This is a genomic window from Deinococcus fonticola, from assembly GCF_004634215.1.
Classification (GTDB): domain Bacteria; phylum Deinococcota; class Deinococci; order Deinococcales; family Deinococcaceae; genus Deinococcus; species Deinococcus fonticola.
In genome coordinates this window covers 1-54,696 of sequence record NZ_SMMH01000018.1, presented here as the reverse complement: position 1 = coordinate 54,696, position 54,696 = coordinate 1, and the positions used below count along the sequence as shown (strand labels likewise).

The following is a 54,696-nucleotide window of genomic DNA, read 5'->3' as shown; positions in this document are numbered from 1 at the left end:
CCGCCTGGCGGGCTTTCACCTGCTGCACGCCCACCCCAAAGGCGGGGCGCTCAGCAAGGGCGACCTGTCCACGCTGTTTTTAAAGCGGCTGGACGCGGTGGTGGCCATCGAGGTGCAGAACGACGGGCGGCCCGGCCTGGTTCACGCGGCGCACCTGACCCCGCCCGGCACGGTGGGCGAGGAAGAGGATTGGCGCATCCTGCCGCCCGCGCAACCGTTTGAAATTGACGAGTTTGACCTGGGGGCGCAGGTTTCGGCCCTGGAGGAAGAAATTGCCCGCGCCGCCCGCACCCGTGAGGCCAAGAAAGACCACGAACGCGCCATTCTGGTGCAGGTGGATCAAGGCGAGTTCGACGCCGAGGAACGCCTGGAGGAACTGGGCGAACTGGCCCGCACGGCCGGCGCGGAAGTCGTTTACAGGGAACTGATTTACCGCCGCAACCTGAAACCCGGCACGCTAATCGGCGCCGGGAAACTGGAGGAACTGACCAGCAAGGCCTACCACCTGGACGCCGACCTGCTGATCTTCGGTCAGGAACTGGGGGCGGTGCAGGCGCGTGAAATCGAGGCCGCAACGGGCCTGAAGGTGATCGACCGCACACAACTGATCCTGGATATTTTCGCCCTGCACGCGCAGGGGGTGGAATCGCGCCTGCAGGTCGAACTAGCGCAACTGCGCTACATGAAACCGCGTCTGCTGGGTGCCGGGGCGCAACTCTCGCGCATTGGGGGCGGCGGGGGCAGTGCCGGGGGCGGAGCCATCGGAACCCGTGGGCCGGGTGAAACGAAGCTGGAGCTGGACCGCCGGCGCATCAACGACCGCCTGGCGTTTCTGGAGAAGCAGCTGAGTGGCGTGTCGGCCCGGCGCGAGGAACTTCGCAAGGGCCGCAGCCGCAACGATATTCCGGTCATTTCCATCGTGGGGTACACCAACGCCGGAAAAAGCACCTTGCTCAACGCCTTCACGCACGCCGCCGAGGAACCGCGCCGCGTGCTGGCCGAGAACAAACTGTTCGCCACGCTGCGCCCCACCAGCCGCCAGGGGTTCATCGACGGGATCGGGCAGGTGATTTTTACCGATACGGTGGGTTTCATTCGTGACCTGCCCAAGGATCTGACGCGGGCTTTCCGCAGCACCCTGGAGGAAATCGGGGACGCGGACATCCTGCTGCACGTGGTGGACGCCGCCAGCCCCGGCGCGGACGCCCGATTAAACGCCGTGAACCGCATCCTGGAGGAACTGGGCTTCGTGGACATGCCCACCGTGGTCGCCCTGAACAAGGCCGATGCCGCCGACCCGGAAGTGCTGGCCCGCGAGGTCGAGCGCACCGGGGGGATTCCCGTCAGTGCCCTGAAAAACCGTGGTATTCCCGAATTGAAAGAAGCCCTGGCCGACGCTGTGGCGCAGGTGCAGCGCCAGGAGCTGGCCCGCCAGGAGGAAGCCCGCGCCGCCCGCGTCGAATGGCGGTAAGCAGCGTCAATTCCACCGATCTGGAGGTGTTGCAGCGCAGGTTGCGGCGCCTCCTGTGGCTGTGCCGCGCCCTGAGACGCTCGGAAAGCTTCGCGGTGCTGTGCCTTCATCTGCGTCAGGACGGCAAAACCGTGCTTGACCTGGAAGCGGAATTCACGCGCCGACTGGCCCTGGCGAATGCGGGTTCGATCCTCAGCACAGCAGAAATTGAGTCCTACGCGAGCTGGGCAGACTTCTACTTACCAGCGTTCGAGGACATCTGGGCCGCTGTGCGTTTCTTCGAGAACGGCCCGGCAGGACAGGCCAAGCATGTGGCTTAACTCTGTCCCCTCTTTTCCCACTGACCACTCATGCGGGTCTGAACTCTATTCCGCCCATCCGGGAACAGCACCCGAATGGGCTCTGCTGCGCAGCTTTACAAGTCCACGCCGTCCAGACCCGTATTTTCTCCTAAGTAGCTGGCGGGGGAAGAACAGGGTATGCCCTGTTCAAACCCCGACCGGAGGGAGAAGCCAAAAGTGGCTGGCGGGGGAAGTGGAGGGCATTCGGGCGCTTTCCCCGGAGGCCCGTAACTGTACCCGCTAGCCACTTACTCACTCCGTTCGGAAAAATAGATTGAATGCGCAATCTATTTTTCGGAGTGGTATCCCCACTTCCCACCCATTCTTGACCGCGTCCCGCTTCCCGCGCACCCCTTCACCGCACCCCTTCACCGCAGCGCTTTCAGCAACCCCGCTAACCCTTGCGTGTACCCGTCGTCCAGGCGCGGCCATTCGGGGGGGAAGGGTTGCGTGGCCGTGATCTCGTTGGGCACCACGACCACCTGCATTCCGGCGGCAACGGCGGCGGTAGCTCCATTCAGGCTGTCCTCGACGGCCAGGCACTGCTCCGGTTTCAGGTTCAGATTGCGGGCGGCCAGCAGGTACAGTTCCGGGTCGGGTTTTACGCGGGCCACGTCATCGCGGGTGGCGAGAGTCTCGAACACGTCCAGCAGGCCGTGCTGGGTGAGCCAGCGGGTGATCCAGGCGCGGTCGCTGCTGGACGCCAGGGCCAGGCGCAACCCGGCGGCCTTGATCTGCCCGAACACGTCCAGCACGCCGGGCCTCAAGTCCTGCTGCTCAATGGCCTCCAGAATGCTGGCGTGCAGGGTAGCGTGGACGTTCTGGCGGTCGGCCTGCACGTGCTCGGGAAGTCCCGCCCAGGGGTCGAAGGCCCCCCAGGTGCCGATGCCGCGCTGCCAGTCCTGCAGGGCCAGCTCGCGGTCGTGCTGGCGGTACAGGGCCTCCCAGCGGCGGAACTCGGTGGTTTCGGTGTCGAGGATCGTACCGTCGAAATCGAAGATGACGGCTTGCAGGCCGTCCGGGATGCTCAGGGGCGCGGTCATACCGTTCAGTGTAAGGGCGGGTGTCTTGAGTCAGTCTTTGTGAGGACGTCCCGCCGACCGCCCGCCCGTTAAGCTACTGGGGATGATTGAGTGGATGCAGAACCTGATGGACAGCATGGGATACCTGGGGATCGTGCTGCTCATGATCCTGGAGAACCTGTTTCCGCCCATTCCCAGCGAGCTGATTATGCCGGCGGCGGGGTTCGCGGCGGCGCGGGGCGACCTGACCTTTGCGGGCGTGGCCCTGGCCGGAACGCTGGGGAGCGTGCTGGGCACCCTGCCGCTGTACTTCATCGGCAAGGCCTTCGGCGAGGAACGCATCGTGAAATGGGCCGACAAGCACGGGGCGTGGTTGACGCTGGACGGCAACGAGATCAGGAAGGCTGACGACTGGTTCGACCGTCACGGCAGCAAGGCGGTGCTGTTCGGCCGCCTGATTCCCGGCATCCGCAGTTTGCTGAGCCTTCCGGCGGGTATGAGCGAGATGCCGCTGCCCAAGTTCCTGCTGTACAGCGCCATCGGTTCCGGCGTGTGGGCCTCGCTGCTGGCCTACGCCGGGTACGCCCTGGGCGAGAACTACGAGAAGGTCTCGCATATCGTCGACCCGGCCTCGAAGGTCATCCTGGCCCTGGTGGCCCTGTACCTGGTGTGGACGTTCATCAAGCGCAAGCGGGCGCACATCGGTGAGGGTCACTGAAGCACAATGAACGGGTGACTTTCTCCTTCCCGACCATCCCCACGGAACTGCGCACCGAGCGCCTGCTGCTGCGCCAGCCGCGCGTGCAGGACGCCGGGGCCATGCAGGCGGCCATCGAGGCGTCACTGCCGGAATTGAAGGTGTGGATGCCGTGGGCGCACGCCCCCGCCACGCTGGAGGATCGCCGGGAGTACGTCCAGGCCAGCATCGAGCGGTTCAGGGAAGGTACCGAACTGACCTACGTGATCTGGACGGCGGACGGGCGCACCCTGCTGGGCAACAGCGGCCTGCACCACCTGAACTGGCTGGTGCCCAGGGGCGAGATCGGGTACTGGGTCGCCACGCCCCACACCGGGCGGGGGTACGCGCAGGAGGCCGCGCGGGCGCTGACTGGCCTGGCCCTGGACACGCTGGGGTTTCGCCGCCTGGAAATTCGCTGTGACGCCCGCAACGAGCGCAGCGCCCGCATTCCCCGTGAGCTGGGCTTCACACTGGACGCTGTCTTCAGGAACGACGACGTGGCCGCGGACAACCCGCTGAAATTGCGGGACACGCTGGTGTTCAGTCGCGTGCAGTAGGGGCGGGGGCGACGCGGGCCTCCGGTCTCCCCCGTCCGCGCCGCCCCCCGCTTCTCCCTTACTTCAGGCCGTACAGGTCGCTGTACTTCGTCCTCAGGTAGTTCAGGTAGGGTTCCACGCTCAGGCCCTGCCCGGTGGCCCGCTCCAGCAATTCATTCGGGGTGTAGCGGCTGCCGTGGCAGTACACGTTTTCCGTGAGCCAGACGCGCAGGCGCGAGAAGTCCTTGCGGGCAATGTCCCCTTCCAGGCCGGGGTTGGCCCGTTCGGCGGCGGCGTAGAACTGGGCGTTCAGGACGTTGCCCAGCGTGTAGCCGTGGAAGGCCCCGCCGATCTGCCCGAAAAACCAGTGCACGTCCTGCAACACGCCGTCCACGTCGCTGGGGGCACGCAGGCCCAGGTTCTGCTCGTAGGCGGCGTGCCAGGCGTCGGCCAGGTCGCGCACGGCCAGTTTGCCGCTCAGCAGGTCGCGTTCCAGTTCGTAGCGGGTAATCACGTGCAGGTTGTAGGTCAGCTCGTCCGCGTCGGTGCGGATCAGGCTGCGGGCCACCACGTTGCTGGCGCGGTGCATCTCTTCTTCCGTCACGTCCTTCAGTTGCTCGGGGAACACGTCCCGCATGTCGCCGAAATACGCCGCCCAGAAGGCGCGGCTGCGGCCCACCAGGTTCTCCCAGAGGCGCGAGCTGCTCTCGTGCACGCCCGCACTGACGCCGTGGCCCAGCGGCGTGCCCAGGTACTCCTCGGCGACGCCCTGCTCGTACAGCGCGTGACCGGACTCGTGCAGGGTGCTGTACAGCGCGTCGATGGGGTCGTTTTCCTTCACGCGGGTGGTGATGCGCACGTCGTGCCCGCCCAGGCGCGTCATGAAGGGGTGGTGCGTCAAGTCCTGCCGCCCGCGCGTGAAATCGTACCCGTAATCGCGGATGATGCCCTCCCCGAACTTGAGTTGCAGCTCCTTGGGGTAATGGCGTTCCAGAAAGTCCACGCGGGGCCTCTCGGCCTGCGCCACCTGTTCGACCAGCGGCACCAGCGCCTCGCGGAGCTGGCGGAACACGTCATCGACCTGGGCCTGGGTCATGCCCTCGTCGGACTGGTCGATGAAGTAATCCATCGGCGTGGCGAACTCGGGGTAGTACCCCGCGCCCTGGAGGCTGTAATCCAGCGTCTTCTCCAGGATGGGCACCATGCGCCTGAAGTCGTTGGCGGGCCGGGCTTCCGTCCAGGCGGAGTAGCTGTTGCCGCCGTGCTCCGTCCACTCGGCGACAAAGGCGGTGGGCAGGCGGGTGGCCTGGTCGTAGTTTTTGCGGGCCAGCCCCAGCATCCTGGCCTGCTCGGGCGTCAGGTCGTCCCTCTTTCCGGCGGTGTCCAGCAGTTTGCCGTACTCCGGGTCGGTGGCCTTCTGGTGCGCGATGGTGGAGATCAGCGCGGTCTGCCGCGAGCGTCCCGCCGAGGCCGCCTGCGGCAGGTACGTGCTCTGATCCCAGCCCAATAGGGAATTGATGCCGCTCAGGTCGGCCAGTTCCTGCCAGCGTCGCGTCAACTCCGTCCACTGCGTATCGGTTTTGGTCATACCCAGAGCCTAGAGCAGATTGCAGAACTACGCCATCCGTGGGAAAGCGCCCCGGATGGCTCCATTCTTCCATCTGCTCAATGCAATTCACTCACTTGGCGACCCCGTGGCCGACGCCGAGCTGTGGCGCGAGCGCAGCGCCATTACCCACGCGGGCAAACTGAAAGCCCACATGTTCATGATGCATGGCACCAACGACACGCGCTACCCGATCAACCAGGCCCGCGACTTCCGCGACGCGCTGATCGCTGACGGCAAGAAGGAAGGTGAGCACTTCGAGTACGTCGAATTTAGCGACGAGGGCCACGGCAGCGCCGACATCGCCGGGAAGACCCGCAGCTACCGCCTGCTGGCCGATTACCTCGAAAGGCGGCTGTAGACATCAGCTCGGCGCCGTATCCCCAGTGGCTTTTGCCGCTGTATACCCGGCGTCGAGTTCAGGCCCCAGGTTCAGCAACCCCTGCACGCGCCGCACGATACTTTCCAGCCAATCGGCTTCGTCCAGCGTGAGCTTGCGGCCTTTGCGATACTCCACCCAGTTTTTCAGTACCGGATACCCGCCCAGCGTGAACCCCCAGACTGCCTCAGATACCCCCGCTAATTCCAGCGTGTCCGACAACACATACACTTCTCGCCCGGCGTCATAGCGCGGTTTGACGCCAATGTTCAACTCCGCTTCCGGCGCTTCCATGTCTGTGCCCGGCGTCACCAGGCGGCCCACCGAGCGCGGCACGTCCGGCTGCGCCTGCGGGTCAAGCAGCGCCGCCACCCTGCGGCCCAGTTCTGCTCCCTGGGCCAGCACGGCGCGAGTGCCAGGCAGCGGCACACGGGGCCAATCTTCCGCCAGATACTCGGCATGTTCGGCGCGGTAGGAGGGCGCACTGAGCACCGCCAACGCGTGGTAAAACACCTGTTCCGCCAGTTCCCACGCCAGCGCGTTGGGCCGCCCTTTCTCGTCCCTCACCACGCCGTACCGCGACAGCACAGGCGCAGGCTTAGGCCTAGGCAAGCAAGTTGACCCCGCTTTCGCAGTCGCGACCTTCAACACCCCCGCCCGTGCCAGATCATCGTAAAAGTCGGAGATGTTGGGCAGGTACTCGTACTGCTCATCCGAAGCGAAATGCTTGAAACGCAAGCGGAGAGGGATTGCTCTTGCATCTGGTCGCATGTGATGGAACTCGATACCAACGTTTGAAAATCCCACCCGGTCAAAGAGAGGAGCGCCTTCTTCACCTTCTACGAATTTCTCCATGACTTGACTGGCGATGAGGAAGGCGTTTTCACTAATCTGAGGAAGGTATTCTGGGCGATCACGAATGAGCAGGCGGTCATCCCAGAGAACCTCCCGAAGATCAAACGGACGGAATAAATATGGCTGAACGGCAATTCGCTGAATCTCATTCCCAATAACAGCATTTCGTCCCTTGAGACTGCCATCCCTCTCAAGAGAGGCTTCAGCGTACTTCTCGATGAAGCTCGCATCAGAGATCAATTCGTCGGCTAGGTCTTCAGCTTTCTGGCGGCCCTCTCCGAGGAAACTGACTGCAATACCATCTCTGGCAGCTTGAGCGCCGCTAAATCGCATTGGAAAAATCTCGTCTACGCTCGGCCAGTCCCAGTACGCATCTTCTCCGTTCAGGGGTTTCAAGATGTAGCGGTGTTTGCGGCTGGGGGTGAAAGCGGGTTCATACGGCGTGGCTTCTTCCAGGAGCGCCTGACGTTTGCTTTCGCCGCTGCCTTCGTAATCGCGGTAATGCACTTGCGCTAGCGTGTCGGGTGGGCTGTCTGCCAGTTTGACAAAGGTACCAACCGCCACGCCCACTTTGATGCCGCCGCTGGTGTCGGTGGTAAACACACTGCCGTCACCTGCTTTGTGGGCGCGTTGGTTGCCGTGCAAATCGTCGATGTACAGGTGGTCGAAGCGCTTCAATAGGTGTTCGCGCATGACCGGGTGACTGATGCCCGTCAGGTAACTGCGGTTGGTGATGAAGGAGACGATACCTGCCTGGGTGTTCTCGGCGATGCGCCACTCGGCCAGGCGAATGAAGCGTATATACAGGTCGTCCAGGAGTTGTTTTTTTACGCCCCAGCTTTCGCGCAAGCAAGTTTTGTATGGGGCGACCAGGGCCAATTCTTCAGGATTGTCGGGCATATCGGCGAAGCGGGCGTAAGGCGGATTGCCGATCATAACCATGATCTTGCGGTGGTGTTTAACCTCGTCGGTCAGCTCCTGCTCTTCAGCCAGCTCGCCATACAGGGGGTCGGGTTTGGTTTTGCGAGGTTCCCAGCCGTTGAGGCTATTGGTGAGGTACACGCCGACGCGCTCATCGCTGTTGAGGGGTGCGCCCGCTTCGCTGAGCAGCAGGGCCAGTTGCAGGTGGGCGATGGCGAAGGGCGCGGGCATCAGTTCGAAGCCGTAAATACGGGTCTGGAAAGCTTCTTTCAACCGTGCGCCGACGCGCCCTTTGCCTTCTTTCTGCATTTCGGCGGTCAGGAAGCGGCCCAATTCCAGCAGGTAGCCTCCGGTGCCCGTGGCGGGATCGAGAATGGTCACATTCGGGTCGAGCAGGCCTAGCGGTAAGTTCAGGTGGGTTTGGAGCAGCCCGTGAACGTGCCTGATCTGGTAGCGGATGATCTCATGCGGGGTGTACCAGATGCCGAGGTCTTTCTTGAGCTGGGCGTCGAAGGCTTCCAGAAACGGCTCGTAGAAGTACGTGACGGCGGCTCCTTCTTGAAAACTCTTCAAAAAGGGTTCGGCGTCCACGCGCCGCAGCATGTCGAGGGCGCGGTCAACCAGGGCGCGCAAGTCCAGCCGGGTGAGCTTACGGGAGGTGTTCACCTCGTCGAGCAGCAGGCTGATGACGGGAATATTCAGGTCGTCGGCGATGTTTCCACGGCTGATCTCAGCGCCCTTGCCTGTCCTGGCAGCAGCGACCCACCCAGCGAACAGTCCGTAAAAGAGGGCCTGCACCAGACTGGAACGGAAGAAGTGATCGAGTTCGGCCTGTTTCTCGGCCCATTTGGCCTCTTCTCTGCGCTGCTGTTCAGCGTTTTTCTTGTTCTTCTCGATCTTGGGCAGGGTGAAACTGGTGCCCAGGGCGTCTTCCATCGCTTTGCGCAGCGGGGCCAGGGCGTCGGCGTCCTGTCCTTCCAGGTTGTGCATGGCTTGCCGGGCATAGTAAGCCAGTAAGCCGGCGATCTTTTGAGGCCGGGTCAGGCTGCCGCGTGCGCTGGCCCACACGCTCAGCAGGGCGCTCAACTCGTCCAGGTGAGTTTTTGCCAGGTCGGCGGGCGTGGTCGCGCTGGTCAAGTCGGCGTGGGGGATGGTGTACCGGCCCAGCTCGGTCTCGCCCTCCAGCACGACGAATTCGTGAAAGTTGGTCAGTAGCGTGGGCTTCTGCCGGGCGTAGCGCCGCGCCTGCTCCAGCCCGTGTACATTTTTCGCCAGCGGAACATCCAGGGCCTCTGCTTCACCGAGAGCCACATTTTCGGCTCCATCCTTTTCCCTCAGGCCGAAGTCGGGCAGACCCTGCTCGTCTTTACTGGGGTGAGTGATGACCTCGTATTCGGGCAGCAAGGCGTCCAGCAACTCTTTGAGCAGTGGCAGATAGGTATTCTCGGGCGTCCCCTTGCCGTGAACCTTGCGGATGGCCTTCACATAATCGCCGAAGGCTGTTCTGGGAGTTTTTACCATGTCAAAGCCTATCTTTCCACAGAGACCCTCGCCTGATAGACGGTTTTCATACTTGACTTACAGGGAGTCGGCCAGTGCCTTACCCTGTAAGCATGAACCTGACCGAGGCGCGGGCGGCATTGAGGAACGCCAAAAAAGTGGCCGTCCTGACCGGGGCGGGCATCAGTGCCGAGAGCGGTATCCCGACTTTCCGGGACGCGCAGACAGGCCACTGGGCGCGCTTCAGGCCGGAAGACCTGGCGAGTCCGCCCGCTTACGCCCGTGACCCGGAGATGGTGTGGGAGTGGTACGCTGGACGTTACCGCGAGATCTTGAACGCCCAACCGAACGAGGGCCACCGCCTGCTGGCCGGGCTGGAGCGCGAGAAAGGGGAAGGTTTTTTTCTGGCGACGCAGAACGTGGACGGCCTGCACGCCCGCGCCGGAAGTAAACGCCTGGTGGAGTTGCACGGCAACCTGCTGAGTGCACGGGACGAGAAAACCGGCGAAACTTTCCCGCTGGCCGCGCCAGACGCGTTGCAGACGCCGCCCACTTCCCCGAACGGGAACCGTATGCGGCCCAACGTGGTGTGGTTTGGCGAGTTCCTGCCCGAGGACGCCCTGGAAGCCGCCCAGAACGCCTTTCACACCTGTGAGGTCGCCCTGATTGTCGGCACCAGCGGCGTGGTGTACCCGGCGGCCGGGCTGGCGCTGGAAGCCATGGCCGAAGGCGCCGTCGTCATCGAGATCAACCCGGACGCCACCGAACTGACGCCCCTGTTGACTTTCAGCCTGCGTGAGAAGGCCTCCGCAGGGCTGGCGCAGTTGCTGGCGTGATACGCACTGCGTCCAATTCCATAGGACTCTCGGAAAAGCACCGCAATCCTCTTTCATTTTCTGCAGCACGTATTTTTTGCTTCTCCTTCCAGTCGGGTGATATCGCCGGGAAGCAGCGATAGAACCGCAATTGGTATAAGTCAGGCCAACGTGTTCCGCCAGTGCCCGACGTGGGTGCGAATCAGGGCGCCGCTCAGGGCCTCGTCCGGTGGCAGGGCGTCGGCAGAAAACCAGGCGTGTTCCAGCACTTCTTCCACCTGAAGGCAGAGTTCGCCACTCCAGCCCTCAGCGCGGTACAGCGCCGAGACGTTGTCCACCACGTCCCCGTGCGGGTAAGTGAAGCGGTACTCTGCCCCAGCACACAGCAGCAGCGGCGTTAATTCATGTATGGTCAGGCCACTTTCCTCCAGGGTTTCGCGGCGTGCACAGGCCTCGAACGTCTCGCCGGGTTCCAGACTGCCGCCCGGCAGTGTCCAGCGCCCCGTTCCCGCGTGGCGGAGCAGCAGCAGCCGGTGTTCACCGTTCACCACCAGCACATTGGCGCCCGGCGCAAACAGCGGGCGTGAACCCACCAGTTTTCGCAAGTCCAGCAGGTGCGAACCGACAGGCGGGGCAGGCGGCACGGGGTTCAGGGGCAGCGGGCTCAGGCCAGCGCGTGAACGCAGGACATTCAGGCTGGCGCGGTTGGTGTTGCTGCTCAGTTCCGGCAAGTCGTCCAGCGAAAACCACCGCAACTCCAGGGTTTCGCCACTGTCGTCAGGATTCGCGTGCGCCAGTGCAGCGGCAGGTAAGGTGCCATGTGCCCGCCGCCCGAGCATGTAAACCTCGTGCCCATTGGGGTAACGGTGCCAGAAGTCTGAACCGCTGACCAGGCCCTCTGCAAGTGGCAGCAGTTTCAGGTTCGGACAGGTCAAGCCGGTTTCCTCCAGCAGCTCACGGTGTGCCGCCGTCAGGAAGTCCTCGCCGGGGTTCAGACCGCCGCCCGGCGTTCCCCACAGGCCATCGTCACCCCGGCGTTGCAGCAGGACGCGGCCCCCTTCATCCTGGAGAAGCACACTGACCCCGACGGACAGCAGCGGACGGTTCCCCCACACAGCGCGTAAGTTCAGGGCTTCAGACATGCTTTACCGTAAGGCACGCAGCAGTGAAAGGCATCCGCGAAAAGGAGGAGAGACGAAAGGTGAGCAGCCTTTCCTGTCCGGCGGCCCGCGACAGTAATGCCAGACCGTTTCATGTCCGACTGGCAATTGGCCCGGCGCGGCGTCAGGCAACGCTGGTGCGGCATCGACTTTACGTCACTTTCTGACGGGAATAGCCTTTACGCTGAAGGCATGAAAAAAGACCGCTCGAAGAAGGGCCTGCTGGTGGTAGACGTCCAGAACGACGTGGTGCAAAGCGCCTACCAGCGCGACACGGTGGTGGGCCATATCGCCCGGCTGGTGGCCGAAGCGCGGCAACAGGACGTGCCCGTGGTGTGGGTGCAGCACCACGACGACTGGATGAAAAAGGACACGGACGCCTGGCAGATTGTGCCAGAACTGCAACCCAGGGTGGGTGAACCGGTCATTCAAAAGGCGTTCGGGGATTCGTTCGCGGAAACGAATCTGGAAGCGGAACTGGAGAAACTGGACGTGGGCGAACTGATCCTGTGTGGGGCGCAGAGTGACGCCTGCATCACGGCCACGCTGTACGGCAGCCTGTACCGCGGCTACCCGGTGACGCTGGTGCAGGACGCCCACACCACCGAGAACGGCGAATTCAACGGGCAGGACTATCCAGCCGAGCGCATTGTGAACTGGGTGAACCGCAATGCCGCTTACACGCGCCTGCCGGGGATCGGCTCACGGCTCACCACCACCGCGGAAGCGTTCAACGAAAAGTAACACCCTTCTCTTGCCAGAGGAGGCATAAGCGCCTTCAGGCAAGGGCGTTCAGGAAGCGCCGGATGTCTTCCTGGCTGGTGTAGTGGGCAATACTGGCCCGCACAATGCCTTCGGGATACAGGTTCAGGTCGCTGAGGGGCTGCACGGCGTAGAAATGCCCCGCCGCCACGTCGACCCCCTGTGCGGTGAGGCGCTGCGCCGTCTGGGTGGGTGTTTCACCGTTCACGCGGAAGGCCACCGTTCCGACGCGGTCGTCCAGGTTGTGGGGGCCGTACACGGTCACGTTCGGCAGGGCCAGCAGGCCCTCCAGCAGCTTTTTCTCGATGGGTTGCTCCAGGGCCTCGATATGGCCGTAAGCGGCCACCAGCGCCGCACGGGTCAACTCGGGTTTCCCGCCCAGTTCGCGCAGGTAATCGAGCGTACCCAGCCACCCGGCCAGCAGCTCGTACGGCGGCGTGCCGTGCTCCAGCCCCGCCATGTCGCCGGGCGCGAAGAAACTGAGTTTCGGCCAAGGCAGGCGCTCCCGGTGCTCGCCCTTAATCCACAATCCCCCCAGGTGAGGGCCGAACACCTTGTAAGGGCTGAACATTACGAAGTCTGCGCCCCACGCCTGAACGTCGGGCAAATGGTGCGGACTGGAATGCACGGCGTCCACGGCGGTCCAGGCGCCCGCGCCCCGTACCATCTGCGTGATGGCAGGCAGGTCAGGCGTCACGCCCAGCGCATTGCTGGCCGCCGTGACCGAGACCAGACGCGTTCTTTCTGTGAGCAGGGCTTTCAGGTCGTCCAGGTGCAGGCGCATATCCGGCTGACGGGCGTGCCACACCTTCACCTTCACGCCCACGTGTTCCAGTTCCCGCCACGGGCTGGCGTTCGCCTCGTGCTCCAGGCCCGACACGATCACCTCGTCCCCTGCGCCCCACAGGCGCGAGAACGCTGCGCCCAGGCGAAACGCCAGCGCCGTGGCACTCGGCCCCAGGGCCACGTCCGCCGGGTCGGCGTTCAGGAACAGCGCCGTGGCCTCACGCGCCCGCTGCCGCAGGGCCAGCACCTCCGCGCCCGGCTGGTGGCCCGGCAGGGCGTTCGTGGCACCGTACCGCGTCAGGTGCGCCTGCACGGCGTCGATGCCGTGCTGCGGAATCAACCCGCCCGCCGCGTTATCCAGGTAGACCCGCCCCGAAGCCAGGCTGGGGAACTGAGCACGCAGGGCCACACGGAGATCAGACATGCCGCAGTGTAGGGCAAGTCAGCAGCAGGCCTCTGCCATGCTGGACAGCTCCAACCCGCCGTTCATGGGCGTGCGTTACCCTGCACCTGGCCCGGCCATGGGGCGGGCCACCTCTTTTGGGGCGGGGTGCGATTCCCCACCGGCGGTATTGACGGAGAAAAACCCCGTCTCAGCCCGCGAAGCCTGCCGACAACCATAGGGGGCAGGCCCGACCCGGTGAAACTCCGGGGCCGACAGTGAAAGCCGCAGAACAACACGGGAGTTCTGGCAGGAAAAGCGCAGGACTACCCCTGAGCTTCAGGCCACCACAAACCGCGTATGTTGTGTCGCCAAGTCTGGATGGAAGAAAGGGGAACGCTGAACTGACCACCCCGGTCAGTGGCGTTTTCGTATGAATGAAAAGAACAGAGAACATCCACCGAACGACGTGGAGTGGATGCGGCTGGCGCTGGCCGAGGCCGCCAGGGGACTGGGCCGAACCTCGCCCAACCCACCTGTGGGCTGCGTGATCGTGCAGCGGGGCGAGGTGGTGGGCCGCGGTTTTCACCCGCAGGCTGGGCAGCCGCACGCGGAGGTGTTCGCGCTGCGTCACGCGGGCGCACGGGCGCGGGGCGCCACCGCTTACGTGACGCTGGAACCGTGCAGTCACGCGGGCCGCACGCCCCCGTGCGCAGATGCCCTGATGGCGGCGGGAGTGGCGCGAGTGGTCGTGGCCGCCCCTGACCCGAACCCACTGGTCAACGGGCAGGGTATTTCCAGGCTCCGCGCGGCAGGCCTTGACGTGACGGTAGGCGTCATGGAAGCCGAGGCCGCGCGTCAGCAGGCGGGCTTCCGTTCCGTGGTGGGGCGCGGGCGCCCTCACGTGATCTACAAGTACGCCATGACGCTGGACGGCAAGGTCGCCGCACAGGGTGAAGCGAACGGCCCCGTCAGCAGCGCCGAGGCCCGCACCCGCGTCATGGCGTGGCGCAACCAGGTGGACGCCGTCGCCGTGGGGCGCGGCACCGTACTGCTGGACGACCCGCAGCTCACCACGCGCGGGCTTGAGGGAGGCCGCAACGCCCGCCCGGTTCTGTTTGATCCGGAGGGCCACATCGGCAGCCAGGCGCGCGCGGTGCGGGTGGGCACGCTTCTCGTCACCCGGCAGGGCGTTCGCTCGCCGCTGGAGGGAGACGACCGCGTGACCATCCTGCCTTCCACCTCGCTTCAGGAGGCGCTGCAAGGGCTCGCCCGGCACGGCATTTCCACGCTGCTGCTGGAAGGTGGCCCGACCCTCGCCAGCGCCTTTTTCGACGAGGGCCTCATCGACGAGTTGCGCGTCTTTGTGGCCCCGAAGCTCCTGGGCGCAGGCCTCGCGGCCCTGAGCCTGCCGGTGCGGTCCATGCACGCCGCCGCCGCGCTGGAGAACGTGCAGGTCGAGCAGGTGGGGCCGGACGTGCTGATCACTGGATGGGTCGCGCGGAAATAAAACACGGCGAAAACGCTTCAGCGGGCGCCGCTTGGCCCGGCTCCCTAGGGCCAAGCGGCGGGGCACAGGCGGCGTTCAGACGGACGGTTTTCTCTTTCGATGGGAGTTCATTATGTTTACTGGAATTGTTGAGCAGACAGGCCGCGTCGTGGCGGTCTGTGAGGTGGCGGGGAACGTGCGCGTGTCGATTGCGCCCGGGCACATGTGGACGGATTTGCAGCTGGGCGAGTCGGTGGCCTGCGCCGGCGCGTGCCTGACGGTCACCGCGTGGGATGACGTGTCGTTCAGCGTGGAGTTGAGCCGTGAGACGGTGGCGAAAACGGCTCCCCGCTGGGTCGAGGGGCAGGCGGTGAACCTCGAGCGGGCCATGACGGCGGGGGCGCGGTTCGGGGGTCACATCGTGAGTGGACACGTGGACGGCGTGGGCGAGGTACTGGAGGTGCGTGAGGAACCGGGCGCGTACACCATGCACGTGCGGGCCCCGAAAGGGTTGGCGCGTTACCTGACGCCGAAAGGCAGCATGACGGTGGACGGCGTGAGCCTCACGCTGGTGGATGTGGGCGGCCCGGCGGGAAGCCAGCCCGACTGGCCCGCCGAGGACTTCACGCTGTGGCTGGTGCCGCACACGCTGGAGGTCACGACCCTGCGCCACTGGCGGGCGGGAACACGGGTAAATCTGGAAGCCGATCAGGTGGCGAAGTACGTGGAACGCCTGCTGGCCGTGCGTGAACTGGAGGCGCAGGCATGACGGCCCTCTCCCCCATTTGCGAGCTGCTGGCGGAATTGCGGGCGGGCCGCCCGGTGATTCTGGTGGATGACGAGCACCGTGAGAACGAGGGCGACCTGCTGATGCCCGCCGCGACCGCCTCGCCACAGTGGGTGAATTTCATGGCGCGGGAGGGCCGGGGGCTCATCTGCGTCACGCTGACGCCTGACCGGGCCGAGAGGCTCAACCTGACGCCCATGGTGGGCAGCAGCACCGACCCGAATGGCACGGCGTTCACGGTGAGTGTGGATCACGTGAGCAACAGCACGGGCATCAGTGCCTTCGACCGGGCGGCGACCATTGCCGCGCTGCTGAACGATGACGCCGCGCAGGCCGATTTTCGCCGTCCGGGGCATATCTTCCCGCTGGTGGCGCGTCCGGGCGGAGTCCTGCGCCGGGCCGGACACACCGAGGCCGGGTGCGATCTGGCACGGCTGGCGGGCTTTGCGCCCGTGGGCGTCATCTGCGAGATCATGGGCGACGACGGCGAGATGGCGCGCCTGCCGGGCCTGCTGACCTTCGGGAAGAAGCACGGCCTGAAGGTCGGCAGTATCGAGGCGCTGATCGCGTACCGCCTGGAGAACGACCCGTTCATGCAGGTCGTGGCCGAAGCGCGCCTGCCCACGCACTTTGGCGAGTTCCGCATGGTGGGTTTTCAGGATTCCCTGAGTGGTGCCGAACACGTGGCCCTCGTCATGGGGGACATTACCCCTGAACCGCTGCTGGTGCGCGTTCACAGCGAGTGCCTGACCGGGGACGCCTTTCACAGCCTGAAGTGCGACTGTGGCCCGCAACTGGACGCAGCCATGGCCGCCATCGCCAGTGAGGGACGCGGCGCCGTCATTTACCTGCGGCAAGAAGGGCGCGGGATTGGCCTGCTCAATAAAATCCGCGCTTACGCCCTGCAAGATGGCGGCGCAGACACCGTGGAAGCCAATGAACGTCTGGGCCTGCCCGTGGACGCCCGCGAGTTCGGCCTCGGGGCGCAAATGCTGCACCTGCTCGGCGCCCAGCGACTCCGCATCATGACGAACAACCCCCGCAAGTTACGCAGCCTCAGCGGTTTCGGCTTGGCCGTCGTGGAGCGCGTGCCCCTGCACGTCGGCCAGACAGCCCAGAACACCGCTTACCTGAACACCAAGCGCGAGAAGCTGGGCCACCTGTAAGACCACTCCGACCACTCCGACAAAGAGAACGGCCAACCCGTCTCTGTTTCCGACCCTTCTCTTTTTCCGAACAGCGTGAGCAGGAGAAAATACCGTTCCGAACTCTATTCCGCACATCCGAGAACAGCCGCTCGACTGTGCTCCACGTCGGCCAGAACGGTATAAGACGCCGCTGGCCCACGATTTTCTGCCAGCCGCTTTCCAAAGGAATACCCCATGAAAAGAATTGAAGCCAACCTCATTGCCACTGACCTCAAGTTTGCCGTCGTCTCCACGCGCTGGAATCACCTGATCGTGGATCGCCTGGTGGAGGGCGCGGAACTGGCGTTCGTGCAGCACGGCGGGAAAACAGAAAACCTGGAGCACTTCATCGCGCCGGGTTCGTACGAGGTGCCGCTGGTCGCGCGTAAACTCGCCGGGAGCGGCCGGTATGACGCGGTGGTGTGTCTGGGCGCGGTCATCAAGGGCGACACGGATCACTACGATTTCGTCGCGGGTGGCGCAGCGAACGGCATTCTGAACACGAGCCTGCACACGGGCATTCCCGTGGCTTTCGGCGTGCTGACCACCGACACCGTGGAACAGGCGCTCAACCGCGCCGGCATCAAGGCCGGCAACAAGGGCGCGGAAGCCGTACTGGCCATGATCGAAACCGTGAACCTGCTGAAAACAATTGGCTGAGAACACCGTCCAGGACACGCGCCCGAGCAGACCCGCCGCAGGACAGACCCGCCGGGGGCTGGATGCTTCTTTTCCTCACCCTCTCCTCTTGCCCGATCTGTTACACTGGCCTGTTTCCTCGGGGCCGGACTTGCCTCGATTTGGGGGTGATGACGATGACGGCAGCCGAGAATTTGAATGAGCAGGTGTATCCTGCGCCGATTAAAAGCGTGGAGGACGGGAGTCCGGCGGCACGGGCGGGCGTGCGTCCGGGTGACGTGCTTTTGCGGGTAAATGGGCAGGCGGTGACGGATGTGCTGGCGTACCGCCGTGAATTGGAGCGGGGCATAGTGTCTCTGGAGGTGGCGCGTCCGCGTGAGGCGCTTCAGGTCATGACGGGTGTGCCGACCACCGCGCAGGATCACCACCGCCTGCTGATGCCCGCCGCGCCGGACTTGACTGACACCTTCACGTTCAGCGTGGAGTGGGAAGACCCGGGCCTGGACTTCGAGGAAGTCCTGTTCGACGGCATCAAGAAGTGCGCCAACAAGTGCGATTTCTGTTATGTGCACCAGATGCCGCGCGGCTTTCGCAAGAGCCTGTACATCATGGACGACGACTACCGCCTGTCGTTCCTGTACGGCTCCTTCGTGACGCTGACAAACCTAACTGAAGGCGACATCAACCGCATTCTGGACGAGAACCTGTCGCCGCTGTACGTGTCGGTACACACCGCCAATCAGGAGTTGCGGCAGGACATGATGAAGTGGTGGCGCCTCAAGGTGAAAGACCCTCAGGCGGTGCAGATTCGCAGCATGATCGAGCGGCTGGAAAGCATCGACCTCTACACGCAGATCGTGCTGGTGCCCGGCCGCAACGACCGCGAGAACCTGGACGAGACGGTGGAGTATCTGAGTAGCCGCCCCAACGTGATTTCAGCGGCGGTGGTGCCGATTGGCCTGACCGGGCACCGCACCAACCTGCCGGACGTGCGGACGTTCAACCGTGAGGAAGCACAGGACACCCTGAAGCGTCTGAACGTGTGGCGCAGGAAGTTCCTGACGGAGCGGGGCACGCGCTTTGTATTCCCATCGGACGAGTTGTACCTGCTGGCGGGTGAACCGCTGCCTGCCGAGGAAGAGTACGAGGGCTTCCCCATGCTGGAAAACGGCGTGGGCATGATCCGCGACTTCTTAACCGAAGCGCTGCCGGAATTGCCCGCCGCGCTGCCCCAGCCGATGCGCGTGGTGCTGGGCACCGGTCTGCTGTTCGCGGACTCGCTGGAACGCGCCATTGCGCCCCTGCGGGGCATTCAGGGCCTTGACATCGAGGTTCGCGCCGTGGAGAACAAGACCTTCGGCCGGGTGACCACCGTGGCGGGCCTGCTGACCGGGCGCTGTTTCCGGCACGCCGTGAAGTCGGGCGAGGCCGATCTGCTGATCGTGCCGCCCACCACCCTGCGCTACGGCACCGAACTGATGCTGGACGACGTGAGCCTGGGCGATCTGCGCAACGAATTCAAGATGGACGTCCGCGCGGGCGGCGCAACATTGGGTGAACTGGCCCGCGTGATCTTGCAGGGGGCCCACAGCAGTGGCCACCAGTTCGGCCTGAGTGCTCACGCCATTAAGGACACCGCCCAGGCCAGAGGCGGCGCGGCCCCTGGCGAACCTCTGGAAGTAGAAGTGGCTGAAGAAAACAGGCGCGGCAAGGCCTGAGCACCAGCAGGAGACATTAAGGTCAGCGCCAATTAGGCCGGAAAATCATAGCCGAGAAAAAGGAAAAATTCGCGCTGGACACCCGTTTTTGCCAAGCATCATCTGCGCTTGACTTTGGACAGCTGAGCAGAAGCGACTTACAACAGGACGTAAGAGAATTGTTAGACCCCCCACCTTACGCTATGACCAAGCAAGAACGGGAGACACCCGGAACTGCTAAACGCCATAAGTAGGCTACGCGGAACTTATACATAACCTTATCCGCCGCGCCGAACCAGGAGAACACCATGAAAAGCACCCAAGGCTTCACCCTGATCGAACTGCTGATCGTTATCGCCATCATCGGTATCCTCGCCGCCGTCCTGATCCCCAACCTGCTGAGTGCCCGCAGCAAGGCTAATGACAGTGCTACCCAGAGCTTCTTGCGCAACACTATTACTGCCGTTGAAGCCAAGCGCGATAGCGTGACTCAGGCTCTGCCTACCGAAACCAACTGCGCTACACTGCAGGACCTCAGCCTTCCCACCTCCACTACCAGCTGCACTATTACCTATAACACTGCTGCTGATAGCTACACCATCGCGGCAGTTTCCAAGACGGGTAAGACCTTTACCTACGATGGCAAGAAGATCGTTGGTAGCAGCTAATCTAACTTCGGAGCCAGATAAGACCCTCACCTTCGGGTGAGGGTCTTTTGATAAGAGGGGATTTTAATGATCAACCAAAAGGCTCAAGGCTTTACGCTCATTGAGCTTCTGATCGTGATTACCATTACTGGTATTCTGGTGGCTGTACTTATCCCCAATCTGATTTTATCACGCAATAAGGCTAATGATGTAAGCGCATATGCCTTTTTGAGGCATTGTGTCAACAGCATGGAGATGTTAAAAGATCTGCAGGGCTATGTCGTTAAAGCCACAAAATGTGATGATCCACTACTCGGCGATGCTGGCCAGCATTTACCAGCATCAGTTAAAACCACGGCAATTAACTCAAATGCCGACTCAACAGAATATAACATTGTCGTTACGAGTAGTACTGGGAAAATTTTTAAATATGAGAATGGTCAATTCACTCAAGGAAATTGAGCCTCCTTCGCAAGAATCTGGTGGTATAACAGGCCATTTTTCATTGGCAATCCCCCTCTTTCTGGGGTCACTTTTTGTACTACCATTAATCATTAACCCCAATATCTTTGAATCTTTCGACCAAACCTATCTATATCCGCGCTTATGGTGGATCTATGTAGTTATCCTGCCTAGCGTCCTGCTGATGCTTTTTAACTGGAGTAGTCCCTGGAAAGGTGTGCGCCCACCCCTAACCATTGTGCTGATTCTGATTGCTTGGCTCACCATAACGACCTTGCTTAATAGAGCAGGCTGGGCAGGTTGGTGGGGACAACTTGACCGAGCCGACGGAGTGCTGATGCATATGTTGTACGCCCTGGTTCTGTTGGCTGGCTGGCGCTGGGCTAAGCAAGATCATAAGTGGCAACAGAAATTGGGAATAGCGATTCTCATTGGAGGTAGTTTGCTTGCCTTAACCAACATCCTGCAGCAGCTTCATCTGATGGGCGTGCCTAATGGAAATGCTTTTACAGGAGTTACCGCAACTCTTTTCGGCGGTACTCTCGGCAACCGTGGTTATCTAGGTGGCGCTATGGCACTGCTGTTGCCTTTCACGATTTATCAGGCCGGGCAGGTCAGAATTCATAGTAATTTGTACGCCTTGGGTGTAGTGCTCATGTCCTGGGCGCTATGGGGTTCCTTCACTCGTACTGCTTGGCTGGCCGGACTATTGGGGCTGCTAGGATTGCTTGCATTTAGAGTACCCTGGCGGATTTGGGGAGCAGTGGCGGTTGGGTTCATTCTATGGGGTGGAACCACGTTTTTTCATAAGACCGACTTACTCAATGCCAAAGTGAGTCAAGGTATTGCAGATAATAGCGGGCGCACGATTCTCTGGAAATCTGCGCTGTATGGTATTAAAGAGAAACCTTTGTTTGGTTGGGGTACCCCAGCGCTCATCAAAACGTTCCATGTTCGCCCACTGCCAGATCTGATGCAGGAGCGGGGAATTCAGAATATTAAGTCCTTTGAGGAGTTGCCTTTAGATCCAAATAATTTTCCAAGTGTGCGGGTTATATACCAAGACGGCAAACGCGAAAACATCATGCTTGCTTCAGTTGACAAAGTACATAACGAATATATGGATTATGCCCTGACTTACGGTATTCCAGCGGCACTCTGCTTCGTTGCGCTGCTGACCTGGGCTATCTGGTCAAGTCGCCTGAGCGCTCCTGGCATAAGCACTAGCCTGCTAGCCTATGCTTTCTATATCTTTTTATGGCCTGAAATCATTCGCTTTGCTCCTATAGCCTGGCTCATGATGGGTATTGCGCTCTCCAGATCTATTAGAGAGGAAGCTCCGGGGAATGGTCTCACTTCCCCCGTTGCCCCAGCACCCGCCGCTCCACCGCCGTAATGACGGCATAGAGCAACACCCCGAACAGCACCAGAAAGGTAATCGCAGCAAACTGTAACGCCTTGTCGTAACTGACTCCGGCTTCCTGGACACGGAAGCCGAGTCCTTTTTGGTTGGGGTCGGTGAATTCCCACACGACGGCGCCGATCAGGGCCAGGCTGGCGCTGAGGCGCAGGCCGCCGAGCATGACGGGGAGCGCTCCGGGCAGTTCCAGGTGCATGAGGCGTTGCCAGAAGCCCACGTGCAGGGTGTCGAACAGTTCGTGGTAGGTGCGGTCTATTTCGCGCACGCCGATCATGGTGGACACGAGAAGGGGGTACAGGGCGCTGAGGGCCGAAACAATCACGGCGGGCAGCGTGCCGAAGCCCAGCCAGGAGACGAGCAGCGGCGCGATGATCACGATGGGCGTGCTCTGCGAGGTGACGATGTACGGGGACAGGAAGCGTTCCAGGGCGCGGAACTTGGCAATAGGGTAGCCGAGCAGCATGCCCAGTAGCCCGCCGAGGAAGGTGCCGAGCAGCGCCGTTTTTGCAGTGACCCACAGCGCCTGCCACAGCAGAGGGGCATTGGCCTGGAATTTCTGCCACACGGCGGCGGGGGTGGGCAACAGGAAGGGTTGGCCCAGCCGCGTGGCCAGCAGGTGCCAGGCCAGAAAGCCCAGGGCAATGGCGAGCAGCGGCAGCAGCGTGGTTTTGCTCCAGCGTTCGCGGTGGGGCAGGCGCACGCGGGTGCTGTCCCCGGTGCCCAGCAGGCCGCGCAGGTGCGCTTCGAGGCCCTCGGTGTAGGCACTGACGCGCCCTTCGCCGCGCGTGTCCACCAGTTCCAGAATCTGGCCCTCGCGCAGCACCGCCACGCGGTCGGCCAGCCACACCGCCTCACGGATGCTGTGCGTAACGAGAATCGTGGTGCGCCCGGTTTTGTCGTGCAGGTGGCGCAATTCGGCGTTGAAGCGCTCGCGTACCAGGGCATCGAGGGCGCCGAAGGGTTCGTCGAGCAGCAGCACGTCGCCGCTTTGCGCCAGGGCGCGGGCCAGCGCCACGCGGGCGCGCATGCCGCCCGAGAGTTGCGCCGGGAAGTACGGGGCGTAGGCGCTCATACCCACCAGGTGCAGGGCAGCGGGCGCATCCAGGCCGCCACCGGCGCCCAGGTCGGCGGGCAGTTGCACGTTGCGCAGGGCAGTGCGCCAGGGCAGCAGGCGGTAATCCTGAAACACCAGCGCCGGGTTGCTGGAAACCTTGACCGTTCCCGACTGCGGCGCAATCAACCCCGCGATGACGCGCAGCAGCGTGCTTTTTCCGCCGCCGGACGGCCCCACGATCGCCAGGAATTCGCCGTGCGGCACGTTCAGCGTCACGCCGTTCAGGATAATTTCACCGCCCAGGCGCATACAGACGTTCTGGAGTTCGATGGCGTTGCCGGGCGCGGGGGGGTTCACGCCTGGCCTTCTTTCGGGCGGCCCCGCAGGTTCAGCAGCACCACCCCGGCAATGGCGATCAGGCCCCCCAGCAGGCTCACGCGTGTGGGCACCTCGCGCAGCCACACCCAGCCGATCAGAATGGCGTTCACCGGGTTGACGTACAGGAAGGACGTGGTGACGCTGGCCGGCACGCGCGAGAGGGCGTAACTCCAGGCCAGGTACGCCAACGCGCTGGGGAACAGCCCCAGGTAAATCACCGCCAGGTGCGTGTGCAGCGGTGCGGCGGGCAGTTCGCGCAGCAGACCGGGCAAAAAGACCAGCATGGGCACGGTGCCCAGCATCAGACTCCAGACCGTGAAGTGCAGCGGATTCATGCGCCGCAGCAGGGGTCGCTGAAACACGAAGTACACGCTGGTCACCAGCGCCGCCAGCAAAATGAGAACGGCGCCCTGCGTGAACTGCACGCCCTGCCCGCTGCCCAGCACGATCAGGGCCACGCCCGCGAAGGCGATGGCGGTGCCCAGCCAGCCCCAGGCGTTCAGGCGCTCGCCGGCAAACTGCGTGGCCATCAGCGCAGTCATACTCGGCCCGGCAGCCACGATCAGGCTGGCGGTTCCGGCCGGCACGCTGACCTCGCCGTAATTCAGGAACACGTGGTAGAGGGTAATGCCCAGAACACTGAGGCCCAGGATGCGCAGCAGCTCCGGCAGGGGCGGCACGGGAGTACGGGTGATCAGCGCGTACACCCCCAGCGCCAGGCTGGCCACCAGAAACCGGTACAGCGCCAGTTGACCGGGGCCGAAGGCTTCCAGCCCGGCGCGAATGCCCGCAAAGGCCGACGCCCAGAAGACCAGGGTCAACACGATGGCCGCCATGGATCTGGCGTCGATGCGCGGCGCGGCTACAGCACTCACGCCCAGCAGAGTAGCGCGGTCACTGGGGGTGGGCTGCGGGTTGTCAGGGATGGCCAAAGAGAGTTCAGCGAATGAAGGGCAGCAAAGTGACCACGGCGGCGATGGTCAGGACGCTGGCGAGGGTACTCAGGGTCGCCACGGCGGCGACGGTCTGGGTGTCGGCGTGGTACTCGCGGGCGATCAGCAGGGCGTTCACGGCAGTGGGCATGCTGGCCGACAGCACCAGCACCTGAAGATTCAGGGCGCTGAGGTGCAGCAGTTTTCCGCAGGCCAGCGCGATCAGCGGCCCACCGATCAGGCGCGCGGCGGTGGCCAGCCAGATGCGCGTGCCCAGGCGTGGCCAGCCGCCCGAACCGAGTTGCAGGCCCAGCGCCAGCAGCACCATCGGCAGGGTCGCCTGCGCCATCAGGGTGCAACAAAGCCCCATGTATCAGCTTTACAGCGGTCTTGGCCCACGGGTGGAGGACTGGCCGCGCCTGGTGGGACGCCTGGGCGAGTTGATGGGCCGCGAGTTCGACTGGACGGACGAACTCGGCGGGATTCAGGCCCGGGTAATGCTGCTGGTCGGTGACGCCGACAGGCTGCCGCCCGCGCACGCGGCGCAGTTCTTTGCCCTGCTGGGCGGGGGGCACAAGGACGGCCACTGGAATCGTTCGGGCATGACAAAGCACCGACTGGCGATTCTGCCCGGCACGACGTACTACGACATCCTTCAGTCTCCCCTGCTGCTGCCCAGCATCGCACCTTTCCTGGCAGACGAGTGAGCCATTTCATGGATGCCGTGACGTTTGCGGCGTGACAGGCTGAGAGAAATGACATCCACTTTCTTTCCCGCTGTTCACTCGGTGCTGTCGGCAGCGGCGCTGGCCCGGCTGGTACAGCAGCAATACGCCGGTCAGGACGACGTTCAGCTTCGGTTTCTGCGGCGTGGCATCAATGACACTTACCTGCTGACTGGCTTGGCTGGGCACCCGCACGCCATCTTGCGGGTGTACCGCGCAGGCTGGCGCACGCCAGCCGACCTGGACTGGGAGCTCTCGCTGACGGCCAGTCTGAACACTGCGGCCCGGCCCCTGTCGGCGCTGAACGGCCAACTATACGGCGAACTGAGCGCCCTTGAAGGAACGCGTCCTTACGCGGTCTTCGAGTTTGTCGAGGGCCGAATGCCCGAGCGAACCGCCGGGGACGCCGCACTGTACGGCCGAACCCTGGCCAACCTTCACCAGGCCAGTGCGGCCTTCCCGGCTGGTGGGCGGTTTTCCCTCGATCTGGCTCACCTGCTGACCGAACCGCTGAACGCCATTCGTGCCCAGTTGCCGGACGATCCGCAGACCCTGAACTCGCTGGAGGAACTGGCTGCGCGCACCCACACCCGCCTGAGCGCCCTGACGCCCGAACTGCGGTGGGGCGCGTGTCACGGCGACCCCCATGACGCCAACGCGCGCATCGACCAGGGCACCTTGCGCCTGTTCGACTTCGATTGTGGTGGCCCTGGCTGGCCGGCCTACGACCTGGCGGTGTACTGGTGGGATCACGCCCTGAACGACACCCCCGAGGAATTGGCGACCGTGTGGCCCGCCTTTCTGAACGCTTATGAGGACGTTCGCCCGTTGACGGCTGCGGAGCGCAAGGCCCTGCCTTTCTTCGTCCTGGCCCGTTCCTTCTGGTTCATGGGCCTGTTCGCCGGGCGCGTCTGGGTCAATGGGAGCGAATCGCTGCACCCGGAGTTCTTCCGGCGCGGGCTGAACTTCGTGCAGGATTGGTGGGAGGAACACGCGTGAATTTCTTGCTGCTGAACGGCAGTCTGCGCGCGGGTTCCGTCAATGGCGCAGCCCTGCAAACCCTTCAATACGTTGCCCCTTCCGCTCTCCAAACGGCCCTGTACGGCGGGATGGCCGACCTGCCGCACTTCAACCCGGAAGACGACCACGACCCCCTTCCCCAGGCGGTGACTGGCCTTCGCGCTGCCATTGCGGCCGCCGACGCCCTCCTCATCTGCACGCCCGAGTACGCCGGGGCGCTGCCGGGCGCCTTCAAGAACCTGCTGGAGTGGATGGTCGGCAGCACCGTCCTGAACGGGAAGCCGGTCGCCTGGATCAACGTTTCCACCAGCCCCACACAGGCTAGAGACGCCCACGATTCCCTGCGAATTGTCCTGGGCTACGTGAACGCCCGGATAGTTGAGGAGGCCTGCCTGCATCTGCCCATTCCACGCGACCTGGTGGACGCAGATGGCCTGATTCACGACGCCGAGGTGCGGGATAGCCTGCGAGAAGTGCTGAAGAAACTATCTCGGATCCAGTAAGTCAGTGATAGAAAAGCCCCACCAGAAGGCCAGCAGCCCTTCTTTTCTCTGAACCCGGTGCAGACGTTCCACCCACGCCCCGGGCCGGTCGGGTAGACTGAGTTACGGTGCCACGCGCCGTGCTTTTTTTTGACCCCCAGTCTCGCAGACCGAGCAAGGAAACAAAAAGAGTAAGTCTGGGCGCGTGGCGAAGGGGCGTCTGATGCCTGGTATTGCAATTATTGGTGCTCAGTGGGGCGATGAGGGCAAGGGGAAGATCGTTGATTTCCTGGCCCCGGAAGCGAAGTTCGTGGCGCGTTATCAGGGCGGGGCCAACGCGGGCCACACGGTGAACGCGAAGGGCAAGACATTCAAGTTGAACCTGCTGCCCAGCGGCGTGCTGCACGAGGGCGCGGTGTCCATTCTGGGCGACGGCATGGTGATTGACCCGGACAAGTTTCTGGAGGAACGGCAGAACCTGCTGGAGGGTGGCCTGAACCCGGATTTGCGGATCAGTGACCGGGCCCACCTGGTGCTCCCCCACCACAAGTTCGTGGATGGGCGCAAGGATTTCGTGGGCACGACGGGGCGCGGCATCGGCCCGGCCTACGCGGATCGGGCGCGGCGCGTCGGCGTTCGCTTCGGTGACCTGCTGGACGAGGCGGTCTTGCGTGAGCGTCTGGAACGCCTGATGGAAGCCAAGCCCAACAGCACCCGTGATGCGGGCTGGACGAGCGTGGACGTGGGCATGGCGGCGCTGGCGCCCATTCGTGAGAAGCTCGCCCCGTTCGTGCAGGACACGGGCGCTTTGCTGCGTCAGGCCGTGAAGGACGGCCACAACGTGCTGTTCGAGGGTGCCCAGGCGACCCTGCTGGACTTGAACTACGGCACCTACCCCTTCGTGACCAGTTCCTACCCCACGGTGGGGGGCGTGCTGGTGGGCGCGGGCGTCAGCCACAAGGCCATCAACAAGGTGTTCGGCGTGGCGAAGGCCTTCAACACGCGCGTGGGCCACGGCCCCTTCCCCACCGAGGTCACGGACGAGGCGGGAATTCTGCGCCTGCGTGGCGACGGCTCCAACCCCTGGGACGAGTACGGCACCACCACCGGACGCCCGCGCCGGGTGGGCTGGCTGGATCTGGAACTGCTGAAGTACGCTGTGGACGTGAACGGCCTGGACGGCCTGGTCATCAACAAGATGGACATCCTGAGCGGCCTGGAGAGCATTCCCGTGTGCGTCGCCTACGACAGCGCCGGTCAACCCGTCTACAAGCACCTGAAAGGCTGGGACACCACCGACGGTGCGACCAGCCGTGAAACGCTGCCCAAAGAAGCGCAGGCGTACCTGGCGCTTATCGAGGAAACCGTGAACTGCCCGGTGGTGATCTTCTCGTGCGGCCCGGAACGCGAGAAGACCTACGGCGAGGTCAGCTGGACGTAACGCCGGCACAGGCCACAAACCGAAGGTCACTTCAACCCCTGACGTTCAGGTGGATTTCAAGCCGTCTAATGCGCAGCGACCCTGCGGTTAGGCGGTTTGGCGTTCGGCCCGCTAGAGCCGTTCCCAGAATGGAGCGCTCTGTACAACAGCACCCCAGAGCGCTCCATCCTTCGTCCTGCTCATTCAAATTCACTCGCGCTGCTCGGACAAAATCACGGCGTTCTTTTGTCGGATGCTCTAGACTCGCCCCACTGTGCCTCACGCTGAAGACCCGACCCTGCAAGACGCTTCCCAGGAGCTTCCCGGCCTGAATGCCCTGACCCGCGAGTGGCTGATCAGCGTGGGCGAAGACCCCAACCGGGAGGGGTTACTCCGCACGCCGCACCGCGTCGCCAAGGCATGGCAGCACCTCACGGCGGGCTACCGCGAAACCCTGGCGGACGTGGTGGGCGCGGGCGTGTTCGCCGCCGAGGGCAGTGAAATGGTGATCGTCAAGGACATCGAGTTCTACTCCATGTGTGAGCACCACATGCTGCCTTTCTACGGACGGGCGCACATCGCCTACATCCCCAGCAGGAAAATTCTGGGCCTCAGCAAGTTCGCGCGCATTGTGGACCTGTACTCGCGGCGTCTGCAGGTGCAGGAACGCATTACCACACAGGTGGCCGACGCCGTGCAGGAACTGCTGGAACCCAGGGGCGTGGCGGTATTCATGGAAGGCATTCACCTGTGCATGGCGATGCGCGGCGTGCAGAAGCAGAACAGCAGCACCACCACTTCCGCCATGCGCGGCCTGTTTCGCAGCGATGTCCGCACCCGCGCCGAATTCATGAGCGCCGTGCAGGGAACCCTGCGCGGGCGGTAAAGCAAGGTGGGGGAATCCTCGACAGCTTGAGCGGTCAGCCACCCGGCCTGTAATACCCCTGCCCCGCGCAGCTGGGGCACAGTACCTGCACTCCGTGCACCACTTCGCGCTCGTTGATGATTTCTTCGTGGCACCCCTCGCAAATAACCCGTTTGCCATGCACGCTGATCAGGCCCTTCAGATCAAGGGTGAGTTCAACCTCCTGCACCGTCAACAGGGCATCATCCGGCAGAGTTTGGTACGCCTCCAGGTAAGCGTCGTAGCGTTTCTGTCCCTCCGGGCGGGCATCTTTCACACGCTGGCGCAGGTCGGTCTGGGGGGCAATTCTGACAGCCTGGCCGGTTCTGGTGTCCACGAAGGTGGCAGCCACCTTGCCATAGTCCATCAGGCGCATGGTGCGGCGCCCCAGCCAGCAGCCGGACGCGACCGAGACGCCATCGGCAAAGCAGCCGTCGGTTTCCACGAACACCAGGACGCGCTTGTCGCTGCGGGGAAAGGGCAGATTCAGGTACTGGGCGGCCAGTAAGGCGCTGCGCACGCCCAGAATCTGCCGCGGGCACAGGTGGTCGTGCAGCGCGGCACTCTGCCGCAGCAGGGCTTGCAGATGTGGTGGGGGCGGGAGCAGGGGGGTCATGGCCGTCACGCCGATTTTAGGGCAGGCGGGTGGAGCAGCGCGGTGACACAGGTCAAGGCTGACGCAAGTCAGGGCATGAATTAGGGCGGCACTCACGGCGCGAGGGGGTGGGCCGGTTCAGAATGCAGCATGGCGAAGTTACCGCGTCAACTGGAAGGGGAAGAAGTCGCGCCGCTGGTCACCGACACTGCGCCGCAGGGGCACACACGCCGCGAGTTCCTCCGCTCAGCGACGCTGTTTACGGCCACAGTGGCAGGGCTGGGTGGCGGGCTGGAGTTACTCACCCGGCGGCCCTCGGGCACCGCGGAGGCGCAGGCCGCGGCCGTCACGCGGAAGCGCGCGCTGGGGCCGTATGACACCTCCGAACCCGTGACCTCGTACCAGGCCATGACGACCTACAACAACTTCTACGAGTTCGGGCTGGGCAAGGACGACCCTTCGCAGAACGCCGGGAGCCTGCGCACGCGCCCGTGGATCATCAAAATCGACGGTGAGGTGCGCCGGCCGCAGACAGTGGACATCGACACCCTGCAAAGCTGGTTCCCGCTGGAAGACCGGGTGTACCGCATGCGCTGCGTGGAAGCCTGGAGCATGGTCATGCCCTGGATGGGCTTCCCGCTGGCAGCCCTGATTCGCCGCCTGGAGCCGACAGGCAAGGCGAAGTACGTCAAATTCACGACACTACAAGACCCGAAGCAGATGCCGGGCCAGCGTTCCGGGGTGCTCGACTGGCCTTACGTGGAGGCCCTGCGGCTGGACGAGGCCCTGCATCCCCTCGCCTTTATGGCGGTGGGCCTGGACGGCAAAATCCTGCCCAACCAGAACGGGGCGCCCCTGCGACTGGTGATTCCCTGGAAGTACGGCTTCAAGAACATCAAGAGCATCGTGCGGATTTCGCTGGTCAGTGAAAGGCCGAAAACCACCTGGGCGTTGGCCGCCCCGGACGAGTACGGTTTTTACGCGAACGTCAACCCGGCAGTGGATCATCCGCGCTGGAGCCAGGCCACCGAAAGGCGCATCGGCGAGGTGGCGCGGCGCAAAACCCTGCCGTTCAACGGATACGCCGACGCCGTGGCGGGGCTGTACAAGGGCCTGGATTTGCGCCGGAATTTCTGATGGCCCCGGGGAAACGCAGCCTGAAGTGGCTCCCGCCTGCGGTGTACGTGGGCGGGTTTCTTCCGGCGCTGATCCTGCTGGGGGACGCGCTGAGCGGCCTGCTGGGCGCCGACCCGATCAAGCGGGCCACACACCAGACCGGGCAACTGGCGATTATTCTGCTGCTGCTGTCGCTGGCCTGCACGCCCCTTCGTCTGCTGACGGGCTGGACGTGGCCGGCACGCGTTCGCAAGGCGCTGGGACTGCTGGCCTTCGGGTACGCGGCGCTGCACTTCGGCATCTACCTGTTCGACCAGAACATCCTGCTGCTGGCGGTGGGCGAGGACATCGTCAAACGGCCTTTCATCACGGTGGGGTTTCTGGCGCTGCTGCTGCTGGCGCCGCTGGCCTGGACCAGCACCCCCGCCAGCATGAAGCGCCTTGGTTTTCAGCGGTGGACGCGCCTGCACCGCCTGGTGTATCTGGCGGCGGCCCTGGGCGCGCTCCACTACTGGTGGGGGGTCAAACAGGACCGCACCGTGCCGACGCTGCTGGCCGCCGGTCTGCTGGGGCTGCTGCTGCTGCGCCTGGTGAAACGGCCCGCAAAAAAGCCGGCGACCAGGCCGACTTCCAGTGGATAGACTTTCAGGTGTTCGGCCTGTGGCCGGGCTTCACTCGTCTTCGACACCGTCGCCGATGTCGGTGCCGCCGCCCGTTTCAGCGGGAACCTCGGGGCGCATGAAGCGCAGGTAATCCAGCCAGGGGGGCGTGTGGCCCAGTTGCCGGATCAGCAGGGCCACCTGGGCGGTATGCCGGACTTCGTGGGTCATGACGTGCCACAGCAGTTGCTCCAGGGTCACCGTCTCGCTGCCGGGGTCGTCCTGGATCAGCTTAAGCGGGCGGTTCAGGTCCGGGTTCCCCTTCAGGAAATCGCTGGTGCGCCGCGTCACTTCGCGCCCATACTCGATGATCCAGTTCAGATCGTACTGCTCGGCCTGCGGCTTGACCCAGTCGTGCGGGTACTTCCCTTCATTTTGCACCCTGTCCCCACGGGCCACACCGTGCACCCAGTGATCCTCGACATCGATGGTGTGCAGCAACAGGTCTTTGATGTTGCGGAAGCGCTCACCGGTGTCGATCGTGGTGCGCTTCAAGTCCTCGGCGGGCAACGCACGGACAAAGTTCCACAGTTGCTCGCGCGAGGCGCAGAGGTAGGCGTAGTACTCTCTGACGTTCATGATTGCTTTACAGCATAGCAAGCAGGCAGACCGGCCACAGGCGATTTTGCCGGAGGGCTAAGGTTCGGGGCTCAAGTGACCACCGGGACAGGGCAGCAGGAACCGCTTCACTTGCTGGACGCCCCACCACTCTTTGGCGCTTGAGGCGGGCGGCAGTTACACCCGTTCGCACTGCTCCTGAACGAGGGGGCGCAGGATCGCCTGGACGTCCTGAAGGGTCTCGACGCTGGTCAGGGCCGGGTGCAGTTCCGTGAGTTCCGGGAGGTATTTGGGCAGCACTTTGCGCAGCGGGCGCATGCTGGCGACCTTCATTTCGCCGGGGTGAAAACGGTGCGGCACGGTGTAGAAGCGGTGCTGCAACTCCGCGTGGCGCAGAGCCACCGCCGCACGGATGGGCAGCGCGGGCACCCGGTCACCCTCACCGTCCCCTGGCCGGTTGCGGGCCGCCTGCTCAGTGGCTCCCTCTTCAGTGGTGCCGGCGAGCGCCTGAAAAATCCAGGGATTGCCCACCGCGCCGCGCCCGATCATCACGGCGGCCACCCCCAGCGCGCGCCGCTCGCGGGCCTGCGCGGGCGTCAGCACGTCCCCGCTGCCGATCACCGGCGTGGGCACGCTGGCGGCCACCTGCGCGATGGCCTCCCAGTCGGCCTCCCCGGTGTAGCGCTGGGCAGCGGTGCGCCCATGAACCGTGATGACCGCTGCGCCCGCCTCGGCGAGGCCCTGCGCGATCTCGATGCTGCGGTTCTCGTCCCAGCCCAGGCGAATTTTGGCGCTGACGTCCAGCGGCGTGGCGGCCTTCATGGCTTTCACCAGGGCGTAAGCGGTTTCGGGGGTTTGCAGCAGGCAACTGCCGCCCTTGCCGCGCACCTTCGGCACCGGGCAGCCCATGTTCAGGTCAATGGCGGCCGGTGCGAACCACGCCTCGGTTTTGCGCGTGGCGTCGGCCAGGATGTCCGGGTCAGCGCCGAACAGCTGCACCACACGCAGGTATTCGCCAGGGTGCGGGCGACCCAGGTGCAGGCTCTCGTTCTCGCCGCCCAGCGCCAGTCCACGCGCACTGATCATCTCGGACACCGTCCACAGGGCCCCCTGCTCCGCCGCGAGTTGCCGCATGGGCGCGTCACTGTAGCCGGCCATGGGTGCCAGCACGGCCCCCGGCAGGGCCAGCCGGCGCCGGTAGAAGCCGGGGGCGGGCAGCGGGGTGGGGGGGGTGGGCAGCGCACTCATCTCGGGGAAGGGTAGCGCGTTCCCGGCCCAGGCGGGTGAAGGAAGCGTCAACCCTACATGTCCACAAAGAGAGAGGAAATTGTCACGGCCTGCCTTTATGCTGAAGATGTCCGGAAACCCAAGCACTTACGCCCTCCGGACGGGAGGAATTAGCACCTTGGAAGTCACTCGCCTGGTGCCTCACCTGGCACCTTTGCTGCACAGTCTCTACCAGGCCACCCCCGGTTACTTTGAACTGCTGGGCAGTCGCCTTCCCAACCTGTCCGAAGTGCAGGCCGACGTGAACACCGCCTTTGCCGACCCGCGCCGTCATCTGGAATTGCTGCACGACGAGCACGGCGAACTGGTGGGCAGCCTGGATTACAAGGTGGGCTACCCGCAGGAAGGCGACGTGACCATCAACCTGCTGCTGATCCGCGAGGACAGGCAGAACCAGCGCCTGGGCGAGCAGGCGGTGCGCCAACTGGAGGCCCGGCTGCCCAGCGGCACGCAACGTGTCCTGGCCAGCGTCCTGGGCGAGAACCCGCGTGGCTCACGCTTCTGGGAGCGCCAGGGGTACACCTTCGAGCTCGACGCCCGCCCGTCCATGATGTGGTACGCCAAACGCCTCAACCTGCCGCTGGCCCGGCCCACCCAGCTGGGCAACATAGCGACTGACTAGGGCGCCACCGAGTGAGTTATCCCGTCTGAAGCGCCAACGACGGGCTGGCCAGCATAAAAGCTGCGCCTCCCCAGCTTCTTGAGTAAAGCCCCCTGCGCAGGTGTTCAGCCTAGACTCTGGGCATGATCGTGAAGTACGGCGGGAATGCCATGAAGAACCTGGAGTTGCGGCGCGCGGTGGCCGCGGACATCGCGGCGCTGCGGGCGTCCATGCCCGTGGTGGTGGTGCATGGGGGCGGCCCGGTCATAGAGCGCGAGCTGGCGGCCCGCCACATCCCCAGCGAATTCAGAACCGGCCTGCGCGTTACCTCCCCGGAGGCCATGGACGTGGTGGAGATGGCGCTGGGTCAACTGAACAAGCAGCTCTCGCAGGACATCGGGCAGGCGCTAGGCCTGATGGGCCGCGACGCCCAGCTCCTGCAGGCGGAGGTGCTCGACCCGGAGCTGGGCCGGGTGGGCCGTGTGACCCAGGTGAACGCCGAATTGATTCGCACGCTGCTGGGCGCGGGGCTGACCCCGGTGATCGGCAGTGTGGCGGTCGGCCCGGACGGCGCGGCCCTGAACGTGAACGCCGATACCGCGGCCGGCGCGGTGGCGGGCGCGCTGGGGCAAGGCATCGTTTTCCTCACGGATGTGGACGGCGTGTACCGCCACTACCCGGATCCCGAGAGCCGCGCCGCCACGCTGTCCCGCGCCGAGGTGCAGGGCGGACTGGCGGAAGGCTGGATTGCGGGGGGCATGATTCCCAAGGTGCAGGCGGCGCTGGACGCCCTGGAGCGCGGCGCTCCGCACGCCACCATCGCCAGCGGGATGCACGCGGGGGTGCTGGCGCAGGCCGCGCGGGGCCAGGCCGGCACGCGAATCACGCCGTAAAGCGCAGAGGCTTGACCTTTAGAATAAGCGCCTGGCCTTTCCACCCTGGTGACCTCGTCAGCCGCTTCAGACCGCTGGTCAGGCCACGGGTCTCTCGCCGCCGCGCTGCCGAAGTGACGGCGGCGGCTTCGGGCTTTTCGGGTGGAGGGAACCCATGACGAACACCATAACTTTTAACGTACGGCACACGCACCAGTTGACGCAGCCGCAGATCGGGGCGCTGCGAACCCTGCTGGATGTGGTCTACGAGGGCGAATTCAGCCCCGAAGACTGGGATCATGCGCTGGGCGGCTTACACACGCTGGCCTGGCAGGGCGCTCAGGTCATCGGCCACGCGGCGGTGGTGCAGCGGGCCGTTCTGGTCGGCAACCAGCCTTACCGCGCAGGCTATCTGGAGGCCATGGGCGTGCACCCCGACTGGCAACGGCGCGGCGTGGGCCGGCAACTCATGCGCCGCGTGAACACGCAGGTAGAGCACGGGTACGATCTGGGGCTGCTGTCCCCCAGCGACGAGGGCCGCCCCCTGTATGCCGGGACGGGCTGGCTGGACTGGCTCGGGGAACGGCGGAGTTTCACACCCGGGGGCGTTACGCCCACGCCGGACGAGGAGGTCATGGTGTATGGCCGCGCTGACCTCGGCCTTGACCTGACCCAGCCGCTGACGTGCGACTACCGCTCGGGAGACGTGTGGTGAGCGGCCCGCCAACCTTAAGTGCGTCCTGACCCTCCTCTAAAACAAAGGGCCGCCAGGTGCACGAGACTGGGCGGGTCTTGAAGGAGGCCGTCAGTTATGGACGAAGGAAAACCAGTCAGCACGCCCGCCACGCGGGACACCACCACGGGCAGCGCCACCGAGACGCACGGCGCGAACACCAACCTGGACCCCAACATGCAGGGCGGGCCGGTCAGTGGCGCGGATCAGGCGGCCACGCGCGAGGTCGAAGAACAGAAGACCGAGCAGGGCGTCCCTGCCGGCACCCAGCCCACCCAGGAGCGTTAGGGGGCCCACTTGCGGGGCGCGGCAGGCTGTCCCGGCGTTAATCTGGTTTGGGGAAGGCTTCACCCGGCGCGGTGAACGGGCAGCCTAGACTGAATCGACGGAGGAAAAAACAAATGACGAACAACAACATGACCGGCAACATGGATCAAACCCGCCTGATGAACGGCGCGGCGGGCGGCGCACTGATCCTGATGGGCCTGAAGAAACGCGGCTTTCTGGGCCTGCTGATGACTGGCGCGGGCGGCTACCTGGCCTACAAGGCCGCCACCGGCAATGACCCCGTGATGGCCGCCGCCGGCCTGAGCGGCAATGCCAGCGCGGCCAAACCCATTTTCGTGGAGCACAGCGTCGTGATCGACCGGCCCGCGCAGCAGGTGTACGACTACTGGCGCAAACTGGAAAACCTGCCGCAGATCATGAGCCACCTGGAAAGCGTCACCGCGCTGGACGACAAGCGCAGCCGCTGGGTGGCCAAGGCCCCGCTGGGCACGCACGTCGAGTGGGAAGCCGAGATCGTGAACGACAAGCCCGGCGAGCGCATCGGCTGGCACAGCCTGCCCGGCGCGACCGTGGACAACGCTGGCAGCGTGCAGTTCGAAAGCCTTGAGGGCGGCAAGACCCGCATTCATGTGGCCCTGAGTTACCGTCCGCCGGCTGGCCCGCTGGGCGCGGCCGTGGCCAAACTGTTCGGCGAGGAACCCAGCCAGCAGATCGCCGAGGATCTCCAGAAATTCAAGACGGCCTTTGAAGGCGCCAACCCGCGCTGAACCGGCTTAACCATGAAGGGCGGCTCCAGGTGGGCCGCCTTTCTCGTTATTTCAGGAGGTCATGAACCAGCTAAGGTCTTAGTCGCTAATGGGGATGCTGATAGTGCAGCTTTTGGGCGCTTGACCGGGGCGGCAAAGGAAAACAGCGGCGGTGCCCATCAGTCAGCCGAGCGACCTGGCACGTTTTCGAGCTGCCGGAACGCAAAAAACCTGCTCCGTGAACCGCTGCTCAGCCCTGCTCCACCACGGTCAGGGAGCGCAGCGTTTTGCCCTGATGCCAGCCGAGCTGCGGGGTTTGCAGGCCCAGCACGTCGGCAATGGCCTGGCCTTCGGCGGGGGTGGGTTCACCTTCCAGTTTGAACAGCAGGAACTTGCGCCCGCCCGGCGCGATACGGATGAAGAGATCCTCGCCGATTTCCAGCTGTTGCGTGCGGCTCAGTTTAACGGCGCGGCCCTGCGCATGTTTCAGCGCGTCCCGGATGGCGACCGTGAAGGTGGGGGGAATCATCTGGCCCTCAGGCCGCTGAGCAGCATGTCCGCGAAGCCGTCGGCCACATCGCGCGGCGTCAGGGTGCCCTGCGGGTGAAACCAGGTGTAGGTCCAGTTGACGGTGGAAAGGATGAGCAGGGCAGCCATCTTCACGTCCAGATCGGGGCGGAACAGGCCCGTGCGCATGCCTTCGGTCACCAGGTCGCGGTAGAAGTGGTCGATGCTGTCGCGCCAGCCGGTCACGCGGGTGTACGCTTCGGGCGAAAGGTGCTTCCACTCGTGAAAAAAGACGGTGGCGCTGTCCATGTTGTCGGCCACCACCAGAATGTGGCGGTGCATGGCCTCGCGCAGCTTCTCGTCGGCGGGCAGGTTCACGTCCCGCAGGCTCAGCAGCGCCTCGTCGAACTGCTGGCTGGCGCGGTTGACGATCTGCACCAGCAGGTCTTCCTTGCCGCTGATGTGCGCGTACAGGCTGCCGCCCTGCATGCCCAGTTCGCCGGCCAGTTCACGCATGCTGGTGGCGTGATACCCGCGCTCGGAGAACAGGCGGCTGGCGACCTCATGAATCTGCTCGCGGCGGGGCTGTTCCCGTCTGGGCAGCTCGCGCTTGGGTTTGGGCGTGGTGTCAGGCATAAGAATGAGGGGCAGGCACGACCCTGCTTGGCGTTAAAAGCTAGCCTAGCACGCGGCTCAGCGTACACTCGGGTGAATGACACGAACGGACGCGCTGGTGATCGGGGCAGGCATCCTGGGGGCAGCGTGCGCTTACCGCCTGGCGCAGCGCGGCCTGCGCGTGCAGGTGCTGGAGGCGCAGGACAGTCCCGCGCTGGGGTCTTCGGGGCGCAGCGCGGCGGGGGTGCGCACGCAGTTCAACACGCCCACCAACATCTTGCTGTCGCTGCATAGCATCCAGGAGTACCGTCAGATGCCGGAAGCCGAGTTCAGGGCCATCGGCTACCTGCTGCTGGTGCCGCCGGAGCGGTGGCCCGCGCACCGGGCCGGCGTGGCGCGGCAACGCGAACTGGGCGCCCCCACGGCCATCCTGAGCCCCACGGAAGCGCAGCAGGTGCTGGAGTTCGATCCGGCGGGCATCGAGGCCTGCACCTTCGGGGCGCAGGACGGGGTGGTCGACCCGCACGGAGTGACCTTCGGGTTTCTGCGGCGGGCGCGCGAAGAGGGCGCAGCGCTGCACACCGGCACGCCCGTCACCGCCCTGAAGCGCATAAATGGCCTGTGGCAGGTGCAGACCCCCGCCGGGGTGTTCGAGGCCCCGCTGCTGATCAACACCTGCGGCGCCTGGGCGGGCGAACTGGCGCGGCTGGCCGGGTTCGAGCTGCCGGTGTGGCCGGGCAGGCGCATGGTGTACACGACGGGGCCGCTGAAGACCCCGCGCCGGGTGCCCATGACCTTCGACCTGAGCAGCGGCGTGTGGCTGCGCTCGGAGGGCGAGCGCCTGCTGATCGGCCGCGCCAACGAGGCCGACACCGGCTGGCGCGAGGGCCTGGACTGGGACTGGCTGGAACACACCCTGCTGCCCGCCCTGGAGCGTTTTCCCTGGTTGCAGGAAGCGGGCCTGGACCGGGGCGCAAGCTGGTGGGGCTACTACGAACTCACACCCGACGAGATGCCCATTCTGGGCCGCATGCCGCACCTCGACGGCTGGCTGAACGCCTGCGGATTCAGCGGCCACGGCGTCATGCAGGCCGCCGCTGTGGGGCGCGTCATCGCGCAGGAGGCGCTGGGAGAAACGCCTTTTATCGACATCGACCCACTGCGTTTCGAGCGCTTCACCCGCCCCGAACTGGCGCAGAAAGATATTCAGGTGTAGAGCAGGTCTCCGAATTCCGGGAGGTGTGGAAGAGTACCCCAGAGCGCTTCATTCTTCGTCCTGCCCATCTGAATTCACTTGCTCTACTCGGACAAAAAGCATTCCGCTCTTATGTCAAATGCTCTAGAGACGCACGGCCGCGCGCCCGGCTCAATCTCCCAGGGCCTTGCCGTTCAGGGTGGGGGTGCCGTCCTTGAAATCCAGCACGGTACGGAGCTGGTCGCCCTGCTTCACGACGTATCCCTGCTCGATCATGGGTTGCAGGGTGCCGCCCAGGTTCGCCAGGCGGCCGCCGAACAGCCCCAGCAGTTCAGTGAGGGCCTGCTCGCTGGCGCCGGCTTCCAGGTGAATGTCGGCCATGGTCGCCAGAACGGCGGGCTGGTCGGTCAGCAACTCAAGCTGCTGGGCGGTCATGGTCGCCATTCTGGGGGCGCTGGCCTGCCCGGTCAGCAGGATTTCACCGCCCGGCTGCGTGAGGCTCAGGCGATCCAGGGTCAAGCGTGGGCTGTCCTTCAGCAGGGCCAGCATGTCCTGGCCGAGTTGCTTCTCCTGCGCGGGCGTCAGGTCAGGGGTGCGGGCCGCCTGGGTGCTATTTCCCTGAGTGCTGGCCCGCTGCATTTCATTGACCAGCCCCAGCAGGCGGTTCAGGGGTTCGCGGGCCAGGTGGCGCACGCCCAGGTGCAGCTGCACGTTCTTCAGGTTCTTGTCCGCAAAGGCCAGTTCACCGATGGTGTATTTCACCACGCCGTCATAGTGCTCAGGATCGCTGAGGCGCGAGTCCCCGCTGACCTCCATATTATTCAGGCGCACGGTTTGCCCCGCCGAAGTGAACTTCATGCTGGCGATCTTAAAAGTGGACGTGCCGGTGCCCAGTTGATCCTGCTCGTTTTGCCTGTGGGTGCTGCCCCTCAGGGTAACGGCCCCCAGTTCGCCTTGACCGTCGGCGCCGGTGATCTTCAGGCCGGGCCAGGTCAGGTTCGTGGTGGTGGTCTGGCCGCTGACCGCCACGTCGCCTTGCAGGGCCTGCCAGGTCATGGTCGAGCCGTCCTCGGTGACGCGGCCGCCCGGCACTTCAATCCGGGTGCTGGTGTCGCCGCCCAGCCCGATCAGGGTACGAATGGTGGGTTTTTTGCCGGCAAAGGCCCGCTCGAACTGCGCCTGAGTCTGCGCGTCCGCGAAGCGAATGTCCGTGTCCACGATGGCCTGCCCGACGCCCCGCATCCCCGGAAACGGCCCGTGCTTGATGTGGTTCGTGACCAGCAGTTGCACGGGTTTCCCGGCGTCCTCCGGGGCGATGTTCACGGTCATGGTCTGGGTGCTGCTGGCAAACCCCTTCTGGTACCCCGTCTGCTGCGCGGTGACCACGCCGGAAGCGTTCAGCGAGGACGTCAGTTTCTGCGCGAATTCTTCGGTGGTCTGCTGCGTGCGGCCGGAAAACACGGCGGTGGCGCCCGCCACGGCTCCGGCAGTGACCACGGCGCTCAGCAGCACGGCGGGCAGTGGGGAGCGGCGTTTCTGGGCGGGGCGGACGGTGTTTGGTCGGCTCATGACTTTTTCCTCCTGGAGCGGCGAGACAGGGCCAGACGGGCCTAGATTCTCTGCCCTGACCATACGGGAGGCGCGGCGCGAACATGACCAAGTTTGTGGAACACCTGGAATTCCCACCGTGCTGGACAGCGCAGAACGCCCTATTGGGACGCCCTCCCTGTCCCCACACGAGAGGACTTTTCTTCCACAGCGTCCCACCCCACAAATCCCCCGTTCAATCAGACCGAAGGCCGTCGGGCGCGTAGCGCACGGGCCTTACGCCACGAACCCGGACGTTCAAAATATTCGGCCCTGCTGCCCTAAACAACGTTCCAGAGCCAACAGACGCCCACGTCCCACCCCTGCCCAGTGCAACGTAAGCTCCCCCCGTCCCTCTGGGATGGGGGGGCTGGGGGGGTGGGCAACTCCCGGCAGCAAAACAAAAACCCGACCTGAACCCAACGTCCAGGCCGGAACGAACCTTTTCCTCAGTGGTTCAGGACGGTACGATCCCCCGTGACCCAGTAGCGCACGCGTTCGGACACGTTCTCCATGTGGTCACCGATGCGCTCGAGGCTGCGGCCCACGCGCATAAGGGTCAGCGCCTTGCTGATGTTGCGGGGGTCTTCGAGCATGTAGGTGACGAGTTCACGCTGCACCTGCTCGTAGAGGGCGTCGACCTCGTCGTCCATTTCGACGGTAGCCTCGGCGCGGGTCACGTCGCGGTCGGCCAGGGCGGTGCGGAGGTTCTGGCTCATTTCGGTGAGGCGCTGAAGCATGCGGTCGAGGTTCACGTACTTTTTGAGGGCGGGGGCCTGGGCCAGTTCCACGCCGTCCTCGGCGACGTGCACGGCGTAGTCGCCCATGCGCTCGATGTCGGAGAGGCTCTTGAGGATCAGGGCCACCATGCGCAGGTCACGGGCGACGGGCTGGTACAGGGCGATGATGCGCAGGCATTCGGCTTCGATCTGGGCTTCCTGGGCGTCGACTTCACGGTCGATGGCCTGGATTTCGCCCAGGCGTTCCTGCTGGCCGTGCAGCAGGATGTCGGCGGCGACGGGCAGCATGCGTTCGACGGTGCCCAGCATGTTGAGTGCGCCGTTCAGAACGGCTCTGAGGTCTTGTTCCAGGGCTTCGCGCATGTCGTGTAGTCTCCTTGAGGTCAAATCTGGGTGGAAAGTGCCTTCCTGGGGGCAGGAAAAAGTCAGGGCCTGGCTGGGGGGAGGTTGAGGGTCAGGCTTCACGGCCCAGTCCGGCAACGCCCGGCAGGGTGAAACAGAAGGCGTTGCAGTCGCCCTGGCGTTCCACCCAGGTCTGTCCGCCCCAGCCCTGAACGATGCTGCGGACGATGTACAGGCCCATGCCGCTGCCCTGGCCGGTGGCGGTGCGCCCACGCGTGTGGGCCTGGAAGAGGGTTTCGGTGTCGCCGATGGGGGCGCCGTGGTCGAGGACGGCCACCTCGACCCAGGTGCCGCGCACGGCGGTGGTGACCTCGACGGGCTGGCCGGCCGGGCCATATTTGAGGGCGTTTTCGATCAGGTTGAGGAGAACCTGCAGGAGTTTGTCCGGGTCAGCGCGAACGAGATAGTCCTGCCCGAAGGTGAGGGTGGCCCCCTGCGCGGTGAGTTCGTGGCCCAGGAGCCGTTCGGCACGGGCGAAGGTTTCGGCCAGCGGCAGGGTGCGGGCACGGGTGGGGCGGAACCCCACCGCGAGATCCTCGACGAGGCGGGCGAGGCGTTCGACTTCCATGAGGCCCTGGCGCACGAAGTTCTGCGCGAGGTCGGCAGGCATGTCGTATTCGAGCGCTTCCAGAACGCCACGCAGGGCCGTCACGGGCGTGCGGAATTCGTGCGAGAGGACGGCGGCGGCTTCGCGCAGTTCGGCTTCGCGGCGGCGGTAATCGGTAACGTCCTCGACGATCAGGGCACTGACCACGTCGTCGTGCGTGGCGGTGCAGCGCAGGGTGCGCCCGGTGACTTCCAGTTCCATTTCCCCGCCGCGTTCCAGCAGGGTTTCCAGGGTATGGCGGCGCACGACTTCCAGCACCGGCCTGTTTTCGGCGCGTTCCTGCGGGACGCCCCAGAGGCGCACGGCGGCGGCATTCACGCGCGTGACCACGCCGTTACGGGTGAGCAGGATGGCCTGGGGCAGGGCGTCGATCCACGTGTCATCAAAGCGTTCAGGGAGTTTCGTGACGGGCATCACGTCATATCATCCTCCGTCCAGGCCCGCATGCGGTAACCCTTGCCGCGCACGGTTTCCAGGAAGGCGGGGCGGCTGGGTTCGTCTTCCAGATGAGCGCGCAGTTGCGTGACATGCTGATCCACGGTGCGTTCTCCACCCAGGAAATCCGCGCCCCACACCCGGTCGAGCAGTTCGGTGCGGGAGTACACGCGCCCGACGTTCTGGGTCATGAAGGCCAGCAGGTCGAATTCCCGGCGGGTGAGGTTGAGGCGGCGGCTCCCGACTTTCGCTTCGGCGGCGCTGATGTCGATGTTGAGGGGGCCATTGCTCATGGTTTGTGGCGCGTCCGGCTGGGTGCGGCGCAGCAGGGCGCGCACGCGGGCCACGAGTTCGGCGGCGCTGAAGGGTTTGGTGAGGTAATCGTCCGCGCCGGTTTCCAGGCCCTCGACCCGCTCGGCCTCGGCGGCGCGGGCGGTGAGCATCAGCACCGGCAGGCGGCGCAGTTCCGGCTCGGAGCGCACCCGGCGCAGGAAGCTCAGGCCGCTCTCGCCCGGCAGCATCCAGTCGAGCACCAGCACGTCGGCGCTGTGCAGGGCGTCTTCGGTGCCACGGGTCGATTCGAAGGCGGTGACGCGCAGCCCAGCACGCTCCAGGTGAAAGCGCAGCACCTCCCGCACTGTGCTTTCGTCTTCAATTACAACCACATGGCTCATCGCCTTCCATTCTGATGGGCCACGTCAGGCGAATGTCAGGCCATAGCAAGACAGGCGGTCAGTAGGAGGTGAGCCGGGGGACTCTTTGGGCTGCGCAAGGGTTGGCGGGACTCAGGCGAGGTCCGGGACGTACCCCTCTACTTCCCGCAGCAGGTCGCGGGCGGTCAGGTCGAGGCGCACCGGGGTGACGCTCACGTAGCCCGCCTGCACCGCGCCGTAATCGGTTTCAAGGTCGTGCGCGTCCTCGGCGCGGCTGGTACCGGCGACCCAGTGGTACTCGCGCCCCTCCGGGTCGATACGCGTGACGATGCTGTCCTCCCAGCGGTGCTCACCGACGCGCGTGACCCGCACACCTTTCGCGTCGCCGTGCGGAAAGTTCACGTTCAGCAGCGTGCGCCGGGGCAGGCCGCGCTCCAGTACCTTTAAGGCCAGGTTCGCCGCGAACGCCGCGCCAGCCGCAAAATTGTACTCGCCGTCCGCGCCGCTCTGCTGGCTGAAGGCGATGCTGGGCACCCCCAGTGCCATGCCCTCGATGGCCGCCGCAACCGTGCCGGAGTGCGTCAGGTCATCGCCCAGGTTCGGGCCGATGTTGATGCCGCTGACCACCAGATCGGGCTGCCCCAGCAGGTGATAGCCCAGCACCACGCAATCGGCAGGCGTGCCATCCACGCGGTATGCGGGAACATTCCCGAAGCCCGCCGAGGCCGTGTGCTTGAAACGCAGCGGGCGGCGAATGGTGATGCCGTGGCCCACCGCCGACTGCTCCACGTCCGGCGCGACCACCACCACGTCCGCCACCTCCGCCAGCGCCAGCCCCAGCGCCTTGATACCCGGTGAAAAAATGCCGTCGTCATTCGCCACCAGCACCCGTTTGCGTTTCGCTGTCATGGCCGTCAGGTTAACGCCCAGAGGAGTGCCGCAGGGGAGCGCGGAAACCGTAAGGCCCCACAAGCGGCAAAGGCAGGCGTCAGGGGGCGCCTTCACGGTGGGCTGCGTTTCGTCGCTTTTCTGTCCCGGCCGAGCGCGTAGACTTCCCCCGTGTCTTTTCCGGCTCTCGATCCTGTGGTGCGGCATCTGTACGTGCATGTGCCGTTCTGCCCGAGCATCTGCCCGTACTGTGATTTTCATGTGTTGACGCGCCGGGCCGGCCTGGTGGAAGCGTACCTGGCGAAGCTGGCCGGGGAAGCCGCGCGCCTGGCCGACACTTTCGACATCGACCTGGACACGGTTTACGTGGGTGGCGGCACCCCCAGTTTCCTGCGGGACACGGAGATCACGCAGCTGACAGACACGGTGCGCCGCTTCCTCGGCTGGGGCCGGGTGGAGAACACGCTGGAGATCAACCCCGGAACAGTCAATGCGTCACGGGCAGACCTGTGGCGGGGTGTGGGGTTCGACCGGGCGTCCGTGGGGGTACAGAGCCTGGACGACCCCACGCTGAAGTTTCTGGGCCGCACGCACAGCGCCGGGCAGGCGCGTGAAGCCATCGGCACACTGCTGGGGCGCGGGTTCCGGGTCAGTGGCGACCTGATCACGGCGGTGCCAGGGCAACCGCTGGACGCCGACATTCACGGCCTGGTGGGGCTGGGCGTGGGCCACGTGAGCGCCTACACGCTGACCATCGAACCCGGAACGGAATTTGCCCGGCGCGGCGTGACCGTGCACGAGGACGATGAACAGGCAGGCTTTGAACGCACCGAGGAACTGCTGACCGCCCACGGCTTCATGCGCTACGAAATCAGCAATTACGCGCGGCCCGGCCAGGAATCCCGGCACAACCTGGCCTACTGGCACGGGCGCACGTACCTGGCTCTGGGGCCAGGAGCCGCCGGGCACTACCCGGCAACGGCGGCCTGGCCCGGCCCCCACCCCCCCCTGACCCTGCGCCGCACCAATCCGCACCTGCACGAATGGCTGGCCGGCGAAGAGGGGGAAAATCTGCCGATAGATGCGGTGGAGTACGTTACGGACGCGCTGTTTATGGGCCTGCGCCTGCGCTCCGGGATTGATCTGAGTGACCTGTCGAGGCGCAGTGGCCTGGATGTGCTGGACAGGTACGGCCCGGTTATTCAGCGCAACGTGCAGCGCGGCCTGCTGGTGCAGGAAGGCACGAACTTGCGGGCCACGCCTGCCGGGTGGTGGGTGCTCAACCGCGTGGTCACGGAATTTCTGGAAGCTTGATAGAGGTGATCCGTTACGGCGCCTGCTGGTCGGGATCTACCGTAACGCCCTCACTGTTCAGCCGGAATTCTTATGACCGGAATTCTTATGAAGGGTCTCTCTGCCGCGGGCGAAGGTGCCCTTAACCCTCCTGCCATACCCGGCTGACAACTGGCTTCTAGGGTAGGGGCATGACCACTTTGAAAGAAATCATGACGAAAGACCTGACGACGGTTGACGGCAAGACGACTTTGCGCGAAGTGGCGCAGAAAATGAAAACCGAGGACATCGGCAACGTGCTGATCATGGACGGCGACACCCTGGTAGGCATCGTGACCGACCGGGACATCGTGGTGCGCGCGGTGGCAGACGGTAAAGACACGAATGCGCCCGTAAGCGAATTTGCCACGCGGGACGTGTTCACCATGCCCTGCAAGACCACCGTGGAGGAAGCCGCCAGAGCCATGGCCGAGAAGCAGTTGCGCCGCTTGCCCGTGACCGACACGGAGACCGGCAACATCGGGGGCATCGTCAGTCTGGCCGACCTGTCTACCCGTACAAGCGGAAACGCGGATCAGAAGGCACTGGAAGGCATCAGCCAGCCTGGTTGAACCCCGGCCCTTTCTTCATAGCCCCCAGGGTGGGGCTTTTTTCGTGCCGTAAAGTGACCGTAAGGTGAACAGGCCAGTGAATCCGAAGAGTGAAACCGATGAGTGAAGTGGCACAGAAGGTACAGCCGCTGGACTGGCAGCGCATGTTCATCGGGGACACGGACGCGCTGTTCCTGCTGGAAATCGCGCTGCGCACCAGCATTATTTTCCTGTGGCTGCTGTTTCTGCTGCGCGTCACCGGCAAGCGCGGGCTGGCGCAACTCAGTCCGCTGGAACTGGCTATCGTGATCGGGCTGGGGTCGGCGGCGGGCGACCCGATGTTCTACCCGGAAGTGCCGCTGCTGCACGCCATGCTGGTGCTGGCACTGGTGGTGGGGTTGCAGCGTCTGCTGGCACACTTCGTGATTCACAATGAAACGATTGAAACCTTTGTGGAAGGCACGCCGGTCGAGCTGGTGCGTGACGGCGTGATGCTGCACCGGGGGCTGGAACGCGCCAAACTCAGCCGGGAAGACCTGTTCGAGTCGCTGCGGGCCGAGCACGTGCGGCAACTGGGACAGGTGCAGCGCGCTTACTTCGAGCAGGACGGGCACCTCTCGGTCTTTCTTTACCCAGACGGGAAAGCCCCACCGGGCCTGCCGGTGGTGCCACCGTGGGATCTGGAACTGCCGGCCCCGGCCTCGCCCGGCCACCCCGGCCCGCTGGCCTGCCTGAACTGCGGGCGCGTGCAGGAGGCGGCCGGAACCTGTGCCTGCGGCGAGCACCACTGGGTAGCCGCCACCACCGACCCGCTGGCCTGAAGCCCCGTCAGGGTCAAAGGCGGCGACGCAGCAGCATCATACCGCCCACCATCAGGAAGCTCAGGGCCGGAAACCACTGGCCCGCCTGCTCGGGACTCAAGCCCACCACGCGGCCCAGGGCGAAGAAAAAGGCGAAGCACGTCCCGAACACCCACCAGATCACCGAGTTCGGAAGGTACCCGCGCCTGCGGGAGCCGCGCCAGCCCACCACGCCTGCCAGTACCAGGGAGACGCTCACCCCGGCCAGCGCGGGAGCCTGCGCGAACAGATTCCCCAGGAGGCTCAAGACCCCCAGGGTCACGAACAGGCCACCTTGGGGAAAAGAACGGAGAGTCGTCGGCTGAGCGTGCATGTCTTTCATGGCTTCAGTCTGCCGAAGGGCCGCTTTTCTTCGTAGTGCCGGGTGTCAGGCGAATCAGGTGACAGGTGTCATACCACGCGAAGAAACGGGAACACTGAAGCCCTCACCGAGGTCAGTGTTCCCGTTTAGCTGGGCAAGTTTCAGGACTGCAAATCGCGCAACTGCTGGTAAAGCTCCTTCTCCCGGTCACTCAGGGTTTTCGGAACCGTCAGGTTCAGGCGAACGTACAGGTCGCCGTGGCCGCCCCCTTTTTTCGGCCAGCCCTGCCCGCGCAGGCGCATCTTACGCCCGCCGCTGCTGCCCGCCGGGATGCTCAGGTTCCCGGTCGTTCCGCCCAGCGTGCGAACCTTCACGTCCCCGCCCAGCGCGGCCACCGGTGCGGGCACGTCCACCGAGGTGGTCAGGTCGTCACCCTCCAGCTCGAAGTTCGCGTCCTCCAGCACCCGGATGGTCAGCAGGACATCTCCCCCGCCTGGCCCCTGGCCCGCCAGGCGCAGCCGCGCTCCGTCGCGCGTGCCCGCCGGAACCCGCAGACTCAGGCGCTTGCCGTCCACGTTGATCACTTCGTCGGAACCGTGGTAAGCCTCGGCCAGCGTGACCTGCAACTCGCCTTCCACGTTCTGCACGAAGCGCCGCGACTGCCCCGCCCCGCCCAGGCCCCCCAGCAAGTCCTCCAGGTTCACCTGACCGCCGCCGGGAAACCCCGCGCCCCCGGCCCCCGGCATCCCACCGAAGTTGGTCGACACGCCGCCGCGCCGCCCGGCTCCGCCCTGGGCCGCCCGCCCGAACAAATCCTGGAAGAAATCACTGAACTGACTGCCGTCGAACCCGCCGAAATCCCCGCCCTGGAAGCCCCCGGTGTCGTACCCCGGCGGCACCTGCCCGGTGTGCCCGAACTGGTCGTACACCTTGCGTTTCTCGGGGTCGTTCAGCACCGCGTAGGCTTCGCCGATCTCCTTGAACTTGTCGGCGGCCTTCTCGTCCCCCTGGTTCTTGTCGGGGTGATACTGCTTGGCCAGCTTGCGGTAGGCGGATTTGATGTCCGCGTCAGACGCGCCGCGGGACACGCCCAGCACGTCGTAATAGTCCTTGTAAGCCATGTGAACCTCCCTGCGGTCGGGGTGTGAACGTCAAAACGTCTGAAGGTCTAAACGCTGAAAATCACGGTTCCACTCGACGCCGCGACTTCTCGACCGGTTCCGGTGTGAGCCTCTGAATCGCCGCCTTCAAGCCGTAAGCCTGCGCGATCTGTAACGCAGTACGGCCCTGAGCGTCCCGGAGTTCCGGTTTCGCGCCGTGCGCCAGCAGCAAGTCCAGCACGTCCATTCGCGGGGCGCGGGTGTGAGTGCGGTACGCCTGACCCTCCACGTCCACGGTGTGCATCAGCGGCGGCCAGAAGCGCGTGCCGTTCACGTCTGCGCCGCGCTTCACCAGTTCCGCCAGGAAACCGATTTCGTCGTCGCCTGCGCCCAGGTGCAATTTTTCGATGGTCAGGTTAATGAGCGGCATGGTCTCCGAGTCGGGCCAGAAATTCACGTCCTGCACCGCCGCCAGGATGGGCAGGAAGTACAGGCGCAGGTTCTCGGCGTTCTGCGGCACGTGCCGCAGCATCCAGCCCAGGCCCGCGTGCAGTTTGCTCTGGCTCACGCCCGCCGTGTTGACAGGCTGCCCGCGCTTCACGGCCTCGATCACCGGGTTGGCGTCCTCACGGTGCAGGAGCTTGACATACTCGCCTTCCACCTGCTCCCGCGCCCACGGCGTTTTGCGAAGAAACTTCAGGCTGCTCGTCACACTGGGATTCGATTGGAAACACTTGACTGGGACGCGGTGGGCCAGTTCGTCCCAGCCGTACTCGTCGAAAAGATGCGTGACGATGCGTTCCAAAGTGACGCCGTGCAGGGGGTCAGACATGGTGACCTCCCTTGTCAGTCGAAAGGTCAAGGAGTCGAGGGGTCGAGAAAAGCCCCACACGCCTCGACTTCTCGACTTCTGGACTCCTCGACCCCTTCACCACTTACCCCTTGCGGCTCACCACGACCCGCGCCGGGCGCACCAGCCGGTCGCCCATCTTGAAGCCGAGCTGGTAACACTGCACGATCACTTCGTCCTCGTCGCCGGGCACGACCTGAATGGCTTCGTGCCACTGCGGGTCGAAGGTCTCGCCTTCACGTCCGGTGGCTTCCAGACCCAGGGTGGCAAAAATGCTCAGGACTTTACTCTGCACGGCCTGCACGCCGGGAATCAGTTTGGCGGGGTCGTCCACGCCTGCGGTTAGGGCGCGTTCCACGTCGTCGTACACGGGCATCAGGGCTTCGGCGGCTTTGCTGACCCCTTTGCCTTCGGCTTCGGCGGTCTCGATTCCGGTGCGGTTGCGGTAGCCCTCGAAGTCAGCGGCCAGGCGGCCCAGGCGGTTTTTCAGGTCGGCGTTTTCCTTCTCCAGTTCGTCGGCCTTCTGGAGTTTGCCCATCATCTCCTGCACCTGCCCCAGCATGCCGGCATCCATTAAATCGGCATCCATGTCGGGGAAGCCCTCGGGCATCTGGAAGTCGGCGTCCTCGTCCATGTTGTCCGTTTCGGCGACGGGTTCGGCGTCGAATTTGATGTTCTCGTTCTCGGGTTGGCCGTTTTTCTTGTTGTCGTCGGTCATTTTGTTTCCTCGCTTCCAGAACATTGCCCACCATTATGGGCGCTGAAGCATAAGGGAGAGGGGGCTGTGAACCGTCCTCTCCCCTACTGGGTTTTGGTTTTACCCTACCGTTTCGCTAAAAGGGGGTTACTCCGCGGGTTTGAAGTCGGCGTCGATCACGTCGTCGTCGGCTTTGGGTTGGCTTTGGACCTGTCCCTGTCCGGCGTCCGCCTGGCCTTGCCCGGCCTGCTGCTGGGCGGTCATGAAGGTGCGCAGTTCTTCTTCCAGTTTCTTCTGGGCGTCGGCGATCTTGGTGTCGTCGTCGCTGCGGACGGCTTCTTCGGCCTCGTCGGCGGCGGCTTTCAGTTTGTCCTTGGCGTCCTGGGCGGCACCCTCGTTTTCCTCGATCTGCTGGATGGCCTGCACGCGGAGGCTGTCGAGCTGGTTGCGCTTCTCGACTTTTTCCTTGCGGGTCTTGTCGGCGGCGGCGTTCTGCTCGGCTTCCTTCACCATGCGCTCGACGTCGCTCTTGTCGAGGGTGGTGGTGTTCTCGATGCGGATGCTGCTTTCCTTGCCGCTGGTTTTTTCCTTTGCGGTGACGTGCAGAATACCGTTGGCGTCGATGTCGAAGGTCACTTCGATCTGGGGCTGTCCGGCCCGCATGGGGGGAATGCCTTCGAGTTTGAAGCGGCCCAGGCTCTTGTTGTCGCTGGCCATGGGGCGTTCGCCTTGCAGGACGTTGATTTCCACGCCGGGCTGGTTGTTCTCGGCGGTGGTGTAGATCTCGGTCTTCTTGGCGGGGACGGTGGTGTTGCGGGTGATCATGGGGGCGATCATGCCGCCCTTGACTTCCACGCCCAGGGTCAGCGGGGTCACGTCGACCAGCACGATGTCGCCCAGGCTGGCGTCGCCCTGGATGATCCCGGCCTGCACGGCGGCACCGAGGGCCACGGCTTCGTCGGGGTTGACCGACTCGTTGGGGGTCTTCTTGGTGATTTCCTGCACGATGCGCTTGACCGCCGGAATGCGGGTGCTGCCGCCCACCAGGATCACTTCGTCAATCTTGCTGGCGTCCAGTTTCGCGTCGCTGAGGGCCTGCTCGACGGGCTTACGCACGCGGCGCAGCAGGTCGGCGGTCAGTTCCTCGAACTTGGCGCGGGTCAGGGTGCGCTCCAGGTGCATGGGGGTGCGCGTTTCCGGGTCGAAGGTGATGAAGGGCAGCGAGATGGTGGTCTCGGAGGCGTTCGACAGGTCGATCTTGGCCTTTTCAGCCGCTTCGATGAGGCGTTGCAGGGCCTGCTTGTCCTTGCGCAGGTCGAAGTTGTGCTCCTTCTGGAACTCCTCGGCCAGCCAATCCACGATGCGGTGGTCGAAGTCCGCGCCGCCCAGGTGGGTGTCGCCGGCGGTGGATTTCACTTCGAACACGCCGTCGCCCAGTTCCAGGATGGTCACGTCGAACGTGCCGCCCCCCAGGTCGAACACCAGCACAGTTTCGTTGCCTTTCTTCTCCAGGCCGTAGGCCAGGGCCGCGGCGGTGGGTTCGTTGATAACGCGCAGCACGTTCAGGCCGGCAATTTCCCCGGCTTGCTTGGTGGCTTCGCGCTGGCTGTTGTCGAAGTACGCGGGCACGGTAATCACCGCGTCGGTGATTTTCTGACCCAGTTTGGCGCTGGCGTCGGCGACCATTTTGCGCAGGACTTCGGCGCTGACCTGCTCGGGGGCCAGATCCTGGCCGTTCACGGTGATGCGCACGCTGCCGCCGGGGCCTTCCTTCACGGTGAAGGGGCTGCGTCCGGCTTCTTCTTTCACTTCGTCCCAGCGGCGGCCGATGAAGCGCTTGACTTCAAACAGGGTCGCGGCGGGGTTCAGGGCGGCCTGACGGCGGGCGATCTGCCCGACCAGACGCTCGTCACCTTTGTAGGCGACGACACTGGGGGTGGTACGGCCACCTTCAGCGTTCACGATAACTTCGGGGCGTCCGCCTTCCATGACGGCGATGACGGAGTTGGTGGTGCCGAGGTCGATTCCAACAGCTTTAGCCATGAGTTGACTCCTCTGTGTATGGGGATTTGCAGCCGTTGTAGGCAGCAGTCTTAAACAGGAAGTATCATACGACCACAATCCAGAAGAGTCAATAGACTTGAGCGTATTAGACTCAAGTTTGATGTTGAGGGAATGTTAATGTGCCGGTCAGCCCGCGCGCCGCCATCCAGAAGCCTGAGGGGGCACATGCGCCGTCCCTTCTATACCCTTTCCAGTGGCAGGTGCTGAAGTCTCGATGTGGTCTGCACTTCAGACCTGTTCAGCGTGCAACTTCGGAGCGTAGACCGCGTAATGTCAGTCAGGCACGTTACGATCAGCAGCAGTTCAAGAACACCTCGCCCCCAGGAGGAACCGGCATGAACGACACCCCAATGACAACCGTTCAACAACGCAAGAAACTCAAGAGGCCCGCCGAAGCCATCGGGGGACTCCTGATCGGGATGACCGCCATTTCCCTGATTTTCGGTAATGCCTTCGTGGCGTTCACACTCTTTGCCGTGGTGGCGGCTTTCTTTGTGCTGGCAGGGATGAGTGGCGATTTCAGATGGCGGCTTCAGGCGTTCTTGCAATCGCGCGAAGCCCGCAGCGGCCTGGGCCTGGTGGTCGGTGCGCTGGCGCTGGTGGGCATTTTCGGCAACGCTTTCCTGATGACCGTGGTGATTCTGCTGGCGGGCCTGGCGATCTTGCTGCTGAGCCGGGGCCACCAGGTTCCGCTGCACGAGATGCCCCAGTGGAACGACGCAGCCGACCCGCACCCGGCCCCCCAGGCCTTACCCACCGAGGCGCAGGGCGAGAAAATCTCCGAACTGGACGTGCGGGCGCTGTGCCGTGGTCTGCCGCCCATGCAGGCCGGGCAGGTCATGGCTGCCGTGGAGGAACTGGAACTGGCGATGGTGGAAGCCGAACGGCGTGGCAACGTGAAAGCGGCGTTCGATGCCCGTCAGGCGCTGACGGATTACCTGCCCGGCACGGTGGAAGCCTGGAAAGCGCAGCGCCCCGAAGACCAGAATGTCAGCGAGTTGAACCGTGCTCTTGAGGAAGTCCGCGCCATTGCAGGCAGTTCCGATGGTTCAGCGCAGCGTCGCGCCTGGGAAACACAGCAGCGGTTTCTGCGCTCGCGCACGGACGCGAATCCTGGTCTCCTGCCGGCAGATCAGGAAAAACGCTGACGGTCAAAGTCGGGCCCCGACCGCCTGCAACTGCGCGTAAACCCCATTCCCCTGCATGAGTTGGTCGTGCGTGCCTTCCTCGGCAATGCCGTTCTCGGTCAGAACGACGATTCTCTGGGCGTTCCGCACGGTGCTCAGGCGGTGGGCGATGACGAGGGTGGTGCGATGCGCTGCCAGCCTCTCCAGTGACTCCTGCACCACTCGCTCGGATTCGTTGTCGAGTGCGCTGGTGGCCTCGTCGAAAATGAGGATGCTGGGGTCTTTCAGGAACACGCGAGCAATGCTGAGGCGTTGTTTTTGCCCGCCGGACAGTTTCACGCCGCGCTGACCGATGTCCGTATCGTACCCGCCCGGCAGGGCCGTAATGAACTCGTGCGCTCCGGCCTGCTTCGCCGCCTGGATAATTTCCGTTTCCGTGGCGTCGGGTCTGCCGTACCTGATGTTCTCCATGACCGTGCCGGAGAACAAATACACGTCCTGTTGCACCACGCCGATGCTGCGCCGCAAGGACTCTAGCGTGATGTTACAAATGGGCGTGCCATCCAGGCAGACTTCGCCGTCCGTCACCTCGTAGAAGCGGGGAATCAGGGCGCACAGCGTGCTTTTGCCCACGCCGGACGTGCCCACCAGCGCCACGAACTCGCCCGACCTGATGTTCAGGTTGATGTTCCTGAGCACCGGGCGGGGCGTGCCGGGGTACTGGAACGACACGTCACGGAACTCGATGTCACCACGCGGTTTCTGAATGATCCTTGCGTCCGGGGCGTCTATGATGTCCGGCTGGATCAGCATCAACTCGCGGAAACGCTGGAAGCCCGTCACGCCCTCCTGCAAAAGCCGCGCCAGATTCACGAAACGGCGAATGGGTTCCATCAGGATGCCCACGCACATCAGGTAAGTCACCAGTTCCGGCAGGGTCAAACTGTCGCGCAGAATGTACAGCCCGCCGAACACCAGCACGGCGATACTCATCAGTTGCGTGAACAGTGTCATGCCCTGGTAGAAGTAAGCCTCGGCACGGTACTCCATGCGGCGGCTGTTCACGAATCGCTGGTTTTCACCGTTGAAACGGCCCTGTTCCAGCTTTTCGCCCGCGAAGGACTGCACCACGCGAATGCCCGCCAGGGTATCCTCGACCTGGGCGTTCACGTCCGCAATGCGGGCGCGACTTTGCAGCAGGGCGCGGTTCAACCTGATGTTGAAGTAAATGGCGTAAGCGGCCATGAACGGCAGAAAGGCGAACAGCAGCAGCGTCAGGGCCGGGTTCAGGTTCAGCAGGATCACGAACACGCCTGTGAACAGCAGCACGGCAATGAACAGGTCTTCCGGGCCGTGATGAGCCAGTTCCCCGACATCAAACAGGTCATTGGTGACGCGGCTCATGAGTTGCCCGGTACGGCGCGAATCAAAGAATGCGAAAGATTGCTTTTGCAGGTGCGCGAACAGATCACGGCGCATGTCGCGCTCGATGAACGTGCCCATCATGTGGCCCTGGTAGTCCACGAAGGTATTCGCGGCAATTTGCACGGCCAGCAGGCCCAGCATGAACACGCCCACGCGCACCAGTTGCCCCCACGCTTCCGGGCCGGGGTTGTCCAGCACAGTGCGTGTGACATACCCGGCGCACAGCGGGTAAATGAGCAGAATGCCTGCCACCACGCTGGCGCACAGCAGGTCGATGAACAGCGTCAGGCGGTAAGGGCGGTAGTAGAAGAGGAAAGTGTTAAGCGGGGAATTCAAAACAGGATGCTCCAGGAAACGCGGCGGGCTGCACGTCCACGCGGGTTTCCCGGCACAACCTGTTCAGTTTTAAGCTGCAAGCAACACGTCTAGGGAATCGCATGAAACGTCGGAACCTCCGCGAGAGAAGGCGTAAACGGGGGGAAGGCAGGGGTGTCTCATGCTGAACTCCTTTGCATGCAGCTTAAACGGCCACCGGCCGGCCAACATGCGCCGAATGGCTTACAACTCTCTTTTCTTTCAAGATAAAAAGCGTCTGACCGGGCCTTTTGTCACTGTCGAAGATTAGGAAAGAAGAATATGGTTTTCATATAAAGCGGTTTTACGGCGATTAGGGGTTGACAACGAAGGGCGGAGGTGCGAAGCGTAAGTTGTAGGCGGCAACGATGAGGGCCACCTTCAAGCGTAAGGCCGTCCAGGTTTTCACCTGCCCCCAACGCAATCCGCGCCC

56 protein-coding genes and 1 riboswitch (1 of these 57 only partly in view) are annotated in these 54,696 nt (G+C 64.2%); of the genes, 32 read left to right on the top strand and 24 right to left on the bottom strand.

The features are described 5' to 3' along the window. Both hflX and E5Z01_RS11830 read left to right on the top strand, forming a co-directional pair. On the top strand, nt 1-1,471 hold the 3' portion of the coding sequence (hflX, locus tag E5Z01_RS11835) for a GTPase HflX (protein WP_170311956.1). 239 nt of this gene lie to the left of the window's left edge; the window shows 1,471 of its 1,710 coding nt (coding positions 240-1,710); the start codon falls outside the window, past its left edge; it ends in the stop codon at nt 1,469-1,471. Next, nucleotides 1,462-1,791, top strand: a complete 330-nt coding sequence (locus tag E5Z01_RS11830) for a hypothetical protein (protein WP_135229546.1) — start codon at nt 1,462-1,464, stop codon at nt 1,789-1,791. Before hflX ends, E5Z01_RS11830 begins: the two co-directional genes overlap by 10 nt. Nucleotides 1,792-2,180: 389 nt before the next feature. Here the strand turns inward: E5Z01_RS11830 and E5Z01_RS11825 are convergent, their stop codons facing one another. After that, entirely contained in the window at nt 2,181-2,855 is a 675-nt protein-coding gene (locus E5Z01_RS11825; protein WP_135229545.1) for an HAD family hydrolase, read from the bottom strand. A gap of 82 nt (nt 2,856-2,937) precedes the next feature. Here E5Z01_RS11825 and E5Z01_RS11820 point away from each other — a divergent pair, with 82 nt between their 5' ends. After that, the gene (locus E5Z01_RS11820) at nt 2,938-3,552 is read left to right on the top strand and encodes a DedA family protein (RefSeq protein WP_135229544.1); all 615 of its coding nucleotides are present in this window, start codon (nt 2,938-2,940) and stop codon (nt 3,550-3,552) included. Between the two features lie 14 nt (nt 3,553-3,566). Then, nucleotides 3,567-4,130, top strand: a complete 564-nt coding sequence (locus E5Z01_RS11815) for a GNAT family N-acetyltransferase (RefSeq protein WP_240738344.1) — start codon at nt 3,567-3,569, stop codon at nt 4,128-4,130. Between the two features lie 58 nt (nt 4,131-4,188). Here the strand turns inward: E5Z01_RS11815 and E5Z01_RS11810 are convergent, their stop codons facing one another. Then, nucleotides 4,189-5,697, bottom strand: a complete 1,509-nt coding sequence (locus tag E5Z01_RS11810) for a carboxypeptidase M32 (RefSeq protein WP_167757892.1) — start codon at nt 5,695-5,697, stop codon at nt 4,189-4,191. Nucleotides 5,698-5,803: 106 nt separating this feature from the next. Between E5Z01_RS11810 and E5Z01_RS11805 the strand changes: the two genes are divergently transcribed. Then, entirely contained in the window at nt 5,804-6,076 is a 273-nt protein-coding gene (locus E5Z01_RS11805) for an alpha/beta hydrolase family protein (RefSeq protein WP_240738342.1), read from the top strand. A 3-nt stretch (nt 6,077-6,079) separates the two neighbouring features. On the opposite strand, the gene E5Z01_RS11800 is transcribed toward E5Z01_RS11805, so the two are convergent. Then, nucleotides 6,080-9,391, bottom strand: coding sequence for a type ISP restriction/modification enzyme (locus tag E5Z01_RS11800; RefSeq protein WP_135229541.1), 3,312 nt, complete (start codon nt 9,389-9,391; stop codon nt 6,080-6,082). 92 nt (nt 9,392-9,483) lie between these two features. On the opposite strand from E5Z01_RS11800, the gene E5Z01_RS11795 reads away from it, so the two are divergent. Beyond that, nucleotides 9,484-10,206, top strand: a complete 723-nt coding sequence (locus tag E5Z01_RS11795; RefSeq protein WP_135229540.1) for an SIR2 family NAD-dependent protein deacylase — start codon at nt 9,484-9,486, stop codon at nt 10,204-10,206. Nucleotides 10,207-10,346: 140 nt separating this feature from the next. On the opposite strand, the gene E5Z01_RS11790 is transcribed toward E5Z01_RS11795, so the two are convergent. After that, the gene (locus tag E5Z01_RS11790) at nt 10,347-11,327 is read right to left on the bottom strand and encodes an NUDIX domain-containing protein (RefSeq protein ID WP_135229539.1); all 981 of its coding nucleotides are present in this window, start codon (nt 11,325-11,327) and stop codon (nt 10,347-10,349) included. A 210-nt stretch (nt 11,328-11,537) separates the two neighbouring features. On the opposite strand from E5Z01_RS11790, the gene E5Z01_RS11785 reads away from it, so the two are divergent. Next, complete coding sequence (locus E5Z01_RS11785) at nt 11,538-12,089, top strand: isochorismatase family protein (protein ID WP_167757891.1); 552 nt, start codon at nt 11,538-11,540, stop codon at nt 12,087-12,089. Nucleotides 12,090-12,123: 34 nt separating this feature from the next. Here the strand turns inward: E5Z01_RS11785 and E5Z01_RS11780 are convergent, their stop codons facing one another. Further along, entirely contained in the window at nt 12,124-13,317 is a 1,194-nt protein-coding gene (locus E5Z01_RS11780; RefSeq protein ID WP_135229537.1) for a cysteine desulfurase-like protein, read from the bottom strand. Nucleotides 13,318-13,425: 108 nt separating this feature from the next. After that, nucleotides 13,426-13,601, top strand: a riboswitch (FMN riboswitch). Nucleotides 13,602-13,708: 107 nt separating this feature from the next. On the opposite strand from E5Z01_RS11780, the gene ribD reads away from it, so the two are divergent. The 8 genes from ribD to E5Z01_RS11740 all read left to right on the top strand — a co-directional run bounded on the left by ribD (nt 13,709) and on the right by E5Z01_RS11740 (nt 21,579). Continuing rightward, entirely contained in the window at nt 13,709-14,785 is a 1,077-nt protein-coding gene (ribD, locus tag E5Z01_RS11775; RefSeq protein WP_240738341.1) for a bifunctional diaminohydroxyphosphoribosylaminopyrimidine deaminase/5-amino-6-(5-phosphoribosylamino)uracil reductase RibD, read from the top strand. A gap of 112 nt (nt 14,786-14,897) precedes the next feature. Next, on the top strand, nt 14,898-15,533 hold the full coding sequence (locus E5Z01_RS11770; protein ID WP_135229536.1) for a riboflavin synthase: 636 nt from the start codon (nt 14,898-14,900) through the stop codon (nt 15,531-15,533). Next, complete coding sequence (gene ribA / locus E5Z01_RS11765) at nt 15,530-16,717, top strand: GTP cyclohydrolase II (RefSeq protein WP_135229535.1); 1,188 nt, start codon at nt 15,530-15,532, stop codon at nt 16,715-16,717. Before E5Z01_RS11770 ends, ribA begins: the two co-directional genes overlap by 4 nt. 216 nt (nt 16,718-16,933) lie before the next feature. Beyond that, on the top strand, nt 16,934-17,398 hold the full coding sequence (gene ribH / locus E5Z01_RS11760; protein WP_119764742.1) for a 6,7-dimethyl-8-ribityllumazine synthase: 465 nt from the start codon (nt 16,934-16,936) through the stop codon (nt 17,396-17,398). A 155-nt stretch (nt 17,399-17,553) separates the two neighbouring features. Next, nucleotides 17,554-19,095, top strand: coding sequence for a DUF512 domain-containing protein (locus tag E5Z01_RS11755; protein ID WP_135229565.1), 1,542 nt, complete (start codon nt 17,554-17,556; stop codon nt 19,093-19,095). Nucleotides 19,096-19,382: 287 nt separating this feature from the next. After that, the gene (locus tag E5Z01_RS11750) at nt 19,383-19,742 is read left to right on the top strand and encodes a prepilin-type N-terminal cleavage/methylation domain-containing protein (protein WP_135229534.1); all 360 of its coding nucleotides are present in this window, start codon (nt 19,383-19,385) and stop codon (nt 19,740-19,742) included. 66 nt (nt 19,743-19,808) lie between these two features. Continuing rightward, complete coding sequence (locus E5Z01_RS11745; protein ID WP_135229533.1) at nt 19,809-20,183, top strand: prepilin-type N-terminal cleavage/methylation domain-containing protein; 375 nt, start codon at nt 19,809-19,811, stop codon at nt 20,181-20,183. After that, a complete protein-coding gene (locus E5Z01_RS11740; RefSeq protein WP_167757890.1) occupies nt 20,158-21,579 on the top strand; it encodes an O-antigen ligase family protein in 1,422 nt (473 codons plus the stop codon). The genes E5Z01_RS11745 and E5Z01_RS11740 overlap by 26 nt, the downstream gene beginning before the upstream one ends. Here the strand turns inward: E5Z01_RS11740 and E5Z01_RS11735 are convergent. The 3 genes from E5Z01_RS11735 to E5Z01_RS11725 all read right to left on the bottom strand — a co-directional run bounded on the left by E5Z01_RS11735 (nt 21,536) and on the right by E5Z01_RS11725 (nt 24,316). After that, nucleotides 21,536-23,014 carry an ABC transporter permease subunit gene (locus E5Z01_RS11735; protein ID WP_420810844.1) on the bottom strand — a complete coding sequence of 493 codons (1,479 nt, stop codon included), beginning with the start codon at nt 23,012-23,014 and terminating at the stop codon, nt 21,536-21,538. The two genes, E5Z01_RS11740 and E5Z01_RS11735, sit on opposite strands and share 44 nt — an antisense overlap. Then, nucleotides 23,011-23,871 carry a DMT family transporter gene (locus E5Z01_RS11730; protein WP_135229563.1) on the bottom strand — a complete coding sequence of 287 codons (861 nt, stop codon included), beginning with the start codon at nt 23,869-23,871 and terminating at the stop codon, nt 23,011-23,013. Before E5Z01_RS11730 ends, E5Z01_RS11735 begins: the two co-directional genes overlap by 4 nt. A 103-nt stretch (nt 23,872-23,974) precedes the next feature. After that, a complete protein-coding gene (locus E5Z01_RS11725; RefSeq protein ID WP_240738339.1) occupies nt 23,975-24,316 on the bottom strand; it encodes an AEC family transporter in 342 nt (113 codons plus the stop codon). 19 nt (nt 24,317-24,335) lie between these two features. On the opposite strand from E5Z01_RS11725, the gene E5Z01_RS11720 reads away from it, so the two are divergent. From E5Z01_RS11720 to folE, 5 genes are all read left to right on the top strand, one after another. Next, entirely contained in the window at nt 24,336-24,674 is a 339-nt protein-coding gene (locus E5Z01_RS11720; protein ID WP_135229530.1) for a hypothetical protein, read from the top strand. 48 nt (nt 24,675-24,722) lie between these two features. Then, a complete protein-coding gene (locus tag E5Z01_RS11715; protein ID WP_135229529.1) occupies nt 24,723-25,691 on the top strand; it encodes a phosphotransferase enzyme family protein in 969 nt (322 codons plus the stop codon). Then, nucleotides 25,688-26,215, top strand: coding sequence for an NADPH-dependent FMN reductase (locus E5Z01_RS11710; protein ID WP_135229528.1), 528 nt, complete (start codon nt 25,688-25,690; stop codon nt 26,213-26,215). The genes E5Z01_RS11715 and E5Z01_RS11710 overlap by 4 nt, the downstream gene beginning before the upstream one ends. A gap of 202 nt (nt 26,216-26,417) precedes the next feature. After that, a complete protein-coding gene (locus tag E5Z01_RS11705; RefSeq protein WP_135229527.1) occupies nt 26,418-27,635 on the top strand; it encodes an adenylosuccinate synthase in 1,218 nt (405 codons plus the stop codon). Nucleotides 27,636-27,888: 253 nt separating this feature from the next. Continuing rightward, complete coding sequence (folE, locus tag E5Z01_RS11700; protein WP_135229526.1) at nt 27,889-28,500, top strand: GTP cyclohydrolase I FolE; 612 nt, start codon at nt 27,889-27,891, stop codon at nt 28,498-28,500. 34 nt (nt 28,501-28,534) lie between these two features. On the opposite strand, the gene E5Z01_RS11695 is transcribed toward folE, so the two are convergent. Continuing rightward, complete coding sequence (locus tag E5Z01_RS11695) at nt 28,535-29,134, bottom strand: FmdE family protein (RefSeq protein WP_135229525.1); 600 nt, start codon at nt 29,132-29,134, stop codon at nt 28,535-28,537. 129 nt (nt 29,135-29,263) lie between these two features. On the opposite strand from E5Z01_RS11695, the gene msrP reads away from it, so the two are divergent. Further along, nucleotides 29,264-30,250, top strand: coding sequence for a protein-methionine-sulfoxide reductase catalytic subunit MsrP (gene msrP / locus E5Z01_RS11690; protein ID WP_135229524.1), 987 nt, complete (start codon nt 29,264-29,266; stop codon nt 30,248-30,250). Then, complete coding sequence (locus E5Z01_RS11685; RefSeq protein WP_135229523.1) at nt 30,250-30,870, top strand: protein-methionine-sulfoxide reductase heme-binding subunit MsrQ; 621 nt, start codon at nt 30,250-30,252, stop codon at nt 30,868-30,870. Before msrP ends, E5Z01_RS11685 begins: the two co-directional genes overlap by 1 nt. 30 nt (nt 30,871-30,900) lie before the next feature. On the opposite strand, the gene E5Z01_RS11680 is transcribed toward E5Z01_RS11685, so the two are convergent. Next, nucleotides 30,901-31,467 carry a DinB family protein gene (locus E5Z01_RS11680; protein ID WP_135229522.1) on the bottom strand — a complete coding sequence of 189 codons (567 nt, stop codon included), beginning with the start codon at nt 31,465-31,467 and terminating at the stop codon, nt 30,901-30,903. A gap of 156 nt (nt 31,468-31,623) precedes the next feature. Further along, on the bottom strand, nt 31,624-32,694 hold the full coding sequence (locus E5Z01_RS11675) for a tRNA dihydrouridine synthase (protein ID WP_240738334.1): 1,071 nt from the start codon (nt 32,692-32,694) through the stop codon (nt 31,624-31,626). 157 nt (nt 32,695-32,851) lie between these two features. Between E5Z01_RS11675 and E5Z01_RS11670 the strand changes: the two genes are divergently transcribed. The 5 genes from E5Z01_RS11670 (at nt 32,852) to E5Z01_RS11650 (ending at nt 35,994) form a co-directional block, all read left to right on the top strand. After that, nucleotides 32,852-33,355, top strand: a complete 504-nt coding sequence (locus E5Z01_RS11670; protein ID WP_240738333.1) for a GNAT family N-acetyltransferase — start codon at nt 32,852-32,854, stop codon at nt 33,353-33,355. Between the two features lie 122 nt (nt 33,356-33,477). Further along, entirely contained in the window at nt 33,478-34,227 is a 750-nt protein-coding gene (argB, locus tag E5Z01_RS11665; protein ID WP_135229520.1) for an acetylglutamate kinase, read from the top strand. Between the two features lie 154 nt (nt 34,228-34,381). Beyond that, entirely contained in the window at nt 34,382-34,921 is a 540-nt protein-coding gene (locus tag E5Z01_RS11660; RefSeq protein WP_135229519.1) for a GNAT family N-acetyltransferase, read from the top strand. A gap of 96 nt (nt 34,922-35,017) precedes the next feature. Beyond that, nucleotides 35,018-35,227 (top strand): hypothetical protein, encoded by a 210-nt coding sequence (locus E5Z01_RS11655; RefSeq protein ID WP_119764696.1) that lies wholly within the window; start codon nt 35,018-35,020, stop codon nt 35,225-35,227. A 113-nt stretch (nt 35,228-35,340) separates the two neighbouring features. After that, nucleotides 35,341-35,994, top strand: coding sequence for an SRPBCC family protein (locus tag E5Z01_RS11650; RefSeq protein ID WP_119764694.1), 654 nt, complete (start codon nt 35,341-35,343; stop codon nt 35,992-35,994). A 229-nt stretch (nt 35,995-36,223) separates the two neighbouring features. Here the strand turns inward: E5Z01_RS11650 and E5Z01_RS11645 are convergent, their stop codons facing one another. Together E5Z01_RS11645 and E5Z01_RS11640 are read right to left on the bottom strand one after the other, a co-directional pair. Next, nucleotides 36,224-36,502 (bottom strand): hypothetical protein, encoded by a 279-nt coding sequence (locus tag E5Z01_RS11645; RefSeq protein ID WP_135229518.1) that lies wholly within the window; start codon nt 36,500-36,502, stop codon nt 36,224-36,226. Then, nucleotides 36,499-37,116 carry a TetR/AcrR family transcriptional regulator gene (locus E5Z01_RS11640; RefSeq protein WP_119764689.1) on the bottom strand — a complete coding sequence of 206 codons (618 nt, stop codon included), beginning with the start codon at nt 37,114-37,116 and terminating at the stop codon, nt 36,499-36,501. Before E5Z01_RS11640 ends, E5Z01_RS11645 begins: the two co-directional genes overlap by 4 nt. Before the next feature lie 76 nt (nt 37,117-37,192). On the opposite strand from E5Z01_RS11640, the gene E5Z01_RS11635 reads away from it, so the two are divergent. Continuing rightward, nucleotides 37,193-38,311: an NAD(P)/FAD-dependent oxidoreductase gene (locus E5Z01_RS11635; RefSeq protein WP_119764687.1), complete on the top strand. Its 1,119-nt coding sequence runs from the start codon at nt 37,193-37,195 to the stop codon at nt 38,309-38,311. Nucleotides 38,312-38,461: 150 nt separating this feature from the next. On the opposite strand, the gene E5Z01_RS11625 is transcribed toward E5Z01_RS11635, so the two are convergent. The 5 genes from E5Z01_RS11625 to surE form a co-directional block, all read right to left on the bottom strand. Beyond that, nucleotides 38,462-39,859, bottom strand: a complete 1,398-nt coding sequence (locus E5Z01_RS11625; RefSeq protein ID WP_167757889.1) for a YdgA family protein — start codon at nt 39,857-39,859, stop codon at nt 38,462-38,464. A gap of 467 nt (nt 39,860-40,326) precedes the next feature. Then, a complete protein-coding gene (gene phoU, locus E5Z01_RS11620; protein WP_135229515.1) occupies nt 40,327-40,980 on the bottom strand; it encodes a phosphate signaling complex protein PhoU in 654 nt (217 codons plus the stop codon). A 91-nt stretch (nt 40,981-41,071) separates the two neighbouring features. Further along, the gene (locus E5Z01_RS11615) at nt 41,072-42,040 is read right to left on the bottom strand and encodes a sensor histidine kinase (RefSeq protein ID WP_135229514.1); all 969 of its coding nucleotides are present in this window, start codon (nt 42,038-42,040) and stop codon (nt 41,072-41,074) included. Next, a complete protein-coding gene (locus E5Z01_RS11610; protein WP_135229513.1) occupies nt 42,040-42,735 on the bottom strand; it encodes a winged helix-turn-helix domain-containing protein in 696 nt (231 codons plus the stop codon). The genes E5Z01_RS11615 and E5Z01_RS11610 overlap by 1 nt, the downstream gene beginning before the upstream one ends. Before the next feature lie 111 nt (nt 42,736-42,846). Further along, complete coding sequence (surE, locus tag E5Z01_RS11605; RefSeq protein ID WP_135229512.1) at nt 42,847-43,623, bottom strand: 5'/3'-nucleotidase SurE; 777 nt, start codon at nt 43,621-43,623, stop codon at nt 42,847-42,849. A gap of 150 nt (nt 43,624-43,773) precedes the next feature. Here surE and hemW point away from each other — a divergent pair, with 150 nt between their 5' ends. The 3 genes from hemW (at nt 43,774) to E5Z01_RS11590 (ending at nt 46,306) form a co-directional block, all read left to right on the top strand. Next, nucleotides 43,774-44,916: a radical SAM family heme chaperone HemW gene (gene hemW, locus E5Z01_RS11600; RefSeq protein WP_240738332.1), complete on the top strand. Its 1,143-nt coding sequence runs from the start codon at nt 43,774-43,776 to the stop codon at nt 44,914-44,916. Nucleotides 44,917-45,086: 170 nt separating this feature from the next. Beyond that, entirely contained in the window at nt 45,087-45,506 is a 420-nt protein-coding gene (locus E5Z01_RS11595; protein WP_135229511.1) for a CBS domain-containing protein, read from the top strand. 98 nt (nt 45,507-45,604) lie between these two features. After that, complete coding sequence (locus E5Z01_RS11590) at nt 45,605-46,306, top strand: DUF421 domain-containing protein (RefSeq protein WP_135229510.1); 702 nt, start codon at nt 45,605-45,607, stop codon at nt 46,304-46,306. A gap of 13 nt (nt 46,307-46,319) precedes the next feature. On the opposite strand, the gene E5Z01_RS11585 is transcribed toward E5Z01_RS11590, so the two are convergent. The 5 genes from E5Z01_RS11585 to dnaK all read right to left on the bottom strand — a co-directional run bounded on the left by E5Z01_RS11585 (nt 46,320) and on the right by dnaK (nt 51,336). After that, nucleotides 46,320-46,667 carry a hypothetical protein gene (locus tag E5Z01_RS11585; RefSeq protein ID WP_135229509.1) on the bottom strand — a complete coding sequence of 116 codons (348 nt, stop codon included), beginning with the start codon at nt 46,665-46,667 and terminating at the stop codon, nt 46,320-46,322. Nucleotides 46,668-46,807: 140 nt separating this feature from the next. Then, nucleotides 46,808-47,767, bottom strand: coding sequence for a DnaJ C-terminal domain-containing protein (locus E5Z01_RS11580; protein ID WP_135229508.1), 960 nt, complete (start codon nt 47,765-47,767; stop codon nt 46,808-46,810). A gap of 61 nt (nt 47,768-47,828) precedes the next feature. Then, nucleotides 47,829-48,578 (bottom strand): VF530 family DNA-binding protein, encoded by a 750-nt coding sequence (locus E5Z01_RS11575; RefSeq protein WP_135229507.1) that lies wholly within the window; start codon nt 48,576-48,578, stop codon nt 47,829-47,831. A 103-nt stretch (nt 48,579-48,681) separates the two neighbouring features. After that, nucleotides 48,682-49,314 carry a nucleotide exchange factor GrpE gene (locus E5Z01_RS11570; protein ID WP_135229506.1) on the bottom strand — a complete coding sequence of 211 codons (633 nt, stop codon included), beginning with the start codon at nt 49,312-49,314 and terminating at the stop codon, nt 48,682-48,684. Nucleotides 49,315-49,440: 126 nt separating this feature from the next. Continuing rightward, entirely contained in the window at nt 49,441-51,336 is a 1,896-nt protein-coding gene (gene dnaK / locus E5Z01_RS11565) for a molecular chaperone DnaK (protein WP_135229505.1), read from the bottom strand. Nucleotides 51,337-51,692: 356 nt separating this feature from the next. On the opposite strand from dnaK, the gene E5Z01_RS11560 reads away from it, so the two are divergent. Continuing rightward, on the top strand, nt 51,693-52,505 hold the full coding sequence (locus E5Z01_RS11560) for a hypothetical protein (RefSeq protein WP_135229504.1): 813 nt from the start codon (nt 51,693-51,695) through the stop codon (nt 52,503-52,505). A 3-nt stretch (nt 52,506-52,508) separates the two neighbouring features. Here E5Z01_RS11560 and E5Z01_RS11555 read toward each other — a convergent pair whose 3' ends face one another. Beyond that, nucleotides 52,509-54,245, bottom strand: a complete 1,737-nt coding sequence (locus E5Z01_RS11555; protein WP_135229503.1) for an ABC transporter ATP-binding protein — start codon at nt 54,243-54,245, stop codon at nt 52,509-52,511. Nucleotides 54,246-54,696 lie beyond the last annotated feature (451 nt).

Bases quoted from the DNA above. Each gene is read 5' to 3' on its own strand.
- E5Z01_RS11830 (WP_135229546.1), top strand. From the start codon at position 1,462: ATGGCGGTAAGCAGCGTCAATTCCACCGATCTGGAGGTGTTGCAGCGC.
- E5Z01_RS11825 (WP_135229545.1), bottom strand. From the start codon at position 2,855: ATGACCGCGCCCCTGAGCATCCCGGACGGCCTGCAAGCCGTCATCTTC.
- E5Z01_RS11820 (WP_135229544.1), top strand. From the start codon at position 2,938: ATGATTGAGTGGATGCAGAACCTGATGGACAGCATGGGATACCTGGGG.
- E5Z01_RS11810 (WP_167757892.1), bottom strand. From the start codon at position 5,697: ATGACCAAAACCGATACGCAGTGGACGGAGTTGACGCGACGCTGGCAG.
- E5Z01_RS11800 (WP_135229541.1), bottom strand. From the start codon at position 9,391: ATGGTAAAAACTCCCAGAACAGCCTTCGGCGATTATGTGAAGGCCATC.
- E5Z01_RS11795 (WP_135229540.1), top strand. From the start codon at position 9,484: ATGAACCTGACCGAGGCGCGGGCGGCATTGAGGAACGCCAAAAAAGTG.
- E5Z01_RS11790 (WP_135229539.1), bottom strand. From the start codon at position 11,327: ATGTCTGAAGCCCTGAACTTACGCGCTGTGTGGGGGAACCGTCCGCTG.
- E5Z01_RS11785 (WP_167757891.1), top strand. From the start codon at position 11,538: ATGAAAAAAGACCGCTCGAAGAAGGGCCTGCTGGTGGTAGACGTCCAG.
- E5Z01_RS11780 (WP_135229537.1), bottom strand. From the start codon at position 13,317: ATGTCTGATCTCCGTGTGGCCCTGCGTGCTCAGTTCCCCAGCCTGGCT.
- ribD (WP_240738341.1), top strand. From the start codon at position 13,709: ATGAATGAAAAGAACAGAGAACATCCACCGAACGACGTGGAGTGGATG.
- E5Z01_RS11770 (WP_135229536.1), top strand. From the start codon at position 14,898: ATGTTTACTGGAATTGTTGAGCAGACAGGCCGCGTCGTGGCGGTCTGT.
- ribA (WP_135229535.1), top strand. From the start codon at position 15,530: ATGACGGCCCTCTCCCCCATTTGCGAGCTGCTGGCGGAATTGCGGGCG.
- ribH (WP_119764742.1), top strand. From the start codon at position 16,934: ATGAAAAGAATTGAAGCCAACCTCATTGCCACTGACCTCAAGTTTGCC.
- E5Z01_RS11755 (WP_135229565.1), top strand. From the start codon at position 17,554: ATGACGGCAGCCGAGAATTTGAATGAGCAGGTGTATCCTGCGCCGATT.
- E5Z01_RS11750 (WP_135229534.1), top strand. From the start codon at position 19,383: ATGAAAAGCACCCAAGGCTTCACCCTGATCGAACTGCTGATCGTTATC.
- E5Z01_RS11745 (WP_135229533.1), top strand. From the start codon at position 19,809: ATGATCAACCAAAAGGCTCAAGGCTTTACGCTCATTGAGCTTCTGATC.
- E5Z01_RS11740 (WP_167757890.1), top strand. From the start codon at position 20,158: ATGGTCAATTCACTCAAGGAAATTGAGCCTCCTTCGCAAGAATCTGGT.
- E5Z01_RS11730 (WP_135229563.1), bottom strand. From the start codon at position 23,871: ATGGCGGCCATCGTGTTGACCCTGGTCTTCTGGGCGTCGGCCTTTGCG.
- E5Z01_RS11725 (WP_240738339.1), bottom strand. From the start codon at position 24,316: ATGGCGCAGGCGACCCTGCCGATGGTGCTGCTGGCGCTGGGCCTGCAA.
- E5Z01_RS11720 (WP_135229530.1), top strand. From the start codon at position 24,336: ATGTATCAGCTTTACAGCGGTCTTGGCCCACGGGTGGAGGACTGGCCG.
- E5Z01_RS11715 (WP_135229529.1), top strand. From the start codon at position 24,723: ATGACATCCACTTTCTTTCCCGCTGTTCACTCGGTGCTGTCGGCAGCG.
- E5Z01_RS11705 (WP_135229527.1), top strand. From the start codon at position 26,418: ATGCCTGGTATTGCAATTATTGGTGCTCAGTGGGGCGATGAGGGCAAG.
- E5Z01_RS11695 (WP_135229525.1), bottom strand. From the start codon at position 29,134: ATGACCCCCCTGCTCCCGCCCCCACCACATCTGCAAGCCCTGCTGCGG.
- msrP (WP_135229524.1), top strand. From the start codon at position 29,264: ATGGCGAAGTTACCGCGTCAACTGGAAGGGGAAGAAGTCGCGCCGCTG.
- E5Z01_RS11685 (WP_135229523.1), top strand. From the start codon at position 30,250: ATGGCCCCGGGGAAACGCAGCCTGAAGTGGCTCCCGCCTGCGGTGTAC.
- E5Z01_RS11680 (WP_135229522.1), bottom strand. From the start codon at position 31,467: ATGAACGTCAGAGAGTACTACGCCTACCTCTGCGCCTCGCGCGAGCAA.
- E5Z01_RS11675 (WP_240738334.1), bottom strand. From the start codon at position 32,694: ATGAGTGCGCTGCCCACCCCCCCCACCCCGCTGCCCGCCCCCGGCTTC.
- argB (WP_135229520.1), top strand. From the start codon at position 33,478: ATGATCGTGAAGTACGGCGGGAATGCCATGAAGAACCTGGAGTTGCGG.
- E5Z01_RS11660 (WP_135229519.1), top strand. From the start codon at position 34,382: ATGACGAACACCATAACTTTTAACGTACGGCACACGCACCAGTTGACG.
- E5Z01_RS11655 (WP_119764696.1), top strand. From the start codon at position 35,018: ATGGACGAAGGAAAACCAGTCAGCACGCCCGCCACGCGGGACACCACC.
- E5Z01_RS11650 (WP_119764694.1), top strand. From the start codon at position 35,341: ATGACGAACAACAACATGACCGGCAACATGGATCAAACCCGCCTGATG.
- E5Z01_RS11645 (WP_135229518.1), bottom strand. From the start codon at position 36,502: ATGATTCCCCCCACCTTCACGGTCGCCATCCGGGACGCGCTGAAACAT.
- E5Z01_RS11640 (WP_119764689.1), bottom strand. From the start codon at position 37,116: ATGCCTGACACCACGCCCAAACCCAAGCGCGAGCTGCCCAGACGGGAA.
- E5Z01_RS11635 (WP_119764687.1), top strand. From the start codon at position 37,193: ATGACACGAACGGACGCGCTGGTGATCGGGGCAGGCATCCTGGGGGCA.
- E5Z01_RS11625 (WP_167757889.1), bottom strand. From the start codon at position 39,859: ATGAGCCGACCAAACACCGTCCGCCCCGCCCAGAAACGCCGCTCCCCA.
- phoU (WP_135229515.1), bottom strand. From the start codon at position 40,980: ATGCGCGAAGCCCTGGAACAAGACCTCAGAGCCGTTCTGAACGGCGCA.
- E5Z01_RS11615 (WP_135229514.1), bottom strand. From the start codon at position 42,040: ATGCCCGTCACGAAACTCCCTGAACGCTTTGATGACACGTGGATCGAC.
- E5Z01_RS11610 (WP_135229513.1), bottom strand. From the start codon at position 42,735: ATGAGCCATGTGGTTGTAATTGAAGACGAAAGCACAGTGCGGGAGGTG.
- surE (WP_135229512.1), bottom strand. From the start codon at position 43,623: ATGACAGCGAAACGCAAACGGGTGCTGGTGGCGAATGACGACGGCATT.
- E5Z01_RS11595 (WP_135229511.1), top strand. From the start codon at position 45,087: ATGACCACTTTGAAAGAAATCATGACGAAAGACCTGACGACGGTTGAC.
- E5Z01_RS11590 (WP_135229510.1), top strand. From the start codon at position 45,605: ATGAGTGAAGTGGCACAGAAGGTACAGCCGCTGGACTGGCAGCGCATG.
- E5Z01_RS11585 (WP_135229509.1), bottom strand. From the start codon at position 46,667: ATGAAAGACATGCACGCTCAGCCGACGACTCTCCGTTCTTTTCCCCAA.
- E5Z01_RS11580 (WP_135229508.1), bottom strand. From the start codon at position 47,767: ATGGCTTACAAGGACTATTACGACGTGCTGGGCGTGTCCCGCGGCGCG.
- E5Z01_RS11575 (WP_135229507.1), bottom strand. From the start codon at position 48,578: ATGTCTGACCCCCTGCACGGCGTCACTTTGGAACGCATCGTCACGCAT.
- E5Z01_RS11570 (WP_135229506.1), bottom strand. From the start codon at position 49,314: ATGACCGACGACAACAAGAAAAACGGCCAACCCGAGAACGAGAACATC.
- dnaK (WP_135229505.1), bottom strand. From the start codon at position 51,336: ATGGCTAAAGCTGTTGGAATCGACCTCGGCACCACCAACTCCGTCATC.
- E5Z01_RS11560 (WP_135229504.1), top strand. From the start codon at position 51,693: ATGAACGACACCCCAATGACAACCGTTCAACAACGCAAGAAACTCAAG.